Genomic DNA, 57,671 nt, shown 5'->3' with positions numbered 1-57,671 from the left:
AATTAGAAAAATCGACAGATAAAAACTCTTCTTACGGAATACAAATTTCCTCTTACGAAAACACTAAAAACGAATACTTAGTATTATCTGCCGCAACTGCCGATCCTTTTAAAGATAACAACAACCGAAGTGTAAACATAGGGATGTTACTTTCACCTCATTTAAAGAAAAAAATTCAGTTTTTTAAAGAAGACACCTTTACAAAAAAAACGGTAGGTGTTACTTGTGAAACTTGCGCTATTAAAAACTGTAAAGAACGTGTAGCCGAACCACGCATTTTAAACAAACAATCTAGAAACAACGAAATTGCAAAAACCATAGAAAACATCATTCAATCCTACACTTAAACGACTTGTAGTATAAACTGTTTTTCTTACTTTAGCAATCGCAAACAAATAACTTACAAATGGATCTTAACTTCAACAAAAACGAAGACCACAATAAACTTTTAGCATCAGACTTACGCACACGCTTTGCCAAAGTAAAATTAGGTGGCGGGCAAAAACGTATTGATAAGCATCACGAAAAAGGAAAATTAACTGCAAGAGAGCGTATTGAATATCTTTTAGATGACAATACTAAATCGATAGAAATCGGTGCTTTTGCTGGCGAAGAAATGTATAAAGAACACGGCGGATGCCCATCTGGTGGTGTGGTTGTAAAAATAGGTTATGTTAGCGGTAAACAATGTATTGTTGTTGCAAATGATGCCACTGTAAAAGCTGGCGCTTGGTTTCCTATTACAGGAAAAAAGAATTTAAGAGCACAAGAAATATCAATAGAAAATAAATTACCAATTATATACTTAGTAGATTCTGCTGGTGTTTATTTACCATTACAAGATGAAATTTTTCCAGACAAAGAACACTTCGGAAGAATTTTCAGAAACAATGCAATTATGAGCAGTATGGGAATTACCCAAATCTCTGCTATAATGGGTAGCTGTGTTGCTGGTGGTGCTTATTTGCCAATTATGAGCGATGAAGCGATGATTGTAGACAAAACAGGAAGTATTTTCTTAGCAGGAAGTTATTTAGTAAAAGCTGCAATTGGCGAAAGTATTGATAATGAAACATTAGGTGGCGCAACAACACATTGCGAAATTTCTGGTGTTACCGATTATAAAGCAAAAGACGACAAAGATGCTTTAGATAAAATAAAATTTGTTGTTGATAAAATCGGAGATTACGACAAAGCTGGCTACAGCCGTAAAGAAGCTTTTCCTCCAAAAGAAAACGAACAAGATATTTTTGGGATTCTTCCGAAAGAAAGAAACGCACAATACGACATGTTAGAAATTATCAATCGTTTGGTTGATAATTCTGAATTTGAGCAATATAAAGAAGGCTACGGAAAAACAATTATTACAGGTTACGGTCGTATTGATGGTTGGGCCGTTGGTATTGTTGCCAATCAACGAAAACTAGTAAAAACTAAAAAAGGAGAAATGCAGTTTGGTGGAGTGATCTATAACGATTCTGCCGACAAAGCGACTCGTTTTATCGCTAACTGTAATCAGAAAAAAATACCGTTAGTTTTCTTACAAGATGTTACCGGTTTTATGGTAGGTTCTAAATCTGAACATGGCGGAATTATAAAAGATGGAGCCAAAATGGTAAATGCTGTAAGCAATTCAGTTGTTCCTAAATTCACCATCGTTATTGGTAATTCATACGGAGCAGGAAACTATGCTATGTGTGGTAAAGCTTACGACCCAAGATTAATTGCTGCTTGGCCAAGTGCCGAATTAGCGGTAATGAGTGGAAACTCTGCAGCAAAGGTTTTATTACAAATAGAAACTGCCTCTTTAAAGAAAAAAGGAGAAGAAATTACTCCTGAAAAAGAAGCTGAATTATTCGACAAAATAAAATCTCGTTACGATAAGCAGATTTCACCGTATTATGCAGCTGCAAGAATTTGGACAGACGGAGTTATAAATCCGTTAGATACTAGAACTTGGATTTCTATGGGTATTGAAGCTGCTGATCATGCTCCTATCGAAAAGAAATTTAATTTAGGTGTTATTCAAGTATAATTTCATACATCATTAGTTATGAGAAAAAAGATTTTATGGACTTTGCTACTAGCCTTTTTGGGGTTTTTAGCGTATCAAACTTATGTTTTTACACTTGCTGAAGAAGATAATATAAAGCCTATTTACCTTGTACCTAATGATGCTGTTTTTATTTTAGATACCGAAAGACCTATTGATACTTGGGAAGAAATTAATGCTAGTGAAATATGGCAACATCTTAAAAAGAACGCCTATTTTAAAGACATTAGTAAAAGTGCCAATACACTCGATAATATTGTAAAAGAGCAAAAAAGCATTCTTAATTTTATTGGCGAGCGAGATGTATTAATATCTGCACATGTTTACAAACCTAAAAATTACGACTTTTTATATATTGTTGACCTAGAGAAACTTTCGAAACTCGATTTTTTTAAAAGCAGTATATCACAACTAACAGGCGATGGTTTTAAAATTACAAAAAGAATATTTCAAAACCATGAAATAACAGAGCTGTACGACAAGAATAAAAGAGAAACACTGCATATTGCTTTTATCAAAAACCAATTAATAGCTTCGTACACACATATTTTAGTAGAAAACTCCATAAATCAATATCAAAAACCCGTAATTGGTAGAGATGTTAATTTTGTGGAGATTACTAAAGAAACTCCTGAAGACGGATTTTTTAAAGTGTTTTTTCAGTACAAATACTTACATAAATATCTTTCTTGTTTTACAAATAAAGCCAACAAAGAAGTCGTTGAAAATATTCAAAACTCACTTTATTATTCTGGTTTTGATGTTTCTTTAATTGAAGGAACTATTATTCAGGCAGAAGGTTTTACCAATGTGCAGGAAAACTCAGAAAGTTACTTAACTGCCATTCAAAAATCAGGAAAAGGTAAAAGAACTATTGCCAATGTCGCTCCAAAAAATACTGCGTTATACGTAAGTTTTGCTTTTGATAGCTTTAATACCTTTCAAGAAAACTTCGAAGAATTAAAAAAAGAGAAGCCTCTAGAATTTGAAGCATACAATCAGCAAATTAAAGAAATCGAAAACACACTCGACATCAATATAAAAGAAAATGTGTACAGTTGGATTGGTGATGAAATTGCATTGATACACTTTAATTCTTCGCTTTCTAGAAACAAAAAAGATGTTGCGGCAATTTTTAAAACTACTGATATTGATGACGCTTCTGAAAATTTGAATTTCATTTTATCAAAAATAAAAGAAAAAACACCATTACAATTTAAACAAATTACCTACAAAAAACACACTATTAACTTTTTAGACCTAAAAGGTTTCTTTAAAATAGTTGCTGGTAATATGTTTAAAAAAATGGAAAAACCATATTTTACTATTATTAATGATTATGTTGTTTTTAGTGCGAATCCGAATACTTTAAAAGAAATCATTAACAATAACATTACCAATTACACTTTAGCTTCCTCTAAAGAATTTAAAGAGTTCAACTATCTATTCGACAACAAGTCTACCATTTTCACCTATATAAATACGCCTTACATTTATAATGATTTAGTTAGTTTTGTTGATAAAAAAACACAGCTTCAAATAAAGGAAAACAAAGATTATTTTATCTGTTTCAATCAACTTGGTATTCAATTAACTTCTGAAGGAAATATTTTTAAAAGTAATATCACAACTACTTTTAATGAACCAGGATATGTTAAAGAACAGGTATCTATTAATCAAAAATTAAAAAAAGAACTCACTTTAAAACTAAGTCCCAAAAAAGACAGCCTTTCTGTAAAACCTGCTGATGCTATTTTTAACATCAAAGAAATTAATCCTTCTGATTTAAGCGCGAATGAGTACAAGGAATATTATAGTGGCGGAAAACTAAAGTTTGAAGTACAACTAGATGATGGTTTACTTGACGGAAGATATAAAATGTATTACCCTAATGGAAATATAAAAATAAAAGGAAGCTACAAAAACGGAAAGAAATCGGGTACATGGCGAGCTTACGACGAAAAAGAAAATAATCTGATTATCAAAAAAAGATTTTAATTGTAATTAAATAATGCAATAGTTACATTTGCCGTTGCATAAACAAAACTTAAAAAATGGGAAGAGCATTCGAACTTAGAAAAGGACGTAAAATGAAGCGTTGGTCTGCAATGGCTAAAACATTTACCAGAATTGGTAAAGATATTGTAATGGCAATTAAAGACGGAGGTCCGAATCCTGATACAAATTCGCGTTTAAGAGCTGTAATGCAAAACGCAAAGGCAGCAAACATGCCTAAAGACAATGTAGAACGCGCTATTAAAAAAGCTGCCGATAAAGATACAAGCGATTACAAAGAAGCTTTATTTGAAGGTTATGCGCCACACGGTATTGCGATTGTTGTAGAAACTGCAACCGATAATAATAACAGAACTGTAGCAAATGTACGTGCTATTTTTAATAAATGTGATGGTAACTTAGGTACATCAGGATCCGTAGTTTTTATGTTTGATCGTGTTTGTAATTTTACTGTCAAAAAAGAAGATATTAAAGTCGATTTAGAAGAGTTAGAACTAGAATTAATCGATTTTGAAGTTGAAGAGGTTTTTAATGACGATGAAGGTATTATTATCTATGCTCCGTTTGAACAATTTGGCGCTATTCAATCTTATTTTGAAGAAAATAATATAGAAATTATCTCTTCAGGGTTTGAAAGAATTCCAACTACTACTACTAAGCTTTCAGAAGAACAGCAGGCTGACGTTGAAAAGCTTTTAGAAAAATTAGAAGATGATGATGATGTACAAAATGTATATCACAGTATGGTTATGTAATAACTATATAATATTTTAAAACTTAACTAAATCCAACGTTTTTTTTCGTTGGATTTTTTTTGTTTCCGTTTCTATAAACTGAGGTAGAAAATAAATTTCTTTAGGGATTTCGAATTTAGAAAGTAATGTCTCTTTTTTAATTTCTGATAACAAAAAACTCTCTACTTCGCTTGAAGTGACATCTTCAATAATAAGAATTAACTTTTCTCCTAAAACTTTATCTTTAATTCCTGATACAAAGAAACGTTGGTCAATAATTTCTGATAACTTCTCTTCTATTTTCTCCGGATGTAGTTTTATTCCGCCAGAATTTATAACATTATCGTAACGTCCTAACCATTTAAACTCGGTTTTAGAAACAAGTTTTACAACATCATTTGTCGTAATTATTTCTGATGTTACTTTTGGAGCTTCGATTATTAGGCAGTTTCTATCATCCTGACTTATTAAAACATTTGGAAGTGTTTTATAAAGACTTCTCGACTCCGCTCGAAGTAACAAATTATTTAGATTCTTAACAGCAATATGCGTAATCGTTTCTGTCATTCCGTATGTAGCAAATACTTTTGTAGCAATGTTTTGAATCGCTGAAATTAAATCATTTGATACTAAGCCACCGCCAACAATTAATTGATCTATTTTATGCAATTCATTCAACGAATTTCTTAGCTGTAACGGAACCATTGCAGAGAAATCATACTGCTTTTTTAAGCCTTTTAACGGGCTAGAACCTGGGGCAACAACATCTAACTGCCAACCTAAAGTTAAAGCGCGTACCAACATCATTTTACCCGCAATATAATCGGTAGACAAACACAACAACGCTGTTGTATTTTCTTTTAAACCAAAAAATTCTCCTGTAGCAAAAGCCGAGTTTCTCATAAACTCTTTTTGTAACTGTATTGGTTTTGGTTTTCCTGTAGAACCCGATGTTTGTACAATTACAAAATCCTTTTCATTAAACCAGTCCGTTAAAAAAGAAGTTACCGAACTTGAAATATTTTCAGAAAAAGCAATCAGTTCTTCTTCGGATGAAAATGATGCTCCGTTTAATTTAAAATTTTTATGAAACTGATTTTTCATGTATCCATTTTTACTAAAATAAACTAATATCAAGTTAGGGATTACTTCGTTATTCTGCCTCGTAATGCCGTTTATATTGGTTTTTCAATTTTACCTACCAACTTATCTTTCCAGTTTGTCCACCCATATTTTTTAGAAAATAAGAATAACAGTAACGGATACAATACAAAAACAGATAAAAACATTTCAGAACCTACCGAAGGCTCAGAAGTATCAATAAATAAAGCATCTGTTTGAAAAACCATCCAATCGGTAGTTACTAAAAAAGCTGCTATAATATTATTTACGGCATGTAAACCCAAGGCTAATTCTGTCCCTTCATCCATTAAAGTTGTAATTCCAAAAAAGAAGCCTGTTCCTATATAAAATACCATAGAAATATAGCCCAGTTTTTCAACCTCAGGATTTGCACCATGTAACAAACCAAAAGCTACTGAAGTTATAATTAAAGGCATCCATCTGTTTTTAAACCAAGTTCCTATTCCTTGCATAAAATAACCTCTAAATAACAATTCCTCGAAACTTGTTTGCAATGGCAAAAACAAAAAAGAAATAGCTACTAAAGTAAAAAACGGAAGTGGTTTAAAATTCCATGTGTACAATTCTGGCTCTAAAAAAACACCCAATAATGTAATACTTATCGCTACAATTCCCCAAGTTATAAATCCGAACCAAAATCGATTCCAATCAATAGTTTCTCTGCTTGTTATTAGTGTTTTTACAGCTCTTTTATGAATATACTTTATCGTTAAGAATAAAAAAAGTAAACCGATAGCAAACATGAATATCATTAAAAACAAAAACAAGTTTTTATTGATTCCTAAGCTCATAAAGCTATCATTTGCAGCACGAGAAAATTCAGCAAAATCATCCGAATGCAATGCCGCTAAAACTGACAAAGGAATAATACCTATAAATTGCCAACCGAATATAACAAACAAAATACCCGCTAAATAATAAATCCAATCGTTTCGCCCTTTATATGCTTGCTGTATGAAATTCATATGTTATAAATATTTATGAGATTCTGAAACAAGTTCAGAATGACGTTAGTCTAAATTAAATTGCCATTTCTTTAATGGATCGTATGCTAAACTCCCGTTTAAAACTTCTAACGGACTCTCGAAATTATTGGTAAACAAACTACCAGTCCCTAAACCTTGTGGCAATTTAGTGTTTAAAACATATGTCCATTGTGCAATGGCGTTTAACCCAATATTACTTTCTAATGCTGACGTGATCCAATTATCGGCATTGTATTTTTTGGCTATAGAAATCCATTCTTCACTACCTTTAAATCCGCCTACTAAACTCGGTTTTAAAATAATATACTGTGGTTGTATGGTTTGGATGCATTTTTCTTTTTCTTCGGATGGAAAAATACCTATCAACTCTTCGTCTAAAGCAATTGGCAATGGTGTGTTTTCACACAAAGCTGCCATTTCTTGCCACTGACCTTGTTTTATAGGCTGTTCGATGGAATGAATTTCTAATTCAGCTAGTTGATTTAATTTTCCTAAAGCATTCTCTGGTGTAAATCCTCCGTTTGCATCAACGCGTAAAGTGATTTCTTTTGATGAGAATTCTTTTCGTATCGATTTTAACAAGTTGATTTCTGTATCAAAATCAATTGCGCCAATTTTCATTTTAATTGTTGAAAAGCCTTGTTGTAATTTATCTTTTATTTGCTGTTGCATAAAAGATTTATCACCCATCCAAATTAATCCGTTGATGGATATATTTTGTTTTCCTTCCGTAAAATCTGATGGAAATAATTCAAACGGATTTTTAGCTCCTAAAGATAAAAACGCTTGTTCTAATCCGAATTGAATACTCGGATAATGAATCGTTTCTGCTAATAAAACGGCTAAACTTACATTAATATTTTGGCAAACCCATTTTAGTTTCTCTTCGTAGTTTGGTATATCATCAACACTTAATCCTCTAAACAATCCGCATTCACCAAAACCTTGTTTGTTATCTTTTGACAACTTGATAAACCAAGTTTCTTTGGTTTTTAAAACACCGCGAGATGTTCCGCTAGCTTGTTTAAAATTAAGAATGTGTTTATGATATGTTGCTGTTATCATTTTAACCGATTATTGGTTTGCGTTAGGGATTGCAATGAAAATCCTTTTGTGAGGCACGAGTAAAAGATTGTAATGTAAAGCCCGCTCGAACGCCCAAAAAATTATTTTTCTAGCATTGTTTTTAATTGATTCATATAACCTAAACTTAACTCTTTAAAGGTTCCTTTAAAATAAGGAAACAAACAAGCGGTCATATATGATTTGCTATTTACACTGCAATTTTGGACTAGTTTTGTTTTATTTCCGTTGGCGATAAAATTAAAATCATCTGTTTTTATCATTTGAGCTGAATCGAACTGATAAGTGATTTTTTGATTCGGAATATAGGCCGTTATTTTCTGAATCATTTTTATTTCTTGTCCGTTATTTATCGCAGTAATAGTATAGGTACTTCCTATTATTCCTGGTTTTTTTTCAATTACTTGAATGGACTTAATATCTGGTAACCAATTTTTCATTAAATCGACATTGGCTACGTTTTCGAAAACTTCGTTTAGTGGCTTATCTATTTCTATTTCGGCGGTATAAGTAACCTCGGTAATAACTACTCCTGTTAGTAAAAACATGATTACTAAAGCAGAAACGATTCCTAAAATTATCTTTATTGTTTTCATAATTGTTCTTTAAAATTGTTTTTTCTGTTTACAAAATATTACCCAATCCGAATAGTATTGCAAACAAGAATGTACTTAATGCTACTTTTTTTAATTCACCATCTAACAGTACTTCTTCTTTATTTTTATACACAAATATTACGTGTTTTACTATTGGTATATAGGCTATTAAAAATAAAAACTGCCATGTCGATTGGTAGTTTATTACCACATATAATATTGCAGTTATAAACGATAAAATAAGTAAACTATAATGGTAATTTTTAGCAGATTTCGCACCTACTTTAACTACTAATGTGTTTTTGTTAACTTTTGCATCGTTTACACGATCTCGCATATTATTTAAGTTTAAAACTGCTGTACTTAGTAAACCGACAGTTATTGCGGGTAAAAAAACAACAAGGTTTAACTGTTTTGTGTATAAAAAATAGGTTCCTACAACTGCTAATAACCCAAAGAAAACAAAGACAAAAACATCACCAAAACCGCTATAACCATAGGCTGATTTGCCTACGGTGTATTTAATTGCTGCAACGATAGATGTGGCTCCTAATAAAAAGAAAATCAATGAATATAAAAAATTGTCTTTTCCGAAAGAAACATAAATAAGTAAAAGTGCGATTACCAAAGTTATTGCTCCGGTAACGATCATTGCCATTTTCATTTGTTTTGGCGTAATTGCGCCCGAGGAAACCATACGAGCTTCCCCTTCTCTATTATCATCAGTTCCTTTTACGCCATCTCCATAATCATTCGCAAAGTTTGATAAAACCTGAAAACCAATCGTTGTGAGTATCGCAAGAATAAAAATTAAATAGTTTTTTTCATTCAAAAAATTAACATCTAAAAGTCCGTCAAATTCAACTCCGCCTATAAGAGGAACTGAAAATTTTGCTAAAAAAGCCCCCACAACAATTCCTGAAATAGATAATGGTAAGGTTCGCAAACGTGCTGCTTTTATATAGTTTTTTATCATTTTAAATTTTGATTAAAACCTCTCGACTGCGCTCGAAAAGACCTATTTTGGTGTCTGTTCGAGCGCAGTCGAGAATTATTCACTATATTTTTATTTTATAAATTATTTGCTTCTGCAATTAGTTCGGCAATATCTTTTACAACTACTTGATCTTCTTTTAACTTAAACTTTACACCATCAGTCATCATTGTATTACAATAAGGACAACCGGTTGCGATGATTTGCGGATTGGTTTCTAAAGCATCTTCTGTTCTTAAAACATTTATCTCTTTGTCTCCTCTTTCGGCATCTTTAAACATCTGTGCGCCACCAGCACCACAGCATAAAGCAGTAGACTTACTACGCTTCATCTCTGTCATTTTAACACCCAAACTACGAATTAAAGCACGCGGACTTTCATATACATCGTTTGCGCGACCTAAATAACAAGGATCGTGATAGGTTACTCGTTTTCCCTTTAAATTAGCGTCATCTATAGCTAAACGACCATCACTTATTAATTTACTAATAAACTGCGTGTGGTGATATACCTCATATTTACCTCCCAAACCAGGGTATTCATTTTTTAATGTATTAAATGAATGTGGGTCACAGGTAACTATTGTTTTTACTTCGTAAGCATTTAAAACCTCGATATTTGTCATTGCTTGCATTTGAAACAAAAACTCGTTTCCTGCACGCTTAGCAGCATCACCAGTTGAACTTTCTTCTGTACCTAAAACAGCAAAATCTACTCCTGCTGTATTTAATATTTTTACAAACGATTTGGTTATTTTCTTTGCTCTATCATCATAACTTCCAGCTGCTCCTACCCAAAACAACACTTCTGGTTGTTTTCCTTGAGCCATCATATCTGCCATTGTTGGTACGTTCATAATTTTATGTTTTTTAATTGATATGCTTTTTTTCTAAATATTCTCGATACAATTTTTCTTCATTCTCCAGAAAAATCACTCGAACTGACAATAATTACACTGTCAAATTGATGTATTGATTAATCTTCGTCTTTCCAGTTTAATCTATCTTGTTGACTATACTGCCAAGGTGCTCCGTTATTTTCGATATTGGTCATCATTGCATTTAACTCTTGTGGAGCTGCAGATTCTTCCATTACTAAATAACGACGCATTTCCATAATAATAGATAAAGGATCAATACCTATAGGACATTCTTGCACACAAGCATTACAACTTGTACACGCCCATAATTCTTCTGGAGAAATATAATCGTTTAATAACTGCTTTCCGTCATCTTTAAATACTCCGTTGTTTGCATCGATGTTTTTCCCTACTTCCTCTAAACGATCTCGGGTATCCATCATAATTTTACGAGGCGACAACTCTTTACCCGTTAAACTTGCAGGACAAGAAGATGTACATCGCCCACATTCTGTACACGTATATGCATTCATTAACTGTACCCAGTTTAAATCGGTAACGTCCGACGCACCAAACTTTGCAGGCACTTCCTCTTCTGCTCCTTCTTCTGGCATTGCATACGGATCTGCATCTGGATCCATCATCATTTTTACTTCATTCGTAACAGCTTCTAAGTTATTAAACTGTCCTTTTGGCTTTAAATTTGCGAAAAATGTATTTGGGAAAGCTAACAAAATATGTAAGTGTTTAGAGTAATATAAGTAGTTTAAGAAAACTAAAATACCTATAATATGTACCCACCAAGCTGATTTTTCTATAGTGTGTAATGCTTCTGGTGAAAACCCAGAAAACCAAGGCGCTATAAATTGAGAAACTACATTTCCCGCTCCTGATTCTTGAAAAGCAGCATCCGTAGCATTCATTATTAAGAATAACGACATTAAAACCATTTCGAAATATAAAATAATGTTTCCATCATTTTTAGGCCAACCTGTCATTTCTTTACTCCAAAAACGCTTTACTTTTTCGATATTTCTTCTAAACCAAAATATAACAACAGCTACAAAAACTAAGGCTGCTAAAATTTCGAAATTAGCAATTAAGAATCCATAGATAGCATCTCCTAAGATTGGTTGAAAAACACGATGTGTACCAAATAAACCATCTATAACGATTTCTAACATTTCGATATTAATCAAAATAAAACCTACATAAACTACTACGTGTAAAATTCCAGAAACTGGGCGACGTACCATTTTATATTGTCCTAAGGCTATTTTAGCCATGTTTTTCCAACGTTCAGGTTTTCTATCTGTTCTATCTATATCTTTTCCTAATTTTATGTTTCGGACAAGTTTTCGAACATTCATTACAAAAAATCCTATTCCCGCAATTAAAATAGCTGCAAAAAAGATGTTAGGCATGTATTTCTCCATCGTTCTTTAAGTATTAAGTTTTGTTAGTTTTTAATAATTATAAGTTACTTCGTACTTACATTTTTGGTATTACTTTCTTCATTATATGGTTTTGCTTTTTTACCAAATAATGAAAAATGAACAAATCGTTTTGGATTTAATTTCATTTCACGTAACAACTCTTCCATTTCTTTAGAGGCATTGGTTAAGTTTGTGTACATTTTATCGTCGGTCATTAACTTACCTAAAGTTCCTTTACCAGCCTTCATATTTGCTAATAAACCATTTACGTTTGCTAATGTTGCTTCTAATTTATTAACTGTTTCTCCTAGATTAGCTTTTGCTAAATCGTCAGATATTTTAGAAAAATTATCAGTAATTTTTTTAGTATTTGCTAAGGTTGCGTTTAAGTTTTCTTTATTATCAGATAATAAAGTATTTACAGATGTTAATGTTTTTCGAACATCAGAAATCGTTCCTTCTAAACCTATAATACTTCTATTTAAGCTTTTTCTTGATTTTTCATCTAAAACGGTATTCAATCCAGTTAGCAATGTATCGGCTCCTACCAACACATTTTGTAGTTTAGATTGAATAGGTTCTAACTTATCTTCTACTGAAGAAAAAAGACCAGATTCTACCTCTCCTTTAAGATAATCTCCTGAAACGGCCGTTTCTCCGCTGTATGTCGGAACAATAGCTAAACTTTGCCCTCCCATTATACTTGCTGAATAAATTTTAGCAATACTGTTTTTAGAGAAGCTAAAATCAGTATCTAAAGAAATTTTCACCAATAAAACACCTTGTTTTTCTGGAGTTGCATCAAATGAAATCTCATCAATACGACCAACCTCTAAACCATTAATAGTTACAGCACTAGCTTTATTTAAGCCGTTAATATCTTTGTATTCAACATAAAAATATCTGCTACTACCACTAAATAAATCTTGACCTTTTAAGAAATTGAATCCCCATATAAATACGGCTATAATTAGTACAGCAACAACACCCGTTTTTAGTTCTTTTGACATATAAAAAAGTTATAGCACGAAAATAGTAATAATTTTGAAAGTATAAATGTAGAACACCTCTAAATTAAAGGTTTTTCAATGCTTCTTTGATAGGAATTTTTTGTCCATCTTTAAAAGCAACAACCCAAGCACCTTTAAACCCCATTTTTTTCACTGCACTTAAAGTCTTTTTCACATCTACAAAACTAGAAGAGGTTCCGTAATAATACTTATAGTAATCACCTATAAACATCGACTCAATATTTTCTAATCCTCTAAAGTTAAAATTATTTTTATTTAACTTTCTTTTTGATGCTGCAATTTGCACTTTAAAAGCAATTCCTGATGGTTGTATTTTATTACTTGCAATATTGGTTGTGGCCTTTTTCGTTGTTGTTTTTACTTTCACTACTTTTTTAGGCACACTAACATCCTTTATAATCTTTTTTTCTATCGGGTTTTTCTCCTCTGCTTTAGCTATTACGGTATTCTGAATCGTATTTAACTTTAACCTGTCTACATATTTTTTAATAGCATCACCAATTGCTTTTGCCATTTTTATCTGTCCAGCTCTTGTATTTAAGAATTTACCTTCTTTTTTATTTGTTAAAAACCCTAATTCTATTAAAACACTAGGCATTACAGTTTCTCTTAACACTAAAAAATTAGCTTGCTTTACTTTTCTATTAACTCTTTTAATAGAAACAAAATTGCTTTGAATAAAACTTGCAATACCTAAACTGTTATCTAAATTCTCTTCCTGAAGTACTGATAAACCAATAACTGATTCAGGCGAATTAGGATCATAATCATAATTTTGTTTATAATTGTCCTCTAATAAAATTACAGCGTTTTCTCGTTTAGATATTTCTAAATTTTCTTTATTACCACTTAATCCTAAAACAAACGTTCCTGCTCCGTTAGGTTCTGACTTATGAAAAGCATCACAATGAATAGAAACAAATAAATCTGCCTTTTTAGTGTTTGCGATTTTTGCCCTATTATGTAATTCTACAAAAACATCTTTCTTTCTAGTGTATAAAACTTCAACATCTCTAGCTGTTGATAATTCTTTACCAACATCTAAAGCGATTCTTAAAGCAACCTTAGCTTCCTTATAACCATTACCTATATTACCAGGATCTTTTCCTCCGTGACCTGCATCTAAAACAATAGTATATTTTTTTTGTGCAGAAAGCGCTGTTGTAAACCCCAATAACATGCATATTGTGGTTAAAAATAAAAAATAATTTTTCAAGTGATTATATTTACGTAATTTTAAGAATTGCATCAATAAAATTTAACTATTTTTGGATTTTATATTTAGGCATTCAAATAGTACGCCAAAGTTTTTAAATATAACACAAAAATAGTATTTATAACATTGCGAACAAATCTAACTTACATACTTTTAATTTCCTACCTTTTTTGTTTTCAATTAAGTGTAGCTCAAGATTTTGATAAAAAAGGAATTCCTTCTCAAAAATCTAAAAAAAAGCCAATTTTAAATATATCAAAAGATAGTTTGATTGATTTGAAAAAAGGTGAATTATTAAACCTAAAAAATGATTCGATTGTAAACGATTCTATTAAGCCTAAAGAGGTTATTGATGGAATCATTACACACAATGCCGAAGATTATACAATACAAAACGCAAAAAATAAAACTGTAACCTTATACAATAAAGCACAAGTAATTTATACTGATATTGATTTAAAAGCAGGTATAATTGTTTTAGACTATAAGAACAATACTGTTTATGCCAAAGGAATAAAAGATAGCTTAGGTTATCATCAACGTCCTATTTTTAAACAAGGTGATCAAGAATCTGAGCAAGACTCCATTTTATTCAACTTTAAAACAAAAAAAGCACTAGTTTACGGTGTAAAAACGGTGCAAGGTGAAATTATAACCTATGCTCAAAAAACAAAACGTGTAAATGACTCTACTATTTACATGCGAAGACTTCGTTTTACAACCTCTAAAAAGAAAAATCCAGATTATTACATTCAAACAAGTAAAGCAAAACTAGTTCCTGGTAAAAAAATAATTGTAGGTGGTAGTAATTTAGTTTTAGCTGATGTTCCTACACCTGTATATTTACCTTTCGCTTATTTTCCTATGACCAATGAAAGAACCTCTGGTTTTATTATTCCTTCATATGGTGATAGTAACAGTCAAGGTTTCTTTTTACAAAACGGTGGATACTACTTTGCTTTAAGTGATTATTTTGATTTAACTGTTTTAGGAGATCTTTACACTAACGGAAGTTGGGGATTAAGAGCTGATTCTAATTACTATGTTCGTTATAAATTTAGTGGTAATTTTAGTATTCGTTATGAAAATATAATTCAAGGAATTAGAGGTTTAAGTAACTACAGTAAATCGTCTAACTTTAATCTTCGTTGGAGCCATAGTCAAGATACTAAATCGAGTCCAAACTCTCGTTTTTCTGCTTCTGTCAACTTAGGTAGTAGTACTTATTATAGGCAATCATTAAATGAATTTAACAATTCTCAGTTTTTAACAAACACCTTAAGTTCATCTATTTCATATTACAAAAAATTTGTTGGCACTCCTTTTAATATAAATGTAACAGCAACACATTCACAAAACACCAATACCGAACAAATAACAATGACGCTTCCATCTTTACAGTTAAATATGGATCGTATTTATCCCTTTGCTGGTAAAAACGGAGTTAAAACCAATCCTATTCAGAAAATGGGTTTGAACTACAGTATGCAAGGTCAGTATCAAATAAATACTACTGATGATGAGTTTTTTACTGATAAAATGTTTAGAACAGCAAAAAAAGGAATTCAACATCGTTTAAGTACCAATACAAACTTAAAGGCTTTTAAATATTTTACATTATCACCAAGTGTTAGTTATAAGGATGTTTGGTATTTTGATAAAATCAATAAAAAATATGATCCTACACTTACTAATTCAAGTGGTAATTTAGGTACAGTTGTAAACGATACTATTAGTGGTTTTAACCGTTTTAACGAATACAATTTAGGAGTTTCTTTATCAACAAACATCTATGGAACATTTAACTTTAAAAAAGGAAGATTAAAAGCCATAAGACATACAATTAGACCTTCTATTTCTTATGGATACAGACCTGATTTTGCTGAAAATTACGACTTACAAGTTCAACAAAGTTCAGACCCCACTGATTTACTAACCTATTCTCCTTTTGAAGGAGGAATATATGGCAGGCCAGGAAGTGGTGTTTCAAACTCTATTGGTATTTCTGTTAATAATGTTTTAGAAGCTAAAGTTGCTCCGAAAGATCCCGATAGTGATGAGGAAGATACAAAAGTCACCATTCTTAATAATTTAAATTTTAGTACTAGCTACAATATAGCTGCTGATAGCTTACGCTGGAGTCCTGTTACTGCAAATGCAGGAACGCGGCTTTTTAAAGACAAATTAGCTTTAAATGCCAATGCAAGATTTGATCCTTATCAGGTAAATAATGAAGGACAAAGAATAAATAAGTTTAATGCTAATATTTTAAGACTTACTAACTTTGGTATTACCGCTAACTACTCTTTATCTAGCAAAGATTTTGAGAAGAAAAAAGAAGGCGATAAAGAGGAGTCTAAAAACTCAGGAAATGGTGCACAAGACACTCCTGATTTGTTTGGAGAAAACATGTCGCCTACAAATGGCTTCCCCAACAACCCTGATAACAAACAGAATAAAAGCGAAACGAAAGAAACAAAACTATATGGTGCTAAAATACCATGGACACTAAATTTAGCTTACGCCTTAAACTACTCAGATAACGGACTTACAAGTAGTGTTGGTAGTAATTCTTTAATGTTTAGCGGAAACGTAGAGTTAACGCCTAAATGGAACGTTGGTTTTTCATCTGGTTATGATGTTAAAGAGAACGCTTTTACTTACACAAGACTTTCTTTTTCTAGGGATTTAGATAGTTGGCGATTGAATTTTAATTGGACTCCTTTCGGAATAAACTCTTCTTATAACTTCTTTATCGGAGTAAAATCATCTGTTTTAAGTGATTTAAAATGGGACAAAAACAAGCCGCCAGATAGAGCTTTATTCTAAAAAAGAATACTTAATCAATTTTAAATTTATCCATAAATAAGATGAAAAAAATTATAACAACAAGTAAAGCTCCTGCTCCTATTGGACCATATAACCAAGCTGTTTTAAGCGGAAACACATTATATACTTCTGGTCAGATTGCTTTAGATCCTAAAACAGGTGAATTAGTTATGGATTCTATTGAATCTGAAACAAAACAAGTTATGGAAAACATGAAAGAAGTTTTAGCTGCTGCTGAAATGACTTTTGAAAACGTCGTAAAATCGTCTATTTTTATTTCTGATATGCATAACTTTTCTAAAATAAACAGCGTGTATGCTACCTATTTTAACGAAGCTACTGCGCCCGCTAGAGAAACTGTTGAAGTTGCCAATTTACCTAAGTTTGTAAATGTAGAGATTAGTATGATTGCTGTTAAATAGAAGTTTTAACAGCTAGTTTATTTTAAAGTTCCACGAAATTTTAAGCGGTAATAATCACTCCATATTTAAGTTCTTTTTCAGTAGGTTTTTCAAACCATGTTTCCATAAAATCGAAATCTTCTTTACTTACTTCAAACTGGAACGTATCTCCTTTTTCACTATTTCTTTTTAAAACTCTTTTAAATCGTGTTTCTTTTGAAATATCTAAAAAGTGGATTTTAATTTCATAACCATTAGCTTCTGCAAATTGTCTGAATTTTTCTCTATGCTCAAACTTCGACAATCCTAAATCTAGAATACTGTCTGTTTTTGAACTCTCTAACTGCTCTACTAATTCTAGTATTACTTTTTCTGCTCTATTTATTTTTTCTAAAAACCACTCTAAACCATCTGTTGCTTTTTTATCAGCAAGAAAAAGCGTTTTATTCCATTTATCAATCGAAAAAACAACACCTTTTGTTTCTTTTTTTAGTTCAGCCGAGTATGTTGTTTTTCCCGAACCAGTATTCCCTACTATTAAATGTATCATTTGGGTTTTCTTAAAGTTTTAATTCTTATTGATTATTCTAATTTCAAAATAGATTATTTAAATATAGGTTTACTATTTTAATAAGAATACTTTTTTTTATTTACAATGCCTTCATTAACAGTTCTGCGGTTGCAGGATTTGTTGCTAACGGAACATCATGTACATCACACAAACGCAATAACATAGTAATGTCTGGCTCGTGTGGATGTTTTTCATTAGGATCTCTAAAAAACAACACCATATTACATTTACCCTCAGCAACCCTTGCTGCTATTTGAGCATCACCACCAAAAGGACCAGATAAGAACTTCGTTACTTTAAAACCTGCCTTTTCAGCTTTAGAACCTGTGGTTCCTGTTGATACTAATGATATGTTTTTTTGAAGTAAAATGGTTTTATGTTCATTTAAAAACTGAACCATTTCTGCTTTCATTCCGTCATGTGCTATAATTGCTATTTCCATCGTTTTAAAATTAACTAAAAATTCCCGCTATAAGCGGGAATTGATATTTTTTTTATATTCTTTTTTATTATAAAGAGGCTGAATACTCTAATAAATCAACAATCTTCGTTGCATAACCATACTCGTTATCATACCAAGAAATAATTTTAAAAAATTTTTCATTTAGCTCTAAACTTGCGTCAGCATCAACAACAGAAGTTCTTGTTTCTGATACAAAATCTTGAGAAACAACTTCGTCTTCAGTATATCCTATTATGCCTTTAAATTCGTTTTCTGAAGCAGCTTTAAAAGTTGCCATAATTTCTTTTAATGACGTTGCTTTTTCAGTTTTAAAAGTTAAATCAACTAATGAAACATCTGCTACAGGAACTCTTACTGCCATTCCTGTTAATTTACCATTCATAGACGGAATTACTTTTGTTACTGCTTCTGCAGCTCCGGTAGAAGTAGGTATAATATTGTTTATTACAGAACGACCTCTTCTCCATTTTTTATTTGGTCCATCAACAGTATTCTGAGTAGATGTTGCTGCATGAACAGTTGTCATTAATCCTTCCGTCAACCCATAAGCATCATTAATAACTTTTACTAATGGCGCCAAACAGTTTGTTGTACAAGAAGCATTAGAAACAATAAGTTCGTCTGCTTTCATCTCAGCATGATTTACTCCCATCACATACATTTTAGCATCTTTTGATGGCGCTGAAATAATTACTTTTTTAGCACCTCCTTTTATATGCAACGCTGCTTTATCTTGATCTGTAAAAAAACCTGTTGATTCAATAATATACTCAGCTCCTACTTCGTTCCATTTTAAATTTTCTGGATTTCTTTCAGCTGATACTCTAATAATTTGTTCGTTTACAACTAGGTTACCGTCTTTTACCGTTACTTCACCATCAAAACGACCATGAACCGAATCATACTTTAACAAATAGGCTAAATACTCTACATCTAACAAATCATTAATGGCAACTACTTGCACATTGTTTCTTTTCATGGCAGAACGGAAAGCTAATCTACCTATTCTTCCAAATCCGTTAATTCCTACTTTTATCATCACTTTACTATTTAATATTCTTATTAAAAATTATGTTGTCATAATATCAGAGACTCTTAGCAACTCCATATCTATGTCATTATGACCTTTTATTGCTTTTTCTAAATTGGTAGCAACCACCATATTATTTTGTAAACCAACCATTAAGTTCGTTTGTCCGTCTAGCAATAACTCAACTGCTTTTACACCTAATCTACTTGCTAAAACTCTATCGAAACACGTTGGCGATCCGCCTCTTTGCATGTGTCCTAAAACGGAAACCCTCACTTCATATTCTGGCAAGTTTTTTTCTACATAATCCGCTAATTCAAAAACATTTCTACCTGTTTTATCTCCTTCAGAAACCACAACAATACTTGATGACTTTCCTGTTCGTCTACTTTTCTTTAAAGACTCTAGCATTCTTTCTAGCCCTAAATCTTCTTCTGGAATTAGAATTTCTTCTGCTCCTGCTCCGACTCCGGCATTTAAAGCTATAAAACCTGCATCTCTTCCCATCACTTCCACAAAGAAAAGTCTGTTATGAGACGATGCCGTATCTCTAATCTTATCTATTGCCTCAACTGCAGTGTTTAATGCAGTATCGTAGCCTATGGTATGCGTTGTCCCATAGATATCATTGTCTATCGTACCAGGAATTCCTATTACCGGAAAGTTAAATTCTTTATTAAAAACCACTCCTCCTGTAAAAGAACCATCACCACCAATAACCACTAGTGCATCTACCTTGTTTTCTTTTAAACTTTCGTAAGCTTTTTTTCGCCCTTCTTTTGTTATAAACTCTTTAGAACGTGCTGTTTTAAGTATAGTACCTCCTTTGTTAATGATATTATTTACACTTCTAGCTGTAAACGGTACCAAATCTCCTTCTATTAAACCTTGGTAACCTCTATAGATTCCCATACACTCAGTACGATAATATGCACAAGTCCTTACAACCGATCTGATTGCCGCGTTCATTCCTGGAGCATCTCCTCCGGAAGTCATCACTGCTATTTTTTTTATTTTTCCCATAAGACGAACATCAAATTTAATGCTTTTAAGTCATTTTATATATAAATATACAAAATCATTTTTCATTTCAATTGAAATTTAACGTATCATAATATTTAACTACATTTAGCTTTTTTAAATAAAAACTACATGACATTAACCGCGCTGGATTATTCTATTATCATCGGATTTTTTATCCTCTCATTACTTATAGGTCTTTGGGCTTCTAAATCTGCAGGAAAAAGCAGTACTGAATTCTTTTTATCGGGTAGAAATATGCCTTGGTGGTTGTTAGGTGTTTCGATGGTTGCTACCACATTTGCAGCCGACACTCCTGGATTGGTAACCGAATTGGTGCGTAAAAATGGTGTTTCAGGAAACTGGGTTTGGTGGGCAATGTTACTTACCGGTATGCTTACTGTTTTCTTTTACGCAAAACTATGGCGAAAATCTGGAATTAGTACTGATTTAGAATTTTACGAATTACGCTATTCTGGTAAAATAGCAGGATTTTTAAGAGGATTTAGAGCTATTTATTTAGGTGTAATTTTTAATATTATCACCATGGCTGGAGTTTGTTTGGCCGGCGCAAAAATTGCCAATATCTTATTAGGTATTTCACAAGGTGAAATGCTATTATACTCGTCTATTATTGTTGTTATTTATTCATCTCTAGGAGGATTAAAAGGAGTTTTACTTACCGATTTTGTTCAGTTTATAATCGCGATGATCGGTTCGGTCTGGGCCACTATTTACATCATCAACTTACCTGAAATAAACGGCTTATCTAATTTATTAAGTCACCCTAACGTGCATGACAAACTAGCGATGCTTCCTGATTTTTCGAATACAGAATCTTTAATCACTTTATTTATAATTCCCTTTGCCGTGCAATGGTGGAGTACTTGGTATCCTGGCGCAGAACCTGGTGGTGGTGGCTATATAGCGCAACGAATGTTGGCTGCTAAAGATGAAAAAAATGCCACTTGGGCAACTTTGTTTTTCAATTTTGCGCATTATGCATTACGCCCTTGGCCTTGGATTATTGTTGGATTGGCTTCTTTGGTGATTTTTCCGAGTTTAGAAAGTATGAATCAAGCATTTCCTAGCTTATCTCCTGAAATGCAAGGACATGATGTTGGCTATGCTGCTATGATGACTTATTTACCTGCTGGATTATTAGGAATTGTACTAACCTCGTTAATTGCTGCTTTTATGAGTACCATTTCAACTCAATTAAACTGGGGAAGCTCGTATTTGGTAAACGATTTTTATAGTCGTTTTATCAACAAAAATGCTTCTGAAAAACAAAAAGTAGTCGTTGGTAGAGTATCAACTGTCTTATTAATGCTATTTGCAGCGCTATTTTCTTTTTACCTACAATCTGCTAAAGACGTTTTTGATTTATTATTACAAATCGGAGCCGGAACTGGATTGCTATTTATTTTACGTTGGTTTTGGAGCAGAATAAATCCGTATAGTGAAATTGCTGCGATGGCTATTTCTTTTGTTATTGCAGTATTCTTTTTTATCAACGGAAAAATGGAAACCCCTTTTATCGAAATTGCTAGTTATTGGCAATTGATAATTGGGGTAGTAATTACAACTATCGGATGGATTTTAGTCACTCTTGTAACACAACCTAGTGATGCGGAAACCATTCATAAATTTGAAACCTTAATTTTTGACGGAGAAGATAAATTCAAAAATGTAGGTATAAAAATAGTAGGATTTATAACAGGCACAATTGGTGTATATAGTTTCTTATTTGCTACTGGTAATTGGATTTATGGCAACACTCTATTAGCCGCTGGTTTATCTGCACTCACCCTAGTATGTGTGTGTATTTTAACAAAAATTTGGAAACGTATTTCTTAGAAATTAAAAACCCTTAAAATAAATATATTTTAAGGGTTTTTATTATTTAATAGCCTTCTTATAACTCAATAAAATTTTTTGGATCTGTTTATTCTCATAAACTGAAGGATATAATTCTTTAATAATAGAATGGTGTTTATAATCGATTGCTAATGCATTTTTTAAGTGCGTTAAACTGTACCCCTCTTTATCAAGAATCATAAATAAACCACACAATCGATATTCTACCTCAGCAGCTTCTTTATATATTTTTTTAGCTTTGATTACTATTTTTAAACCATCTTCAAAATCTCCTAAAAACAATAATATATCCGCTAATGCAGTGTAAACATCTAAACCCTGCTCCCCTAACTCAATACTCGTGTAAAAAGATTTTACAGCCTCTTCGTAAAAATTAAGCTTTAAGTTGATATCTCCTGACCTTTTCCAATACAGCTCATTTATCTCATCAATTTCTATTGCCTTATTTACGTAATACAACGCTTTTTGGAAGTTACCGTCATTGTAATAAGCATTTGCTAACAACATCCATGCTTTATCTAGCAAGGGATCTTCATGCACTGCTTTTTTATAAAAGTGAATGGCAGTATGCATGTTTTCTAATTTCTCATAACATTTCCCTATTCTGATGTAAGCAAAAGCGGTAGGATCATCTAACTCCAACGTAATTAAATAATTATTTATAGCCTCTTCATAGTTATTTAGCTCTTCTAAGGTTTTTGCTTTTTCTAAATACCCACCAATAAAACTCTCATCAATTAGCACGGAATAATCAAAAGAAGTCAGCGCTTCTTTATGCATTCCTAATTCAGCATATTGTTTCCCTAATTGATGCCAAGCAATCTCGCAATACGGGTTTTTATCTACATATTTTTTTAAAAACTGTATAGCTTCTACATGTTTATCTTGCATATCAAAACAGTATACAATATTGTATAGTGATGAATAATCTTCATAATCATCTTCCACACATTTCTCGAAATTTAACCGTGCATTTTCAAAATCATCTAAATACAAGTATTCCATTCCTAGCATCGACCATATATCAGCTGGATCTTCGATAAAATCTAAAGATTCTTTCAATACAACGATAGCCTCAACATGTTTCTTCTTTTTAGATAAAATCAATGCTTTTTGTATAAAAACCTCATCATTATGAGATTCAACAGCTTCTATAGCACGAAGCATTTTAGTAGCCTCTTCTAATTCGTTTTCGAAAATTAGAATTTCTACTTTCATTAATTTCAACTGAATAGAAGTAGGATGTTGCTCCAACCCAAGTTGCACAGCTTTTTTTGCCAAAGAATGTTTGGCTATGTTTAAATAATGTTCGATGATTGTTTCAAACTCAACCGCGTCAAAAAAGTATACATCGTTGGTTTTCAACATAGATTCAAATTTCAATATCGACATAAGCTACATATTTGAATGTATATAAATGTACTACAAGAACAGTGCCTATTTACGTTTAGCTGATTTTGTTTTCAACAATTTAATTAACAATGCTATCTTGTTTTTAGTTATTGAATTTTCTTATTTGAAAGAATCAAATATTTTTCTATATTTGGGAGTATTAAAGTTTTACAACAAAACTTGCACCTAATTATAAACAAAAAAATCATGAGTAAATTTGACGAAAAAGTAGCATTGTATAAAAAATTTATGGATGATAGAAATCTTCCTTGTAATCTTGATTTATTAAAAGCGGTAACCAAAGGCTTAGGACCTTCAATTTATAAAAAAGATGCCGAAACGGTATCTGGTACTGATGCGAAAGAATTAGAAACAGTTAAGAAAAACTTCTTAATGAAAAAACTAGGTTTAGCTGATAGCCCTGAATTAGACAAGGCTATTGACGAGGTTGTAGAAAAAATAGGAAGATCTGAAAGAAATAAATACCGTGCTGTAGTTTACTATATGTTAGCTCAAAAATTTGGCAAAGAGTCTGTTTACGGAATGTAAAAACACATTTTTCATAAAAAAAAGTCCTGTATTGATTTAAATACAGGACTTTTTCTATTTTAGCCATCAACAAACAAACTATATTTATGTCGCAGTTTATTAGTGTTTTTGACATGTTAAAAATTGGCGTTGGCCCTTCTAGCTCACATACTTTAGGCCCATGGAGAGCTGCCCAAGAATGGATTGAAAAATTAAAAAAAACACATTTATTTACTACTATTGATGGTGTTAAAATAGATTTATACGGCTCTTTATCTTTAACAGGAAAAGGTCATGCAACCGATTTAGCTATTTTATTAGGCTTAAGCGGTACAGATCCTGAGTATATACCTGTTGAAAACATAGAAACGATTATTGATCAAATAAAAGAAACGAAGACTTTACACTTTAATGCAGAAAAGCACCTTGTTTTTTCTATAGAAAACATCGTTTTTAATAAAGATTTTTTACCGTTTCACTCTAACGGACTAACCTTCAAAGCTTTTTCTAAAGGTAAAGAAATTTCTAGTGAAACCTATTATTCAATCGGAGGAGGTTTTGTTATTCAGGAAGAAGTAGAGGTTCCTTTAGATACCGAAATCAACAAGAAAAATTTTCCGTTCCCAATAAATCGAGCAACCGAATTAGAAGCGTATTGTGACAGGGAGCAAAAAAACATTTCTGACATCGTTTATCAAAATGAGTTAGTTTTAAGATCTTCTGCTGAAATTGACGCTGAACTAAAACGCACCTGGGAGACGATGTTAGAATGCATGTACATTGGCTGCCATACTGAAGGTATTTTACCTGGCGGATTAAATGTAAAGCGAAGAGCATTTGGCACACATACAAAATTAATTAAAGACGCAGCATACACGAACCAACAAGAGTGGATTACTGCTATTAGAAGCACTGAAGTAAAATTTCGTGAAATCTTAAAATGGGTAAGTTGTTTGGCTTTATCAGTCAATGAAGTAAACGCTGCATTAGGTAGGGTTGTAACTGCACCTACAAACGGAAGTGCAGGTGTTATTCCTGCTGTTTTAATGTATTATTTAGTGATTGAAAATCACGAAGCTGATTTTGAACATATTAAAAAATTCTTATTAGTAGCTGGCGAAATCGGAAGTATCTTTAAAAAGAACGCAACCATATCTGCAGCAATGGGTGGTTGCCAGGCAGAAATAGGCGTTTCATCAGCAATGGCTGCTGCTGCGCTAACAGAACTTTTAGGAGGAACACCAGGGCAATGTTTGGTTGCTGCCGAAATAGCTATGGAACATCATTTAGGTTTAACCTGCGACCCTATTGGTGGCTTGGTTCAAATACCTTGTATAGAACGCAATGCTATGGGAGCAATTAAGGCGATTAATGCTGCTGAGTTGGCATTAGAAACAGACCCTAAAGAATCTTTAGTTCCTTTAGACAAAGTAATTGATACGATGTGGGAAACTGCAAAAGACATGCACCGTAATTATAAAGAAACCTCAGAAGGTGGCTTAGCAATTACTGTTGGGTTAGCTGCTTGTTAAGCTATTTTACTTCAATCGGTTTTCCTAAAAATTTAGGTTGCACATTTAGTACAATATCAACAAATACTTTAACCCGCGCTAAGTACTCTCTTAACTGTACTTTTAGTCCGTATTTACTAGAAACACCTTTGGCATTAAAACCTATTGCTTTAATGCCAAAGTAATTTGCTAAATAAATAGCCCTTTCATTATGGAATTGTTGCGATACGATGGTTACAGAAGTTTGGCCGAATATTTCTTTTACACGCACCACAGAATCTAACGTTCTAAAACCAGCATAATCTAAAAATATTTTACCCTCAGGAATCCCTGCTTTAATTAAGTCGTTTTTAAATCTAGACGGCTCATTGTATTCCTTTGTACCGTTATCTCCACTAACGATTATATATGCTATTTTACGTGACTTGTATAATTCTGCTGCCGCATCTATTCTGTACTTATAATACAAATTTACTTGTCCGCCTACTAAATATTTACTCGTCCCTAAAACCAAACCCACTTTGTTTTCGGGTATTTCATTTACGCTTGTATATACTTTATCTGCTGCTTTTTTTTCCACTAAAAAATTGCATAAGTAAATAACAAGCAATACTAAAAAAGTTAGCACACCACATAATTTTATCAGCTTAATTATTATACTTCTCATTTTATCTTGTGAAAAATAATTCGTTTTTAGTAGACATTTCTTGAGAAAACCTGTAATTATCAACATCAAAACCTTTTAAAGCCTCTATTGTTTTTACATCATTTTCAATAATATAGCGCACCATTAAACCACGTGCTTTTTTAGCATAGGTCATAATGGTTTTATACTCTCCGTTTTTAAGATCTTTAAAAACAGGCGTTATCATGGGTACTTTTAAGACTTTTTGGGGCAAAGCTTTAAAATACTCTGTACTTGCTAAGTTAATTAACAGTTCATTCTCTTCTAATTCGGCATTTAAAGAATCTGCCAAATCAGTGTTCCAAAATTGATATAAATTTTCTGTTCTACCTACTTTTAATTTAGTCCCCATTTCTAAACGATACGGCTGAATTAAATCTAACGGTCTTAACAATCCGTATAAACCAGATAAAATTCGAAGTCTGTCTTGTAAAATTGGTAATTTATCTTCAGAAAGTGTTGTTACCTCAATACCTCTAAAAACTTCACCCGTAAAAGAATAAATAGCCTGTTTAGAATTTTCTATTTCAAACGGAGTTTGCCAATCTTGATTTCTATCATAATTTAAACTTGCTAAATCATCAGAAATCTTCATTAAATCACTCAGTTTTTTTCGTGAAAGTGTTTTTAATTTGTTGTTTAGTTTTTTTGACTGCTCTAAAAATCGTGGTTGTGTATATAGGTCGGTATTCGCTTTGGTTTCAAAATCTAAAGACTTTGCCGGAGATATAATTATTTTCATTCAATTAGTATTTTATGTAAAAGTAAGGAGCACTTTTAAAATTGCTACTTATTTATAGTAATTTAAATCAATCACGGTATCAAAATATGTAATACTCTTTTAAATTGTTAATCCGTCATACGCTAAAAACACATTTTCAGGCAGTTCTTTTTCCACCTCTTCATGCAAACCAAGCAATTCGCTAATATGCGTTAAATAGGCTTTCTTCGGATTTAATTCTGCTATAAAAGCCAAAGCTTCCTCTAAATTAAAATGAGTCGCATGAGGTTCTTTACGAAGCCCTGTTACAATCAACACCTCTAAATTCGCTAATTTCTTTTTTTCTACTTCGGATATTGTTTTAATATCTGTAAGATACGCAATATCATTAAAGCGATACCCTAAAATAGGCAATCGCCCGTGCAATAGTTCAACTGGCGTCACTTTCACATCCTCTAAAAAAAAGCTTTCGTGATGCGAAATAATATTCGGAGCTACTTTTGGTGCACTCGGATACCTATTTTCAGTGGCAAAAATATAATCGTATCTCTTTTTAAGCACCGCTAAAACCCTTTCTGATGTGTAAATAGGCACTGCTTCTATTTGAAAACAATACGGTCTTATTTCGTCTAAACCAGCAATATGATCGGCATGCTCGTGGGTAAATAAAATTCCGTTTATCGACTCCACATTTTCACGTATCATTTGCTGGCGAAAATCAGGTCCGCAGTCAATCACATACTTTATAGTATCCCAAGAAACTATAATTGAAGAACGCAATCGACTGTCTTTATAGTCTTTAGATAAGGCTACAGGATGCTTACTTGTAATCATTGGAACGCCTGTAGAAGTTCCTGTACCTAAAAAAGTTACTTTTAATTGCTTTTTTTTATCTCTCATTACCACAAAAATACAATAAAAATTATCTGATAAGTCCTATTTTCAGTACATTTGTTATCCGTAACAAAAAACAATAAAATGGCAATTACGCTTAAAGGAGATCAAAAAATAAGCACGGTACCAACCACTGACAGCAAAGCTTTAAAAATCAATTTAAATGCCCATATTTATGGAACATTTGCTGAGATTGGCGCTGGTCAAGAAACCGTTCGTAATTTTTTTAGAGCTGGTGGTGCTTCAGGTACAATTGCAAAGGCAATGAGTGCTTATGACAAAGATTTTTCTGATGCCATTTATGGTGTAGAAAATGACAATCGTTATGTTACAGAAAAACGATTAAAAAAGATGTTAAGACATGAAATGGACTTAATTGAAGAACGTCTTGACCGTCAGAAGCATCCTGAAAAATTATTTTTTAGTTACGCAAATACCGTTGCTACCATTAACTTTTCTAAAAAGTTTAAAGGTCATGGTTGGGTTGGTATTCGTTTTCAATTAGATCCGCTTGAAGACTATAACGAAATTATCTTACACCTTCGTTTTAAAGAAACTGATGCCCGCCAACAACAAGAAACTTTAGGAGTTTTAGGGGTAAACTTAGTGTACGGAGCCTACTATTTAAATGACAGTCCGAAAGAATTATTAAAATCTTTTTATGACAACATTGATAGCGATCGTTTAGAAATTGACATGGTTAATTTCTCTGGACCTCGTTTTATGTATGTTGACAATCGTTTAATGAGTTTACAGTTAGTTAAAAACGGCATGACAAACGCCGTTATGTTTGGGCCTGACGGAAACAACTTACTACCTGCTCAAGTACTTTATAAAAAGAATATTTTAGCGCTTCGCGGGAGCTATCGCCCTGTTACGAAAGTAAATATGGATATGTTTGAACGTTCGAAAGAATTGTTTTTAGCAGAAAAAAAGGTAAACCCAGAAAAAACACAAATTATTTTTGAAATCACCTTGAGCAACTTAAGAGCTGAAGGAGAAATTAATGAACGTGATTTCTTAGATAGAGCAGAGTTACTATGTGCTTTGGGACAAAACGTAATGATAACCAACTATCAAGAATACTTTAGACTCGTTGATTACTTTAGTGAGTTTACGAAAGAAAGAATGGGATTAGCCATGGGCGTTAATAATCTTATTCAAATTTTTGATGAAAAATATTACCGTGATTTAAGTGGTGGTATTTTAGAAGCCTTTGGTAAACTTTTCTACCGAGATTTAAAAGTATACATGTATCCTTATAAAGATGAAGACACTGATGAATTTATTACCAGTGACAATTTAAAGGTACACCCAAGAATGAAAGAACTATACAAGTTCTTTAAAAATAATGGTAGACTTATTGATATTAAAGATATTGACGAGGAAAGCTTACATATTTTCTCTCGAAAGGTATTAAGAATGATCAAAGAAAATGAAGAAGGATGGGAAAAAATGTTACCAGCAGGAGTTTCAGAAACCATCAAAGAAAAACGTTTATTTGGTTGCTCTAGAAAGCGCTCGTAAATAATTTAATTTTCTTTTAAACCTTTTACTATTTTTAAAGTCTAACTGCTAAACAACTTTAGTTGACAGACGAACTTACACTTATTGCAGCGCTTCAGAATTCTAAAACAAAAGAAGTAGCCTTTAAACAATTGCTATCGCTTTATAAAGAGCGGTTGTATTGGCATATACGAAAGATTGTTGTTTCTCATGATGATGCTGATGACGTTTTACAAAATACGTTTATCAAAATTTTTAAAAATATTGATACCTTTAAAAACGACAGTAAGCTTTACTCTTGGATGTACAGAATCGCTACCAACGAATCTATAACCTTTCTTACTAAAAGAGCTAAAGAGAAAAATGTTGACATTACTGATTACCAACAACAATTAGTTTCTACTTTAGATAGCGACCATTGGTTTACTGGAGATGAAATTCAACTTATATTACAAAAAGCAATTGCTACTTTACCTCAAAAACAACAACTCGTTTTTAATATGAAATATTTTGATGAGATGAAGTACACACAGATTTCTGAAATACTAGAAACTTCTGTTGGAGCCTTAAAAGCATCCTATCACATTGCTGCAAAAAAAATAGCACACTTTATTAAGAACCACAATTAAACCTTTTACAAAAAACACAGTCTTAGAAGAGAGATGGATAAAGATTTAAAACATAGTATAGATTTTATAAATAATAAGGCAGGCAAGAAAACTGGGTTTTCATTGCCTGAAAATTATTTTGAAGAAATGGAGGAGGCTTTCTTTTCTTCAGAAACTACTGTTGTTATATCTAAAGAAAACACTTTTAAAACTCCTGCCAATTATTTTGATACCGTTGAAGAGAATATTTTAACAAAGCTTAAAGCAGCACCTAAAGAAGTAAAAGTTATTTCTTTGTACAAAAGAGTACTCGACTTTATTCCTGTTGCAGCAGCAGCCTCTGTTTTATTATTTATCGGTTTACATTACATTACGACTAGCAACAAAGATAGTTTTAACACTATAACACAAGCAGATATCGCATCTTGGTATGAAAATGGATATGGAGATACCGACACTAATGAATTGGCGATTGCTTTAGAATCTTCTGATTTTGAAGACAATATTTTACCATCAATGGATGCCAAACATTTAGAAGATTACCTAAACACCATTGATAACTCTACTCTTATAAATGAAATTCAATAAAAATGAAAAAACAACTATTAACCTTAGTATTCATATTCTTCTTAAGTATTTTGTCTAGTCAAGCACAGTCAAAAAAAGGAAGTACTGAAAAAATACGCACGTATAAAATTGCCTACTTAACAGAAAAATTAAATTTAACAGTGGCTGAGGCTCAAAAATTTTGGCCTATTTACAATCAGTACGACAAAAAGAAAATGGTGCTTCATAGAGAAAAGCGTTTTAATATTAAAAAGAGAATCCTTAAAAACGGAGGAATTGAAAATTTATCTGAAAAAGATTCTAAAGAAATTTTAGAAAAATTTCAATTTATAAATAAACAGGAGTATGAATTAAAAGCATCTTTTCACACAAAGGTTTCAAAGATATTATCATTTAAAAAAATACTTACACTACAAATCTCAGAGCACGAGTTTAACCGCAAACTCATGCAAAAATACAGAGGAAAAAAAAATAAGAATAAAAAAGAAGCTCAGTAGCTTCTTTTTTATTCTTATTTTTTTACTAAAGCCAAACAAACATATAAATCAGGTCTATTTGCCGTAAATTGTTTTAACCAAATTGTTAGCTCCTCTACTTCATAAGGTAATAATCTGTTTAATGCCTTTTCTAACTCTTTGCAAAATAAATCCGTATTAAAACTAACTTTCTTTAATACCGTCTTAGTGTATTCGTACATTGCTCTTGCCATGTTGCTTAAGGGGGAATTTGATGTTAATATTACTGAACGTAATTTACGAAAAAAAACCCTTGACACTTGTTAAATTTTTGCAAAAAAAAATCCGACACTTCATAAGCAGTCGGATTTAAACATCTAACTTACAGACAACTATAAGTTATTTACCTTTTCAATTAAAGCGTTTGCTTTTACTTCTAATTCAGTACTTATTGCTTTAAAATGTGCTTTTTTATCTTCAACTTTCTTAGCGTTTATCTTTGCTATTAAACCATCATAAGTTTCAAAAACCTCATCAACAATCGCTTCTGATTTTTCTTGATCTACCTCTGGGTTTAATTGTGCAGATAATCTACAGATATCAATAATATCTCCTAAAGTATAATCGATATCTTTTTTTAAGTTTTTAATACTTGCCATAATTATTATTTTTTTGCAAAATTAATCGATTTTATCTAATTCAGCCTGAAATTTATCAAAAAATTGTCCTACGTGATATCCGTCTACTAAAGCATGGTTTACATTTACTGCTACAGGCATCTTTTTCTTATTATTTTCTAATTTTATTTTTCCGAAAGCAACTTGCGGAACACTATCATTTTTGTTACCCGAACTTGGTTCTTTATGACTGGTAAAGGAAACCCAAGGTACAGCCGAACAATGTATGCAGCCTAAGGAATATTTTTCAGGAAACAAATCGGATGAATTTATAATACGTTCTTTTTCTTTTAGAAAATTTTCGCTAAACACTTCAAAATCACCTGAAAATTCTATGTATGAAAATCCGAAAGTATGATCGGGTCTTGCTATGGTTGCCGATGCATTTATTACCGCATAAATGGCAATTTTATCCCCTTCTATTCTATATTTAAAGTTTTCAACAGCATTAATAGCCTTCATACATGCATGTAAATAGCGCACAAAAAACGATTGATTTCTTTCTTTTGCGGTTTCATAACACTTAGAAACATCTACATCTGCTACCATACCGAATGTTGGGTCTGCTAAAGTTCTAAAGTGCTTAAAATGCTGCTTTCTATTCCACTTTTCAATATCTAAATACTTCATTTATAAAAAAGTTAATACTTCTGTAATTTTAGCTACTGTTTTATAACTATCTGACTTTTGTTCATTACTTACCTCTTCGTGTGCCCAAGTAGTATGAAAAGGAACGTGCACTGCAGCAGCGCCTAATGCTACCAAGGGTAAAACATCTGATTTTAATGAATTCCCAATCATTAATAATTCCGACGGATTGATATCTAAATGCTTTATCAACTTTACATAATCCTTTTCTTTTTTATCACTCATCACCTCTGTATGGTGAAAGTATTTTAAAATTCCTGATTTTTCTAGTTTCCGTTCCTGATCTAACAAATCTCCTTTAGTGGCTACAATTAACTTATACTTACCTTGTAATTTTTGCAACACCTCTTCTACTCCATCTAATAAATCGATGGGTTGCTCGAGCATTTCTTTACCAATCTCTAGAATTTTATCGATGGTTTTTGGATTGATTTTATAGTTTGATAATTCCAACGCACATTCCACCATCGAAAGCACAAAACCTTTTACACCATACCCGTAAATTTTTAGATTGTCGATTTCTTTTTTATACAATTCTTGATGAATCTTATTTTCAGTTTCATAACCAGACAACAACTTTGCAAACTCATTCTCAGCCTCTCTAAAATAAGTTTCGTTTACCCACAAAGTATCATCCGCATCAAAGGCAATTACTTTTATATTATTCATTTGCTAATTGTTTAAAAATTGGTCATATTTACATGAATCACTTTAAGTAGCTAATGCGTTACAACATTCAAAAAACCATTTTACCAATCTTCATTTATACACCCCAAAGATACATATTTACACAACTTCTTTTCTTTTACTTGCAGTGGCTTCTTAACTACTTAAGGTTATTCTTTTTTATTTATTACAGCAATGTAAAAAAAAATGTTACATTTGATCTTATGAAAGTACTTTTAAACACGTATCGCTTTATTTTAAACACTATCAATATGATTATGTGTATTACCTGCATGCGCAAACAATATGTGTTTATAAAAAAAAGTACTTTAGAGAACAGCTTTAAACAACGGTTTTAAAAACCGACATTTAATACAAACTACAAAAGGTGCTTTTTTATAAAAAGCACCTTTTTTTATTTACTAAAATTAAAACTTTAATTATGATCAAAACAGTAAAAAACGCCCTACGAATTAACATGTATGCAGCTAAGAGAATGAATTCTACTAAAAACATTTTTTTCAGAAAATCGAATTTCCCACCAATAAACTCATCACATCATGCAAACTTATAAACTACCTAAAGATCACAATTTTCAATTTACTGTTAACAAAAAACAAGTTAACAAAAACAAAACACTAAAAACCTCAATTTTATACCATAAAATTGAAGCTACCGTAACTTCATCTCTTAACCTACATCAACCTGCATCCAGCATCAGTTTTAAAAGTATCGAATTTGACTTTATAAAAAATGCTTTTCTAAATGATAAACTTATTATTCATAATTATATTAAAAAACTGAGTGACTCCGAGGTTATCTTACACATTACAGTATCTAAAAAAGCGGAAAAAGAGCGCAATATTATCTGCAAGGCTGTATTTGGTTACAACTTTTTAAATGGCTCTTAAATTTGAGATTGGTTACAGACTCAACGTAAATTTTGAGTCTGTTTTACTTTATATACACCTCTAAAAGCTTCGTGTTTTCGGTTAAAACATTTACTCTTTTAATACAAGCTGGCACTAAAATAGTTTCTCCTATTTGCAATCTTTCTTGTTGTTTATCATATTCGAAAATAGCTATTCCTTCTACACACATGTATATTACAAAGCTGTCTTTATCTTCATGATTTACGGTGTAGTTTTTTGTTAGATGTAGAAAATTTGTTGTAAAATATTTACAATCTACAATATTTGAAGGTTTATTTTTTTTCTTAAGATACTCTGCCTTATAATTCGATTTTGCTGAATAATCTATAGCATCTAAAGCCAAATCTAAATGCAAATCTCGCTGTTTTCCATTAGCATCTTTTCTATTCCAGTCAGAGATACGATACGTAACGTCGGATGTTTCTTGAATTTCAGCTAATAAAACACCTTTACCGATTGCATGTACTCTACCTGCAGGCACTAGAAAGGTATCCCCTTTTTTTACAAAATCAACATTTAGTAAAGCTGTTTCATTGCCTGCTTCTATCGTTTTTACAAAAGAATTCTTATCAGCTTCCTCCGAAAAGCCCACTATAATTTTTGCCTTTTTATCTGCATTAACCACATACCACATTTCGGTTTTACCTAAGGAGTTATGTCTTTTTTGCGCTAAAATATCGTTAGGATGTACTTGTAAACTTAATTTTCGCTTGGCATCTATAAACTTGATAAGTAACGGAAATTTATCTTGAAAGATATGATACACTTTATCTCCCAAAACGTCTTGCTTAAATTCCGTTATCAATTCATTTAAACTTCTTCCTTTAAGACCTCCGTTGCTAACTATAGAAACATCATTTTCTACATCAGAAATTTCCCAACTCTCACCAATATCTTTACTATTTGTTTTTTTATTGAGTAGTGTATGTAATTTTTCTCCCCCCCAAATTTTGGATTTTAAAATAGGTTCGAATCGTAATAATTGACTTATCATAATTAGTTACCGCTATAGGTTACAAAGTTTCTTGGGGTTTCATATAACGTTATTTCTAAGTCTAATTTTTCAGGAATACTTACACGTAATTTGTTAAATATTACCACTGATATATTTTCGGCTGTAGGAATCAAATCTTTAAATTCCGCCACTTCTACATTCAAATTTTTGTGATCAAAAGCATCTTCTACTTCCCTCTTTATCAATTCTCGTAAGATACCTAAATCATACACATAGCCCGTATCAGCATCTATTTCACCTGTTAGCGAAACAATTAACTCGTAATTATGACCGTGGTAATTAGGATTGCTACATTTCCCGAAAACTTCCAGATTTTTTTCATCAGACCATTTCGGATTACACAATCTATGCGCTGCATTAAAATGGGCTTTTCTATGTACGGTTACTCTAGGCATTTTTTAAGGCGTCGTAAGATTCTTTAAATATAATTTTAAACCAAGCGGTATATATTTCGGGTTTACTTTCAATATCCTTTTTTACTGCTTCTAAGGTCATCCATTTATAAGACGCCACCTCTTCAGCGTTAATGTTTGGTCCCCCGTTAAAATCACCAACCATTACATGATCAAATTCATGTTCTGTTAATCCGTTATCAAAAGGCGCTTTGTAAATAAAAGAAAACACTTCTTTTAACTCACAAACAAATCCCATTTCTTCTTGCAACCTTCGTTTACCAGCCTCTAAATTCGTTTCCCCTTCTCTTTGATGTGAACAGCAAGTATTTGTCCATAATAACGGCGAATGGTATTTCTCAGCAGCACGTTGTTGCAACATCAATTCTTTCTTATCATTAAAAACAAAAACTGAAAAAGCTCTGTGTAACAATGCTTTTTCATGCGCTTCAATTTTCTCCATCAATCCAATTTGATTGTCTTGCTCGTCTACTAATATTACTTGTTCTTTCATCTATTTAATTTACGAAAAACAAACTTACAAAAATGATATCAGTTCAACAATTAAACCTTTGAACAGTTAAGCATTAAACCTTATCTTTGCAGCCTTAAAATTTATAGATGAGTTTTTTAAAAGAAATACAAAAACGACGTACGTTCGGAATTATATCACACCCTGATGCAGGTAAAACTACTTTAACTGAAAAGTTATTATTATTTGGTGGTGCTATTCAGGAAGCTGGAGCTGTTAAAAACAACAAAATAAAAAAGGGAGCCACTTCCGATTTTATGGAGATTGAGCGTCAACGTGGAATTTCGGTTGCTACTTCGGTTTTAGCTTTCATTTATAAAGACAAAAAAATAAACATTTTAGATACGCCTGGTCACAAAGATTTTGCGGAAGATACTTTTAGAACTCTAACTGCTGTAGACAGTGTTATTGTGGTAATTGATGTTGCCAAAGGTGTAGAACCTCAAACCGAAAAATTAGTTGAAGTTTGTAGAATGCGTAAAATACCGATGTTAGTATTCATTAATAAATTAGACCGTGAAGGAAAAGATGCGTTTGATTTATTAGATGAAGTAGAGCAAAAACTTGGTTTACGTGTTACACCTATGAGTTTTCCTATTGGAATGGGGTATGATTTTAAAGGAATTTATAATATTTGGGAAAAGAAATTAAATCTTTTTTCGGGAGATAATAAAACAAAAATTACGGAAGGACTTCAGTTTGACGACTTATCTAATCCAAAATTAGACGAAATCATTGGAGAAACTGCTGCAGAAACTTTACGAGAAGAATCTGAATTGGTATTTGAAGTATATCCTGAATTTAATCAGCAAGAATATTTAGCAGGTGATTTACAACCTGTTTTCTTTGGTTCGGCTTTAAATAACTTTGGTGTAAAAGAATTGTTAGATGCTTTTATTGAAATAGCACCACAACCACAACCTAAAAAAGCTGAAGAACGTTTAGTAGATTCTAAAGAAGAAAAATTAACAGGCTTTGTTTTTAAGATTCATGCAAACATGGATCCTAAACACAGAGACAGACTGGCTTTTATAAAAATTGTTTCAGGAACTTTTAAAAGAAACTCTCCGTATTTACACGTTCGTAACGGTAAGAAGATGAAATTTTCGAGTCCAAATGCCTTTTTTGCAGAGAAGAAACAAATTGTAGACGAATCTTTTCCTGGTGACATTGTTGGTGTACATGACACCGGTAACTTTAAAATTGGTGATACCTTAACCGAAGGAGAAGTGTTAAACTTTAAAGGAATTCCGAGTTTCTCTCCAGAGCATTTCCGTTATGTAAACAATGCCGACCCTATGAAGTCTAAACAACTCTACAAAGGTTTAGATCAATTAATGGATGAAGGTGTTGCGCAATTATTTACAATGGATATGAACGGACGTAAAATTGTTGGTACTGTAGGTGCCCTACAATACGAAGTAATTCAGTACCGTTTAGAACACGAATATGGTGCAAAATGTACGTATGAAAACATTTCTGTACATAAAGCTTGCTGGGTACAACCAGAAGATCCAAAAAATGATGAATTTAAAGAGTTTAAACGTGTTAAACAGCGCTATTTAGCAAAAGACAAACAAGGTAAGTTGGTCTTTTTAGCAGACTCTGCTTTTACAATACAAATGACACAAAGTAAATACCCAACCGTAAAATTACATTTTACTAGTGAGTTTGAATAAGTAATAATTGATTTTAAGCATTTATTTAACATGAATAATAAAAATTACAACATCATTACGAAGAACGATGCAATCTTCTTAGTTAGTAAGAGATTACTTCACTATGTTCGTAATGACGTATTTTTATCCTTTATCTTTTGTCTTTTATTTTTCACCTTGTTTAGTCAAGAAAACCTCTCAACTTTAAAAGGCAAAGAACTACACACTAAAGTACGTTTGAATTTTATTCCTGTTCAAATGCCTACAGATGCATTTCCTAACTTAAAACCAACTATGGGGTTGGCGGGTTTACATTATCAAATTCCGATTAACGATTGGTTGTATGGTGGTGCCGGATTTCATTTTGCGGTTACTGGAGACCAAGGAGGTTTATTTACTTTAGGTGCCGAAATTGGGGTAAACAAACAAGTATATAAAAATTTATATGTAGATGCTAACTTCCATTTTGGTGGTGGTGGTGGATACAGAAACTTAGTAAACGACGGCGGATTTATAAATCCGAATATTGGTTTACAATACAAAAAAAATAAGTATTCGGTTGGTGTACAATACAGTCACCTAAATTTTTTATCAGGTAAAATAAAAAGTAATTCGGTTTCGGTTTTTGTTGAAATTCCGAGTGTGTTGCGTTTTACAGATTATGATAAAGCCCATCAAAAATTTGTTGCGACCAATCTTTCTTCGGATGATTTTTGGAGCAAACCAGTAATAAAAAACGCACAACAAGTCCGCTTTGATTTCTTTAAACCATTCGGAAATTCTAAGAAAGACAATGGAGATGTTTTAGATGAGTCATTATATGTAATCGGATTTGAATATCAGAAATACCTATCAGAAAACACCTTTTTATTCGCACATACCGATGCTATATACAAAGGTTTGCGTGCTGGATTTATGGATTTATTTTTTGGTGCTGGTTACCATCCTTATCAATCGAAATACATTAATCTTTTCACCAAACTAGCTATTGGTGCTGCTGGTGGTCGTGTGGCTCCTGAAGGCGGCTTAATGATTTATCCCTCTGCCGGAATCGATTTAAAACTCTCAAGCAAATTAGCGATCAGTGGTCACGGTGGTTATTATCGTGCTGTTGCAGGCGATTTAGAAGCTTATACTGTAGGATTTGGTTTTAAATACTTCGGATTAAATGGCGGAACAACATCCGAAGAAAAAAATACAACAATTTTTACACACAAGGATTACGCGTTGAAATTCAGAATCAATCGTATTTTGATGTTGCAAAAACCGATGATGTATTTGATGCGGCGGTCATCGATTTACAATTGATTGGTTTAAAAGTGAATTTCGACCTTAACAAATGGTTGTATATAGCTGGTGAAGCAAGTTTTGCTTATGACGGACGCTCTGGTGGTTATGCACATGGATTGGTTGGAGGTGGAATATACTCGCCACGTTTTTTGAATACTAAAGCCCGTGGTTTTGTCGAATTTATGGCAGGAGCCGGTGGTGGTGCAGGTGTAGATACAGACGAAGGAATTATTGTGCGTCCTACCTTAGGTTTAAGTTATGATATTACAAATGGCGTTGCAATTATAGCTTCAGCAGGAAAATATTATTCGCCTTTTGGGAATGTAAAATCGACGAATATGAATATTGGTTTAAGTTTTAATCTATCAACTTTATCCATAAAAAATTAATTATATAGTATGCTTGCGCTAGGGATTGAAGTGGCATCCTTTTATGAAGAATGCATAAAAGATATAACGTAAAGCCCGCTCGAGCGCCCAAATAAATTAAAGTTTAATTAGTAAATAATAGTAGAATGAATAACGGAATTTACGCAAAGTTCACAACGCCAAAAGGCCATATTTTAGTGAATTTAGAATACGAAAAAACACCTGGAACTGTAGGTAACTTTGTTGCTTTAGCAGAAGGAAATTTAGAAAACGAAGCTAAACCACAAGGAACTCCATATTACAATGGCTTAAAGTTTCACCGTGTGATTTCTGATTTCATGATACAAGGTGGTTGTCCACAAGGTACTGGAACAGGAAACCCTGGTTATAAATTTGATGATGAATTTCATCCTGATTTAAAGCATGACGCTCCTGGTAAATTATCAATGGCAAATGCAGGACCTGGAACAAACGGTTCTCAATTTTTCATTACACATACAGCAACGCCACATTTAGATGGTAATCATACTGTTTTTGGAAGCGTTGTAAAAGGACAAGATGTTGTAGATGCTATTCAGCAAAACGACACGATGGATGTTGAAATTATTCGTGTAGGTGAAGCTGCTGAAAAATTTAACGCTGTTGAAGCTTTTAGATCTTTTGAAGGATCTCGTGAAAAACGTGAAGCAGAAGAAAAAGCGAAACAGCAAGAGTTATTAGACACTGTTGCTAAGGGTTATGACGAGACTCCGTCTGGATTACGTTATAAAATTTTACAAAACGGAGACGGGAAGCAAGCTACGAAAGGCGCTACTGTTTCTGTTCATTACAAAGGGCAATTATTAGACGGTACTGTGTTTGATTCTTCTTATAAGCGCAAACAACCAATCGACTTTGCTATTGGTATGGGACAAGTTATTGCAGGTTGGGATGAAGGAATTCAGTTATTAAAAGTTGGAGACAAAGCCAGGTTTGTAATTCCGTCTAACTTAGCTTATGGTTCAGCTGGTGCTGGAGGGGTAATTCCGCCAAACGCTACTTTAATTTTTGATGTGGAATTAATGCATGTAAAATAATTTTCACATTTATATTGAATATATTGTAAAACTCCCTATTGATAAAATAGGGAGTTTTTATTTACACTAAATTAACATCCTTAACAATTAAGATTATATTAATTAAAATACATATTACACTTACATAAACTCACTATAGTATTAATGTTTCATATTTACGTTGTAATTAAAAAACATTAAAATGAAAAATATACTTCCCATTATAGCGTTATCCATTTTTAACCTAATTAACAGTTATGGTCAAGCTGAAGTATGTAAAAAACCTGCTGAAGATACTTTTGAAGATTTGAATGTAATTTCCGTTAAAAAATGTGATGTTACCGACAAAAATGATTCAAGAAAAATAATTAAAACAAAAACAATAAGAAAAAGAGTTCGAAACATTAGGGTTAGCAAAAACCATTCTGACACAAAAAACTTATCTAGAGAGGTTTTATTTACTTTAGTTCAAGAAATTCCTATGTTTGACTCTTGTAATAAATCTACCCGAAAAAATGATGTCAAATGTTTTAAAAAAAAAATAAAGAAGCATTTTTCAAAAAACTTTTATGCCGAAAAATTTAACAATGAAGTTATCAATGACAAGATATTTATTAAATTTAGTATTGACTTATATGGAAATGTCGTTAATACTCAAATAAAGAGCAAAAAACAACACAAAGAACTTCACCATGAGATAAATCGCATCTTACAAAAGCTACCCTCATTTACTCCAGGAAAAGAGAAAGGGTTACCAGTAATAGTAATATACTCTTTTACCTTTAACTTAACCTTAAGTTAACATAATTAAGCACTTAAAAACATTATATTTACCAGCTTATTAACTAACCCTTAATTACCCATACTATGAGATTCCCCTTCAGCATAGTTATAGCACTTTTTATGTCTGCTATAGCTATTTCACAAGAAAAATGTGAAACACCTAACGAAGAAATCGCAGATCTTAATGCTATAAGCATTACAAAATGCTCTATTGACGACGTACAAAAAGCACTAGAATCTGATGAAGACAAACAAGTTTCTGTAAGAAGACACGTTAGAAAATCTAAAAATAGTGTTTCAATAGCTGCCAATAATAAAATTGAGAAAATTAAAAACAACAATGCTTTGGTTGAAAAACTAACCATTAAAAAAGATGTTGTTTCTTCTTTAAAAAGAATTCCGTTTCATTTAGTAGAACAAATACCTTTGTTTACTAAATGTAAGAATTCTCCCTTACTTGCACAAGCCAAGTGTTTTGAAAAACAAATGATTAAGCATGTTGTTCAAAACTTTAGTTATCCTGAAGCTGCAAAGGCTAAAAATATTGAAGGAAGAGTAATGGTGCAATTTACTATTGACAAAGCTGGTAAAGTGGTAAATATAAAAAAAAGAGGACCCAAAGGAGGTGAGCTACTGGAAGAAGAAGCTGTACGATTAATCAAAAAATTACCAAATTTTATACCTGGTAAACATCTTGGGAATTTAGTCAATGTAAAATATGCTTTGCCAATAACTTTTAAAACACCAAAAAAATAATTAAAAATTAAATAGTATTGTAAAAATAATTCCCGCTAGTCTATAGATTATCGGGAATTATTTTTTTACTAAAACAGCATAATTTAATTATAAAAACAACTATTTTAAAGGAATATTTAGAATAACACAAAATTCTAAAATACTCTTAAAAAAAGTAAATTATTCTTGCAAAAAGAATAACCTTTTAATTATAAACCCTTTAGGTAAAAAAAATAGTTTAAATTATTTTCTTTAATAAATTATTTTTTCTTACTTTTACAACTCAAACTTGTTAACAAATTTTGTTAACCCCTTAAAATAGAGTGCGATTATGAAGAAATTCCCCTTACTCGTGACAGCAATGCTTTTTTCTTTAGCAACTGTTGCTCAACAAGAAGTATGTGCTACTACAGATGAAACTATAGCGGATCCTAATAGTATCACAAAATGTGCTATTGAAGAAACACAGGATGGTGAAAAAAAGCAACTTTCTATTGAGGTTTCTACAAGGAGACGTGTTGTGCGTAAAAAGAATGAAGCTGTTTCTGCTATTGGAGGAGCTGGCACTTCGCAAAAAGTAGCTAACATAAAGAAAAACACTTTATTGGTTGGTAAACTTGAATTAGAAGATAATTCAGAGACTATTGAAAGAATTCCTTTTAATCTTGTAGAAGAAATTCCTTTATTTTCTAAATGTAATAATGTGCCTTTAATGAAACAAGCTAAATGTTTTGAGACTCAAATGTCAAAACATATAATGAAAAACTTTAAATATCCACAAGATGCATTTGATGCAGGTATTCAAGGTAGAGTTTTAGTACAATTTACAATTGATGAGCAAGGTAATGTTGCTGCTATTCAAATGAGAGGTCCACAAAATGGTGAATCTTTAGAAAAAGAAGCTAGTAGAATCGTTAACAAACTTCCTACATTTATACCAGGAAAACACAATGGAAGAAATGTAAAAGTTAAATATGGTATTCCTATTACGTTTAAACACCCTAATCCTAGCGCTGTTAAAACTCAGGTAGCAAAAAGAGTTGCTACTAAACGTGTATCAAATACTAGCAAAGAAAAATTAATTACTGACTATATTAAATTTGATAAAGTACAAACTATACCTCTATTTAAAGCTTGTGTAAAGGTTGAAGATACACAAAAAGAAAATTGTTTTAATGAAAGAATGGTTAGCCATATTCAAAGAAACTTTAATTATCCTGCAGCAGCAGCCGATCAGAACATAGAAGGTAAAGTTTGGGTTCGTTTTATTATTGGTAAGGAAGGTAAAGTAAGTAATATAAAAATGAGAGGCCCTGAAGGAGGAGAATTATTAGAACAAGAAGCAAAAAGAATGGTTACTAAATTAGCTACTTTTGTACCTGGTAAACAGGATGGTAAATTGGCGAATGTTGAATACTACATTCCAATTAACTTTGCTTTACAAGATTAATAAATTAAATATCATATAACACCTATATTTACAGGTATTACATATATTAAGCCTGAACAATAATGTATATTGTTCAGGCTTATTTTTTTGTAGGAATTTCATTTCGAAAAAACACTTTAAAACTTCTAAATATATCTTCTAACTACTATTTATATGAATGGCAACAGTGTATATAAACTTTATTTAGTAACACTAAAAGCCCTCTTTATTTAGTTTTATATCATTTATCAACTCTCTATGCCCTTAACTTACATAAGGCTATATAAAAACAAAAATCCTTTATATAGTATGTTTATTATCTTATAATATGTTAAAACTAATAGCTATTAACAACTCACATTACTTATTTTCTATACTTGTTATCACGTATTGTTTTTAATACTTATATTACTACTATTTATTAGTAAGTGAAATTCGCGTTTACAATGTAATTATGCTGTAATTCATTATAACATAAAAAAACTCCCATTACAGGAGTTTTTTTAGGGAAAAATTAAAAGGGCTATTGCCATTAATTTTTATACTCTATTTTAAAATCTTTTTTATCTTTCTCGCAGTCCTCTTCTCTACCTATAAGGCATTTTTTGGCACCTGAGGTATTCTTCCCTTTCTTTTTAAAATTCTTCTTTAAGAAAAGTAAAAAATTGTTCTTTTTTGTGATTCTTTTTTTAACAGCAATTTTTTCTGCAATTTGTCTTTCTCTAATTTTATCAGTACCCTTTACTATATAAAAATATGAACGTCTATTTTTTTGATGTTCTTCCTCTGTACATTTATTTTTATTAGCATCATTACACTTATTTAGTAGCTGATCTTCTCCAAAACCTATAGCACTAATTACTCTTTCCTTTTTGATACCTCTAGAGACTATATACTCTTTTGTTGACTTAGCCCTTCTATCAGACAACTTTCTATTGTAATCTCCTGGTCCTCTACTATCTGTATGAGATTCGATTTTAATACTCACCTCTGGATGGTTAGACATTACCATTACAATACTTTCTAATTCATATTGAGCATCTTCTCTTATAATTGATTTACCATAATCGAAATATATAGGATTAATAACAATTTGGTTTCCTATAATTAATGGAATCAATTCTAAATTAATTTGATTAATATTATCTTTAATGATGGTAACTCTTTTTTTATCTTTTGATCTATGATCTAATTTAGAAGCAAAAACAGTATAGGTATTATCGCATAAAACGTCTTCAAAAACATACGCACCATTACTATTCGAAAATGCTTCTTTTATAACCTTCCCTTGGTTATCTACTAACTTAATTAAAGCGCCATCTACAGGCATTTTATTAATATTATCTGTTACTATTCCCTCTATTGATTTTGCACAAACAAGAGGATCTGTATACATATAAAAACTATACATATCATCATCCCCTTTACCTCCAATTCTATTTGATGAGAAAAAACCTTTTTTTTCCTTTTCATCTATATAAAAAGAAAAATCATCTCTTTTACTATTAAATGGATGCCCTAAATTTTCAGCTATTGAATAAAGTGAGTCATTTTTTATTTTAGATTGAAAGATATCTAAAAGCCCTAAACCTAAATGTCCGTTTGAAGAAAAATACAAGGTATTATCCTCTCCTATAAAAGGGAACATTTCTTTATCAGAAGTATTGATGTTTTCGCCTAAATTAACTGGAGTTCCGTACTGATCATTTCCTAGTATTGCTACCTTATAAATATCTGTCGCTCCATAACCACCAGGCATGGTAGATACGAAGTATAATGTTTTTTCATCAGCACTCAGAGCTGGGTGCCCTACAGAAAACTCTTCTCCATTAAATGGCAATTCTTTTACATTAATCCAATATCCATTTACAAAACTTGCTTTATAAATTTTTAAATTAGAGGTATTCTTTTTGTCTCTTCTCGCCTTTTTCCCATTTACATTATTACGCGTAAAATAAATAGTTTTACCATCCTTGGTAAAAACTGGTGTTGATTCGTGAAATTCTGAGGTAATTGGAACCTCTATTAATCGAGGATTTACCAATGTTAACACCGTATCTTTTTCGTTTTCTTCAAGAGATTTAATTTCTTCGGTTGCTTTATAAATATTTAAAAAAGGCTGGTTATTCCATTTATATATACGTTCATTTTTTCCTCCTTTCGGAACGGCTGACGTATAATATGCTTTTCCGTTTAATAAGAAACCGCCAAAATCAGAAAACTCAGTGTTAATAGCCAAGTTTCTAACTCCGATTCGAATATCTTCATTCGCATAATCTAATAAGTAGTTTTCTTTTCTTAACTCTTCTTTTCTATTATTTTTTTCTGAAGACGTTAATGTTAAAAATATTGAATCTGATTCTTTATATTTTCCGTTGCTACGAAGTACTTGAGCATATTTAAACAAATGTTTATCCTCTAGTTCTTCTTTATATATAAATACCAATTTTTTATACCAAACTTCAGCTTGTTTGGTTTCTGCATTATTATAATAAGAGTCTGCCAAACGACTTAAAACATGTTTTGATGTATCCCCTTTCTTCTCTACTAAAGCTTTATACAACTCAGCTGATTGCACATACGAAAACTCATTGAAGTACCTATCAGCTACTTTTTTATTTTGCCCAAAATTTCTTGCAGTTATTAATAATATGATTATTAATAAAAAGCTTCTTAAATTCATATAATCTATTTTTTTTAAAAGAATCTAGGGGATCTAAACGTTGTGTTTCTTAGTAATTCATACTGTAACATAATTTCATGAGTACCTGAATTTGTTACGTTATAATTAGAGGTAGTTAAATCATATGAATATCCAATAAGTAATTCTTCTGAAACCTGAAAACCTAAAAGAGCACTTAAAGAATCGTTCCATCTCCAGCCTAAACCAATTCTAAATTTTTCATTAAACAATAAATTAGCTGAAACATCTAAAGATAATGGAGCTCCTGATACTGCTTTTAATAAAGCTGCTGGCTTAAGTTTTAAATCTTCATTTATATCATAAACATACCCCGCTATTAAAAAGAAATGCATTCTTTCAACCGCTGATTCTCCTACTGGGTTTTCTGCGTCGTAATGTTCTTTTCTTAAAATATTAGGTACTGATAAGCCCACATACCATTCAGGTTCATAATAATAAATACCCACACCTATTGTTGGCAAAAACTTATTTATATTTTCTTCTAGAATCTGTTCATTTTGATTTACTTTACCTTTACTCCAATCAATATTTAGTAATCGTCCTCCCAATCGTAATCCAAAAGCTAAATTACCTTCTTCACCCGTTTCAATGGTATATGATAGATTGGCATCTAAATAAATTTCTTTCGAAGGTCCTATTTCATCATTCATTAAATTAACACCTAAACCTAAACCTGAATACCCTATTGGAGCATGATAACTTAAATTTTGAGTATTTGGAGCGCCATCAAATCCAACCCATTGGGTTCTACCTATGGCAGTTATAACACCATGCCCTTTAGAACCTGCATATGCGGGGTTTACACTCATAGTATTGTGCATATATTGTGTATATTGAGGGTCTTGCTGGGCAAGTATACTTGCCGATAAAAAAAGGCTTAAGAAACAAGTAAAAATTATTTTAAGGAACAGCTTCATACAATACAAATTTAATATTTACTAAATATATAATATTTTTTATTTATTAATATAAATCCAACCTTTCTTTATTTTAAACCCGCTACCTAAATCTAATATATAAAAATATGTTCCTACAGGTAGTCTTTCTTTTACAGCAAAATTAGCACGACCATTAGAGACTCCTCTAAACACTTTATCCGTGTTATTATATCCTTTAACTTTATAAACTTTGTTACCCCATCTGTTAAAAATTTCAAGCGAATTATTTGGGAAATTTTCGATACAGTCAATAACTAAATAATCATTAACACCATCTCCATTTGGTGTAAATTCATTATATAATACGATACAAGTATCATCAACTCCTAAAACAATCCCCTCATCATCATCTCCAAAACCATCTAATCCATCTTCACTATTTGGAATACCATCACCGTCTGTATCTGTTCCACTATCTGTTGCTGCTCCATCTCCGCCACTATTTGGATCGGTAGGGTCTGAATCATTTACATCATCATTTCCTGTATCTCCGAAATTAGCATCATCCTGATCTGCAACATCTAAGATTCCGTCGCCATCTGTATCTGGTCCATCTACTTGTCCGTTTCCATCTGTATCTTCATTTCCGCCTTCTACAACATCGTTGATTCCATCATCATCACTATCTAAATCTTGATAATCTGATACGCCATCACCATCGCTATCTACTACATCTGATGCGTTTCCTGCGCCTACTCCAAATCCTGAGGTATCACCATCTAAGCTATCTGAAATACCATCACCATCTACATCTGATCCTCCTGCATCGTTTGCGTCGATAACACCATCATTATTGGTATCTAATCCGCCGTTTCCATTTTCAATAACATCGGTGATTCCGTCATTATCACTATCTAAATCTTGATAATCTGATACACCATCACCATCGGTATCTGGTTCTTCATTTCCTGCATCTACTGAAGCATCTGCTTGACCATCGCCATTTGTATCAGCTCCTGATGCCCCATCATTTGGATCGATAACTCCGTCATTATTGGTATCTAAATCGCCATTTCCACCTTCATCAACATCTAAGATTCCGTCATTATCGCTATCTAAATCTAAACTATCTGGAATACCATCACCGTCGGTGTCTCCGTTTCCTTCTGCTGAATCTGGAATTCCGTCATTGTCATCATCTAAGTCAATTGCATCTGCGATTCCGTCACCATCGGTGTCAATTGCATCTCCGAATCCGTCTAATCCATCTTCACTATCTGGAATACCATCACCGTCGGTATCTGTTCCACTATCTGTTGCTGCTCCATCTCCGCCACTATTTGGATCGGTAGGGTCTGAATCATTTACATCATCGTTTCCTGTATCTCCGAAATTAGCGTCATCCTGATCTGCAACATCTAAGATTCCGTCGCCATCTGTATCTGGTCCATCTACTTGTCCGTTTCCATCTGTATCTTCATTTCCGCCTTCTACAACATCGTTGATTCCGTCATCATCACTATCTAAATCTTGATAATCTGCTACGCCATCGTTATCGCTATCTACTACATCTGATGCGTTTCCTGCGCCTACTCCAAATCCTGATGTATCACCATCTAAGCTATCTGAAATACCATCACCATCTACATCTGACCCTCCTGTATCATTGGCGTCGATAACACCATCATTATTGGTATCTAATCCGCCGTTTCCATTTTCTATAACATCGTTGATTCCGTCATTATCACTATCTAAATCTTGATAATCTGGTACACCATCGCCATCGGTATCTGGTTCTTCATTTCCTGCGTCTACTGAAGCATCTGCTTGACCATCGCCATTTGTATCAGCTCCTGATGCCCCATCATTTGCATCGATAACTCCGTCATTATTGGTATCTAAATCGCCCTTTCCACCTTCATCAACATCTAAGATTCCGTCATTATCGCTATCTAAATCTAAACTATCTGGAATACCATCACCGTCGGTGTCTCCGTTTCCTTCTGCTGAATCTGGAATTCCGTCATTATCATCATCTAAGTCAATTGCATCTGCGATTCCGTCACCATCGGTGTCAATTGCATCTCCGAATCCGTCTAATCCATCTTCACTATCTGGAATACCATCACCGTCGGTATCTGTTCCACTATCTGTTGCTGCTCCATCTCCGCCACTATTTGGATCGGTAGGGTCTGAATCATTTACATCATCGTTTCCTGTATCTCCGAAATTAGCATCATCCTGATCTGCAACATCTAAGATTCCGTCGCCATCTGTATCTGGTCCATCTACTTGTCCGTTTCCATCTGTATCTTCATTTCCGCCTTCTACAACATCGTTGATTCCGTCATCATCACTATCTAAATCTTGATAATCTGCTACGCCATCGTTATCGCTATCTACTACATCTGATGCGTTTCCTGCGCCTACTCCAAATCCTGATGTATCACCATCTAAGCTATCTGAAATACCATCACCATCTACATCTGACCCCCCTGTATCATTGGCGTCGATAACACCATCATTATTGGTATCTAATCCGCCGTTTCCATTTTCTATAACATCGTTGATTCCGTCATTATCACTATCTAAATCTTGATAATCTGGTACACCATCGCCATCGGTATCTGGTTCTTCATTTCCTGCGTCTACTGAAGCATCTGCTTGACCATCGCCATTTGTATCAGCTCCTGATGCCCCATCGTTTGCATCGATAACTCCGTCATTATTGGTATCTAAATCGCCCTTTCCACCTTCATCAACATCTAAGATTCCGTCATTATCGCTATCTAAATCTAAACTATCTGGAATACCATCACCGTCGGTGTCTCCGTTTCCTTCTGCTGAATCTGGAATTCCGTCATTGTCATCATCTAAGTCAATTGCATCTGCGATTCCATCACCATCGGTGTCTGTACAATCTTGAACTGTTACAACTCTGGTTACTTCTGTTGCGATATTTCCTGCTGTATCAGTTACATTATAGGTTACTGTATAAGTTCCTGCTGTAGTTGTATCAACTGTATCTCCTCCAATAGTAACTGCTAATCCTGTCTCACAATCTGTTACCGTAGCTCCTGCTTCTGTATACGTAGCACATGATTCTAAAGTGATTGCTGCTGCTCCTGTTAATGTAATTACCGGTACTGTAGTGTCTTCAACTGTTACAACTCTGGTTACTTCTGTTGCGATATTTCCTGCTGTATCAGTTACATTATAGGTTACTGTATAAGTTCCTGCTGTAGTTGTATCAACTGTATCTCCTCCAATAGTAACTGCTAATCCTGTCTCACAATCTGTTACCGTAGCTCCTGCTTCTGTATACGTAGCACATGATTCTAAAGTGATTGCTGCTGCTCCTGTTAATGTAATTACCGGTACTGTAGTGTCTTCAACTGTTACAACTCTGGTTACTTCTGTTGCGATATTTCCTGCTGTATCAGTTACATTATAGGTTACTGTATAAGTTCCTGCTGTAGTTGTATCAACTGTATCTCCTCCAATAGTAACTGCTAATCCTGTCTCACAATCTGTTACCGTAGCTCCTGCTTCTGTATACGTAGCACATGATTCTAAAGTGATTGCTGCTGCTCCTGTTAATGTAATTACCGGTACTGTAGTGTCTTCAACTGTTACAACTCTGGTTACTTCTGTTGCGATATTTCCTGCTGTATCAGTTACATTATAGGTTACTGTATAAGTTCCTGCTGTAGTTGTATCAACTGTATCTCCTCCAATAGTAACTGCTAATCCTGTCTCACAATCTGTTACCGTAGCTCCTGCTTCTGTATACGTAGCACATGATTCTAAAGTGATTGCTGCTGCTCCTGTTAATGTAATTACCGGTACTGTAGTGTCTTCAACTGTTACAACTCTGGTTACTTCTGTTGCGATATTTCCTGCTGTATCAGTTACATTATAGGTTACTGTATAAGTTCCTGCTGTAGTTGTATCAACTGTATCTCCTCCAATAGTAACTGCTAATCCTGTCTCACAATCTGTTACCGTAGCTCCTGCTTCTGTATACGTAGCACATGATTCTAAAGTGATTGCTGCTGCTCCTGTTAATGTAATTACCGGTACTGTAGTGTCTTCAACTGTTACAACTCTGGTTACTTCTGTTGCGATATTTCCTGCTGTATCAGTTACATTATAGGTTACTGTATAAGTTCCTGCTGTAGTTGTATCAACTGTATCTCCTCCAATAGTAACTGCTAATCCTGTCTCACAATCTGTTACCGTAGCTCCTGCTTCTGTATACGTAGCACATGATTCTAAAGTGATTGCTGCTGCTCCTGTTAATGTAATTACCGGTACTGTAGTGTCTTCAACTGTTACAACTCTGGTTACTTCTGTTGCGATATTTCCTGCTGTATCAGTTACATTATAGGTTACTGTATAAGTTCCTGCTGTAGTTGTATCAACTGTATCTCCTCCAATAGTAACTGCTAATCCTGTCTCACAATCTGTTACCGTAGCTCCTGCTTCTGTATACGTAGCACATGATTCTAAAGTGATTGCTGCTGCTCCTGTTAATGTAATTACCGGTACTGTAGTGTCTTCAACTGTTACAACTCTGGTTACTTCTGTTGCGATATTTCCTGCTGTATCAGTTACATTATAGGTTACTGTATAAGTTCCTGCTGTAGTTGTATCAACTGTATCTCCTCCAATAGTAACTGCTAATCCTGTCTCACAATCTGTTACCGTAGCTCCTGCTTCTGTATACGTAGCACATGATTCTAAAGTGATTGCTGCTGCTCCTGTTAATGTAATTACCGGTACTGTAGTGTCTTCAACTGTTACAACTCTGGTTACTTCTGTTGCGATATTTCCTGCTGTATCAGTTACATTATAGGTTACTGTATAAGTTCCTGCTGTAGTTGTATCAACTGTATCTCCTCCAATAGTAACTGCTAATCCTGTCTCACAATCTGTTACCGTAGCTCCTGCTTCTGTATACGTAGCACATGATTCTAAAGTGATTGCTGCTGCTCCTGTTAATGTAATTACCGGTACTGTAGTGTCTTCAACTGTTACAACTCTGGTTACTTCTGTTGCGATATTTCCTGCTGTATCAGTTACATTATAGGTTACTGTATAAGTTCCTGCTGTAGTTGTATCAACTGTATCTCCTCCAATAGTAACTGCTAATCCTGTCTCACAATCTGTTACCGTAGCTCCTGCTTCTGTATACGTAGCACATGATTCTAAAGTGATTGCTGCTGCTCCTGTTAATGTAATTACCGGTACTGTAGTGTCTTCAACTGTTACAACTCTGGTTACTTCTGTTGCGATATTTCCTGCTGTATCAGTTACATTATAGGTTACTGTATAAGTTCCTGCTGTAGTTGTATCAACTGTATCTCCTCCAATAGTAACTGCTAATCCTGTCTCACAATCTGTTACCGTAGCTCCTGCTTCTGTATACGTAGCACATGATTCTAAAGTGATTGCTGCTGCTCCTGTTAATGTAATTACCGGTACTGTAGTGTCTTCAACTGTTACAACTCTGGTTACTTCTGTTGCGATATTTCCTGCTGTATCAGTTACATTATAGGTTACTGTATAAGTTCCTGCTGTAGTTGTATCAACTGTATCTCCTCCAATAGTAACTGCTAATCCTGTCTCACAATCTGTTACCGTAGCTCCTGCTTCTGTATACGTAGCACATGATTCTAAAGTGATTGCTGCTGCTCCTGTTAATGTAATTACCGGTACTGTAGTGTCTTCAACTGTTACAACTCTGGTTACTTCTGTTGCGATATTTCCTGCTGTATCAGTTACATTATAGGTTACTGTATAAGTTCCTGCTGTAGTTGTATCAACTGTATCTCCTCCAATAGTAACTGCTAATCCTGTCTCACAATCTGTTACCGTAGCTCCTGCTTCTGTATACGTAGCACATGATTCTAAAGTGATTGCTGCTGCTCCTGTTAATGTAATTACCGGTACTGTAGTGTCTTCAACTGTTACAACTCTGGTTACTTCTGTTGCGATATTTCCTGCTGTATCAGTTACATTATAGGTTACTGTATAAGTTCCTGCTGTAGTTGTATCAACTGTATCTCCTCCAATAGTAACTGCTAATCCTGTCTCACAATCTGTTACCGTAGCTCCTGCTTCTGTATACGTAGCACATGATTCTAAAGTGATTGCTGCTGCTCCTGTTAATGTAATTACCGGTACTGTAGTGTCTTCAACTGTTACAACTCTGGTTACTTCTGTTGCGATATTTCCTGCTGTATCAGTTACATTATAGGTTACTGTATAAGTTCCTGCTGTAGTTGTATCAACTGTATCTCCTCCAATAGTAACTGCTAATCCTGTCTCACAATCTGTTACCGTAGCTCCTGCTTCTGTATACGTAGCACATGATTCTAAAGTGATTGCTGCTGCTCCTGTTAATGTAATTACCGGTACTGTAGTGTCTTCAACTGTTACAACTCTGGTTACTTCTGTTGCGATATTTCCTGCTGTATCAGTTACATTATAGGTTACTGTATAAGTTCCTGCTGTAGTTGTATCAACTGTATCTCCTCCAATAGTAACTGCTAATCCTGTCTCACAATCTGTTACCGTAGCTCCTGCTTCTGTATACGTAGCACATGATTCTAAAGTGATTGCTGCTGCTCCTGTTAATGTAATTACCGGTACTGTAGTGTCTTCAACTGTTACAACTCTGGTTACTTCTGTTGCGATATTTCCTGCTGTATCAGTTACATTATAGGTTACTGTATAAGTTCCTGCTGTAGTTGTATCAACTGTATCTCCTCCAATAGTAACTGCTAATCCTGTCTCACAATCTGTTACCGTAGCTCCTGCTTCTGTATACGTAGCACATGATTCTAAAGTGATTGCTGCTGCTCCTGTTAATGTAATTACCGGTACTGTAGTGTCTTCAACTGTTACAACTCTGGTTACTTCTGTTGCGATATTTCCTGCTGTATCAGTTACATTATAGGTTACTGTATAAGTTCCTGCTGTAGTTGTATCAACTGTATCTCCTCCAATAGTAACTGCTAATCCTGTCTCACAATCTGTTACCGTAGCTCCTGCTTCTGTATACGTAGCACATGATTCTAAAGTGATTGCTGCTGCTCCTGTTAATGTAATTACCGGTACTGTAGTGTCTTCAACTGTTACAACTCTGGTTACTTCTGTTGCGATATTTCCTGCTGTATCAGTTACATTATAGGTTACTGTATAAGTTCCTGCTGTAGTTGTATCAACTGTATCTCCTCCAATAGTAACTGCTAATCCTGTCTCACAATCTGTTACCGTAGCTCCTGCTTCTGTATACGTAGCACATGATTCTAAAGTGATTGCTGCTGCTCCTGTTAATGTAATTACCGGTACTGTAGTGTCTTCAACTGTTACAACTCTGGTTACTTCTGTTGCGATATTTCCTGCTGTATCAGTTACATTATAGGTTACTGTATAAGTTCCTGCTGTAGTTGTATCAACTGTATCTCCTCCAATAGTAACTGCTAATCCTGTCTCACAATCTGTTACCGTAGCTCCTGCTTCTGTATACGTAGCACATGATTCTAAAGTGATTGCTGCTGCTCCTGTTAATGTAATTACCGGTACTGTAGTGTCTTCAACTGTTACAACTCTGGTTACTTCTGTTGCGATATTTCCTGCTGTATCAGTTACATTATAGGTTACTGTATAAGTTCCTGCTGTAGTTGTATCAACTGTATCTCCTCCAATAGTAACTGCTAATCCTGTCTCACAATCTGTTACCGTAGCTCCTGCTTCTGTATACGTAGCACATGATTCTAAAGTGATTGCTGCTGCTCCTGTTAATGTAATTACCGGTACTGTAGTGTCTTCAACTGTTACAACTCTGGTTACTTCTGTTGCGATATTTCCTGCTGTATCAGTTACATTATAGGTTACTGTATAAGTTCCTGCTGTAGTTGTATCAACTGTATCTCCTCCAATAGTAACTGCTAATCCTGTCTCACAATCTGTTACCGTAGCTCCTGCTTCTGTATACGTAGCACATGATTCTAAAGTGATTGCTGCTGCTCCTGTTAATGTAATTACCGGTACTGTAGTGTCTTCAACTGTTACAACTCTGGTTACTTCTGTTGCGATATTTCCTGCTGTATCAGTTACATTATAGGTTACTGTATAAGTTCCTGCTGTAGTTGTATCAACTGTATCTCCTCCAATAGTAACTGCTAATCCTGTCTCACAATCTGTTACCGTAGCTCCTGCTTCTGTATACGTAGCACATGATTCTAAAGTGATTGCTGCTGCTCCTGTTAATGTAATTACCGGTACTGTAGTGTCTTCAACTGTTACAACTCTGGTTACTTCTGTTGCGATATTTCCTGCTGTATCAGTTACATTATAGGTTACTGTATAAGTTCCTGCTGTAGTTGTATCAACTGTATCTCCTCCAATAGTAACTGCTAATCCTGTCTCACAATCTGTTACCGTAGCTCCTGCTTCTGTATACGTAGCACATGATTCTAAAGTGATTGCTGCTGCTCCTGTTAATGTAATTACCGGTACTGTAGTGTCTTCAACTGTTACAACTCTGGTTACTTCTGTTGCGATATTTCCTGCTGTATCAGTTACATTATAGGTTACTGTATAAGTTCCTGCTGTAGTTGTATCAACTGTATCTCCTCCAATAGTAACTGCTAATCCTGTCTCACAATCTGTTACCGTAGCTCCTGCTTCTGTATACGTAGCACATGATTCTAAAGTGATTGCTGCTGCTCCTGTTAATGTAATTACCGGTACTGTAGTGTCTTCAACTGTTACAACTCTGGTTACTTCTGTTGCGATATTTCCTGCTGTATCAGTTACATTATAGGTTACTGTATAAGTTCCTGCTGTAGTTGTATCAACTGTATCTCCTCCAATAGTAACTGCTAATCCTGTCTCACAATCTGTTACCGTAGCTCCTGCTTCTGTATACGTAGCACATGATTCTAAAGTGATTGCTGCTGCTCCTGTTAATGTAATTACCGGTACTGTAGTGTCTTCAACTGTTACAACTCTGGTTACTTCTGTTGCGATATTTCCTGCTGTATCAGTTACATTATAGGTTACTGTATAAGTTCCTGCTGTAGTTGTATCAACTGTATCTCCTCCAATAGTAACTGCTAATCCTGTCTCACAATCTGTTACCGTAGCTCCTGCTTCTGTATACGTAGCACATGATTCTAAAGTGATTGCTGCTGCTCCTGTTAATGTAATTACCGGTACTGTAGTGTCTTCAACTGTTACAACTCTGGTTACTTCTGTTGCGATATTTCCTGCTGTATCAGTTACATTATAGGTTACTGTATAAGTTCCTGCTGTAGTTGTATCAACTGTATCTCCTCCAATAGTAACTGCTAATCCTGTCTCACAATCTGTTACCGTAGCTCCTGCTTCTGTATACGTAGCACATGATTCTAAAGTGATTGCTGCTGCTCCTGTTAATGTAATTACCGGTACTGTAGTGTCTTCAACTGTTACAACTCTGGTTACTTCTGTTGCGATATTTCCTGCTGTATCAGTTACATTATAGGTTACTGTATAAGTTCCTGCTGTAGTTGTATCAACTGTATCTCCTCCAATAGTAACTGCTAATCCTGTCTCACAATCTGTTACCGTAGCTCCTGCTTCTGTATACGTAGCACATGATTCTAAAGTGATTGCTGCTGCTCCTGTTAATGTAATTACCGGTACTGTAGTGTCTTCAACTGTTACAACTCTGGTTACTTCTGTTGCGATATTTCCTGCTGTATCAGTTACATTATAGGTTACTGTATAAGTTCCTGCTGTAGTTGTATCAACTGTATCTCCTCCAATAGTAACTGCTAATCCTGTCTCACAATCTGTTACCGTAGCTCCTGCTTCTGTATACGTAGCACATGATTCTAAAGTGATTGCTGCTGCTCCTGTTAATGTAATTACCGGTACTGTAGTGTCTTCAACTGTTACAACTCTGGTTACTTCTGTTGCGATATTTCCTGCTGTATCAGTTACATTATAGGTTACTGTATAAGTTCCTGCTGTAGTTGTATCAACTGTATCTCCTCCAATAGTAACTGCTAATCCTGTCTCACAATCTGTTACCGTAGCTCCTGCTTCTGTATACGTAGCACATGATTCTAAAGTGATTGCTGCTGCTCCTGTTAATGTAATTACCGGTACTGTAGTGTCTTCAACTGTTACAACTCTGGTTACTTCTGTTGCGATATTTCCTGCTGTATCAGTTACATTATAGGTTACTGTATAAGTTCCTGCTGTAGTTGTATCAACTGTATCTCCTCCAATAGTAACTGCTAATCCTGTCTCACAATCTGTTACCGTAGCTCCTGCTTCTGTATACGTAGCACATGATTCTAAAGTGATTGCTGCTGCTCCTGTTAATGTAATTACCGGTACTGTAGTGTCTTCAACTGTTACAACTCTGGTTACTTCTGTTGCGATATTTCCTGCTGTATCAGTTACATTATAGGTTACTGTATAAGTTCCTGCTGTAGTTGTATCAACTGTATCTCCTCCAATAGTAACTGCTAATCCTGTCTCACAATCTGTTACCGTAGCTCCTGCTTCTGTATACGTAGCACATGATTCTAAAGTGATTGCTGCTGCTCCTGTTAATGTAATTACCGGTACTGTAGTGTCTTCAACTGTTACAACTCTGGTTACTTCTGTTGCGATATTTCCTGCTGTATCAGTT

48 protein-coding genes (2 of these 48 running past the window's edge) are annotated in these 57,671 nt (G+C 33.4%); 21 read left to right on the top strand and 27 right to left on the bottom strand.

Annotated features, from left to right (window positions below; genetic code table 11):
* The 4 genes in view from RRF68_RS01020 to RRF68_RS01005 are tightly spaced (at most 59 nt apart) and all read left to right on the top strand, a layout consistent with a single transcriptional unit that may run on beyond the window.
* Positions 1 to 347: the final stretch of a helix-turn-helix domain-containing protein gene (locus RRF68_RS01020; RefSeq protein ID WP_315944689.1), read on the top strand. The gene continues 1,132 nt to the left of window position 1, outside the view; only the last 347 of its 1,479 coding nucleotides appear in the window; its start codon lies off the left edge, out of view; the stop codon is at positions 345 to 347.
* A 59-nt stretch (positions 348 to 406) separates the two neighbouring features.
* The gene (locus RRF68_RS01015; protein ID WP_275316105.1) at positions 407 to 2,035 is read left to right on the top strand and encodes an acyl-CoA carboxylase subunit beta; all 1,629 of its coding nucleotides are present in this window, start codon (positions 407 to 409) and stop codon (positions 2,033 to 2,035) included.
* 18 nt (positions 2,036 to 2,053) lie between these two features.
* Positions 2,054 to 4,051 (top strand): DUF3352 domain-containing protein, encoded by a 1,998-nt coding sequence (locus RRF68_RS01010; protein ID WP_315944688.1) that lies wholly within the window; start codon positions 2,054 to 2,056, stop codon positions 4,049 to 4,051.
* Between the two features lie 56 nt (positions 4,052 to 4,107).
* Positions 4,108 to 4,824 (top strand): YebC/PmpR family DNA-binding transcriptional regulator, encoded by a 717-nt coding sequence (locus tag RRF68_RS01005; RefSeq protein ID WP_218772869.1) that lies wholly within the window; start codon positions 4,108 to 4,110, stop codon positions 4,822 to 4,824.
* A 15-nt stretch (positions 4,825 to 4,839) separates the two neighbouring features.
* On the opposite strand, the gene RRF68_RS01000 is transcribed toward RRF68_RS01005, so the two are convergent.
* From RRF68_RS01000 to RRF68_RS00960, 9 genes are all read right to left on the bottom strand, one after another.
* On the bottom strand, positions 4,840 to 5,907 hold the full coding sequence (locus tag RRF68_RS01000) for an AMP-binding protein (RefSeq protein ID WP_315944687.1): 1,068 nt from the start codon (positions 5,905 to 5,907) through the stop codon (positions 4,840 to 4,842).
* A gap of 71 nt (positions 5,908 to 5,978) precedes the next feature.
* On the bottom strand, positions 5,979 to 6,911 hold the full coding sequence (locus RRF68_RS00995) for a CPBP family intramembrane glutamic endopeptidase (RefSeq protein WP_315944686.1): 933 nt from the start codon (positions 6,909 to 6,911) through the stop codon (positions 5,979 to 5,981).
* 45 nt (positions 6,912 to 6,956) lie between these two features.
* The gene (locus RRF68_RS00990; protein ID WP_315944685.1) at positions 6,957 to 7,997 is read right to left on the bottom strand and encodes an o-succinylbenzoate synthase; all 1,041 of its coding nucleotides are present in this window, start codon (positions 7,995 to 7,997) and stop codon (positions 6,957 to 6,959) included.
* 101 nt (positions 7,998 to 8,098) lie between these two features.
* Positions 8,099 to 8,611: an SRPBCC family protein gene (locus RRF68_RS00985; RefSeq protein ID WP_315944684.1), complete on the bottom strand. Its 513-nt coding sequence runs from the start codon at positions 8,609 to 8,611 to the stop codon at positions 8,099 to 8,101.
* A gap of 28 nt (positions 8,612 to 8,639) precedes the next feature.
* Positions 8,640 to 9,587 carry a 1,4-dihydroxy-2-naphthoate octaprenyltransferase gene (menA, locus tag RRF68_RS00980; protein WP_315944683.1) on the bottom strand — a complete coding sequence of 316 codons (948 nt, stop codon included), beginning with the start codon at positions 9,585 to 9,587 and terminating at the stop codon, positions 8,640 to 8,642.
* 95 nt (positions 9,588 to 9,682) lie between these two features.
* Entirely contained in the window at positions 9,683 to 10,462 is a 780-nt protein-coding gene (locus RRF68_RS00975) for a (Fe-S)-binding protein (RefSeq protein ID WP_315944682.1), read from the bottom strand.
* A 119-nt stretch (positions 10,463 to 10,581) separates the two neighbouring features.
* Positions 10,582 to 11,901 (bottom strand): 4Fe-4S dicluster domain-containing protein, encoded by a 1,320-nt coding sequence (locus RRF68_RS00970; protein WP_315944681.1) that lies wholly within the window; start codon positions 11,899 to 11,901, stop codon positions 10,582 to 10,584.
* 44 nt (positions 11,902 to 11,945) lie between these two features.
* Positions 11,946 to 12,911 carry an MlaD family protein gene (locus tag RRF68_RS00965; protein ID WP_315944680.1) on the bottom strand — a complete coding sequence of 322 codons (966 nt, stop codon included), beginning with the start codon at positions 12,909 to 12,911 and terminating at the stop codon, positions 11,946 to 11,948.
* A 64-nt stretch (positions 12,912 to 12,975) separates the two neighbouring features.
* Positions 12,976 to 14,148 (bottom strand): N-acetylmuramoyl-L-alanine amidase, encoded by a 1,173-nt coding sequence (locus RRF68_RS00960; protein WP_315944679.1) that lies wholly within the window; start codon positions 14,146 to 14,148, stop codon positions 12,976 to 12,978.
* 126 nt (positions 14,149 to 14,274) lie between these two features.
* Between RRF68_RS00960 and RRF68_RS00955 the strand changes: the two genes are divergently transcribed.
* Complete coding sequence (locus RRF68_RS00955) at positions 14,275 to 16,977, top strand: putative LPS assembly protein LptD (protein ID WP_315944678.1); 2,703 nt, start codon at positions 14,275 to 14,277, stop codon at positions 16,975 to 16,977.
* Between the two features lie 41 nt (positions 16,978 to 17,018).
* On the top strand, positions 17,019 to 17,399 hold the full coding sequence (locus RRF68_RS00950; protein ID WP_275316120.1) for a Rid family detoxifying hydrolase: 381 nt from the start codon (positions 17,019 to 17,021) through the stop codon (positions 17,397 to 17,399).
* A 40-nt stretch (positions 17,400 to 17,439) separates the two neighbouring features.
* Here RRF68_RS00950 and RRF68_RS00945 read toward each other — a convergent pair whose 3' ends face one another.
* The 4 genes from RRF68_RS00945 to pfkA form a co-directional block, all read right to left on the bottom strand.
* Positions 17,440 to 17,928, bottom strand: coding sequence for an ATP-binding protein (locus RRF68_RS00945; RefSeq protein WP_315944677.1), 489 nt, complete (start codon positions 17,926 to 17,928; stop codon positions 17,440 to 17,442).
* A gap of 100 nt (positions 17,929 to 18,028) precedes the next feature.
* Positions 18,029 to 18,391: a methylglyoxal synthase gene (locus RRF68_RS00940; RefSeq protein ID WP_218772880.1), complete on the bottom strand. Its 363-nt coding sequence runs from the start codon at positions 18,389 to 18,391 to the stop codon at positions 18,029 to 18,031.
* Between the two features lie 67 nt (positions 18,392 to 18,458).
* Positions 18,459 to 19,451 carry a type I glyceraldehyde-3-phosphate dehydrogenase gene (gene gap, locus RRF68_RS00935; protein WP_315944676.1) on the bottom strand — a complete coding sequence of 331 codons (993 nt, stop codon included), beginning with the start codon at positions 19,449 to 19,451 and terminating at the stop codon, positions 18,459 to 18,461.
* 30 nt (positions 19,452 to 19,481) lie between these two features.
* On the bottom strand, positions 19,482 to 20,465 hold the full coding sequence (gene pfkA / locus RRF68_RS00930; protein WP_218772882.1) for a 6-phosphofructokinase: 984 nt from the start codon (positions 20,463 to 20,465) through the stop codon (positions 19,482 to 19,484).
* Between the two features lie 129 nt (positions 20,466 to 20,594).
* Here pfkA and RRF68_RS00925 point away from each other — a divergent pair, with 129 nt between their 5' ends.
* The gene (locus RRF68_RS00925) at positions 20,595 to 22,322 is read left to right on the top strand and encodes a sodium:solute symporter family protein (RefSeq protein ID WP_218772883.1); all 1,728 of its coding nucleotides are present in this window, start codon (positions 20,595 to 20,597) and stop codon (positions 22,320 to 22,322) included.
* Between the two features lie 42 nt (positions 22,323 to 22,364).
* Here RRF68_RS00925 and RRF68_RS00920 read toward each other — a convergent pair whose 3' ends face one another.
* A complete protein-coding gene (locus tag RRF68_RS00920; protein ID WP_255554315.1) occupies positions 22,365 to 23,711 on the bottom strand; it encodes a tetratricopeptide repeat protein in 1,347 nt (448 codons plus the stop codon).
* Positions 23,712 to 23,942: 231 nt separating this feature from the next.
* Here RRF68_RS00920 and RRF68_RS00915 point away from each other — a divergent pair, with 231 nt between their 5' ends.
* On the top strand, positions 23,943 to 24,284 hold the full coding sequence (locus RRF68_RS00915; RefSeq protein WP_218772885.1) for a DUF2853 family protein: 342 nt from the start codon (positions 23,943 to 23,945) through the stop codon (positions 24,282 to 24,284).
* 86 nt (positions 24,285 to 24,370) lie between these two features.
* Complete coding sequence (locus tag RRF68_RS00910) at positions 24,371 to 25,795, top strand: L-serine ammonia-lyase (RefSeq protein ID WP_218772886.1); 1,425 nt, start codon at positions 24,371 to 24,373, stop codon at positions 25,793 to 25,795.
* Between the two features lies 1 nt (position 25,796).
* On the opposite strand, the gene RRF68_RS00905 is transcribed toward RRF68_RS00910, so the two are convergent.
* The 3 genes from RRF68_RS00905 to RRF68_RS00895 form a co-directional block, all read right to left on the bottom strand.
* A complete protein-coding gene (locus tag RRF68_RS00905) occupies positions 25,797 to 26,354 on the bottom strand; it encodes a vancomycin high temperature exclusion protein (protein ID WP_370624047.1) in 558 nt (185 codons plus the stop codon).
* Positions 26,355 to 26,442: 88 nt separating this feature from the next.
* Positions 26,443 to 27,201, bottom strand: coding sequence for a peroxide stress protein YaaA (gene yaaA / locus RRF68_RS00900; protein WP_315944675.1), 759 nt, complete (start codon positions 27,199 to 27,201; stop codon positions 26,443 to 26,445).
* 99 nt (positions 27,202 to 27,300) lie between these two features.
* Positions 27,301 to 28,080: an MBL fold metallo-hydrolase gene (locus tag RRF68_RS00895; protein WP_218772889.1), complete on the bottom strand. Its 780-nt coding sequence runs from the start codon at positions 28,078 to 28,080 to the stop codon at positions 27,301 to 27,303.
* Positions 28,081 to 28,158: 78 nt separating this feature from the next.
* Between RRF68_RS00895 and RRF68_RS00890 the strand changes: the two genes are divergently transcribed.
* From RRF68_RS00890 to RRF68_RS00875, 4 genes are all read left to right on the top strand, one after another.
* On the top strand, positions 28,159 to 29,601 hold the full coding sequence (locus RRF68_RS00890) for a TonB-dependent receptor (protein ID WP_218772890.1): 1,443 nt from the start codon (positions 28,159 to 28,161) through the stop codon (positions 29,599 to 29,601).
* Positions 29,602 to 29,663: 62 nt separating this feature from the next.
* A complete protein-coding gene (locus tag RRF68_RS00885; RefSeq protein ID WP_275316132.1) occupies positions 29,664 to 30,209 on the top strand; it encodes an RNA polymerase sigma factor in 546 nt (181 codons plus the stop codon).
* A gap of 33 nt (positions 30,210 to 30,242) precedes the next feature.
* Positions 30,243 to 30,776: a hypothetical protein gene (locus RRF68_RS00880; protein ID WP_315944674.1), complete on the top strand. Its 534-nt coding sequence runs from the start codon at positions 30,243 to 30,245 to the stop codon at positions 30,774 to 30,776.
* Positions 30,777 to 30,778: 2 nt separating this feature from the next.
* On the top strand, positions 30,779 to 31,252 hold the full coding sequence (locus RRF68_RS00875; RefSeq protein WP_315944673.1) for a sensor of ECF-type sigma factor: 474 nt from the start codon (positions 30,779 to 30,781) through the stop codon (positions 31,250 to 31,252).
* A gap of 14 nt (positions 31,253 to 31,266) precedes the next feature.
* Here the strand turns inward: RRF68_RS00875 and RRF68_RS00870 are convergent, their stop codons facing one another.
* From RRF68_RS00870 to RRF68_RS00855, 4 genes are all read right to left on the bottom strand, one after another.
* The gene (locus RRF68_RS00870; protein WP_218772894.1) at positions 31,267 to 31,464 is read right to left on the bottom strand and encodes a hypothetical protein; all 198 of its coding nucleotides are present in this window, start codon (positions 31,462 to 31,464) and stop codon (positions 31,267 to 31,269) included.
* A 138-nt stretch (positions 31,465 to 31,602) separates the two neighbouring features.
* A complete protein-coding gene (locus RRF68_RS00865; protein ID WP_218772895.1) occupies positions 31,603 to 31,869 on the bottom strand; it encodes a hypothetical protein in 267 nt (88 codons plus the stop codon).
* A gap of 21 nt (positions 31,870 to 31,890) precedes the next feature.
* Complete coding sequence (locus RRF68_RS00860) at positions 31,891 to 32,517, bottom strand: chloramphenicol acetyltransferase (RefSeq protein WP_315944672.1); 627 nt, start codon at positions 32,515 to 32,517, stop codon at positions 31,891 to 31,893.
* The gene (locus tag RRF68_RS00855; protein ID WP_218772897.1) at positions 32,518 to 33,204 is read right to left on the bottom strand and encodes an HAD family hydrolase; all 687 of its coding nucleotides are present in this window, start codon (positions 33,202 to 33,204) and stop codon (positions 32,518 to 32,520) included. It abuts the gene before it with no gap.
* Positions 33,205 to 33,761: 557 nt separating this feature from the next.
* Here RRF68_RS00855 and RRF68_RS00850 point away from each other — a divergent pair.
* Entirely contained in the window at positions 33,762 to 34,112 is a 351-nt protein-coding gene (locus RRF68_RS00850) for a hypothetical protein (RefSeq protein WP_218772898.1), read from the top strand.
* 43 nt (positions 34,113 to 34,155) lie between these two features.
* On the opposite strand, the gene RRF68_RS00845 is transcribed toward RRF68_RS00850, so the two are convergent.
* Genes RRF68_RS00845 through idi form a run of 3 tightly spaced genes read right to left on the bottom strand, consistent with a single transcriptional unit; the run spans position 34,156 to position 36,054 of the window.
* A complete protein-coding gene (locus tag RRF68_RS00845) occupies positions 34,156 to 35,127 on the bottom strand; it encodes a type I phosphomannose isomerase catalytic subunit (protein WP_315944671.1) in 972 nt (323 codons plus the stop codon).
* A 2-nt stretch (positions 35,128 to 35,129) separates the two neighbouring features.
* Positions 35,130 to 35,543, bottom strand: coding sequence for a 6-pyruvoyl trahydropterin synthase family protein (locus RRF68_RS00840; protein ID WP_315944670.1), 414 nt, complete (start codon positions 35,541 to 35,543; stop codon positions 35,130 to 35,132).
* On the bottom strand, positions 35,536 to 36,054 hold the full coding sequence (gene idi / locus RRF68_RS00835; RefSeq protein WP_315944669.1) for an isopentenyl-diphosphate Delta-isomerase: 519 nt from the start codon (positions 36,052 to 36,054) through the stop codon (positions 35,536 to 35,538). The genes RRF68_RS00840 and idi overlap by 8 nt, the downstream gene beginning before the upstream one ends.
* Positions 36,055 to 36,161: 107 nt before the next feature.
* On the opposite strand from idi, the gene RRF68_RS00830 reads away from it, so the two are divergent.
* The 7 genes from RRF68_RS00830 (at position 36,162) to RRF68_RS00800 (ending at position 43,411) form a co-directional block, all read left to right on the top strand.
* Positions 36,162 to 37,751, top strand: a complete 1,590-nt coding sequence (locus RRF68_RS00830) for a peptide chain release factor 3 (RefSeq protein ID WP_315944668.1) — start codon at positions 36,162 to 36,164, stop codon at positions 37,749 to 37,751.
* Between the two features lie 30 nt (positions 37,752 to 37,781).
* Positions 37,782 to 39,038 carry a hypothetical protein gene (locus RRF68_RS00825; protein WP_315944667.1) on the top strand — a complete coding sequence of 419 codons (1,257 nt, stop codon included), beginning with the start codon at positions 37,782 to 37,784 and terminating at the stop codon, positions 39,036 to 39,038.
* Between the two features lie 11 nt (positions 39,039 to 39,049).
* Positions 39,050 to 39,409 (top strand): hypothetical protein, encoded by a 360-nt coding sequence (locus RRF68_RS00820; RefSeq protein WP_315944666.1) that lies wholly within the window; start codon positions 39,050 to 39,052, stop codon positions 39,407 to 39,409.
* A gap of 125 nt (positions 39,410 to 39,534) precedes the next feature.
* Entirely contained in the window at positions 39,535 to 40,464 is a 930-nt protein-coding gene (locus RRF68_RS00815) for a peptidylprolyl isomerase (RefSeq protein ID WP_218772903.1), read from the top strand.
* A gap of 181 nt (positions 40,465 to 40,645) precedes the next feature.
* Positions 40,646 to 41,245 carry an energy transducer TonB gene (locus RRF68_RS00810; protein ID WP_218772904.1) on the top strand — a complete coding sequence of 200 codons (600 nt, stop codon included), beginning with the start codon at positions 40,646 to 40,648 and terminating at the stop codon, positions 41,243 to 41,245.
* A 101-nt stretch (positions 41,246 to 41,346) separates the two neighbouring features.
* Positions 41,347 to 41,982 carry an energy transducer TonB gene (locus RRF68_RS00805; RefSeq protein ID WP_218772905.1) on the top strand — a complete coding sequence of 212 codons (636 nt, stop codon included), beginning with the start codon at positions 41,347 to 41,349 and terminating at the stop codon, positions 41,980 to 41,982.
* 310 nt (positions 41,983 to 42,292) lie between these two features.
* Positions 42,293 to 43,411 carry an energy transducer TonB gene (locus RRF68_RS00800; RefSeq protein WP_218772906.1) on the top strand — a complete coding sequence of 373 codons (1,119 nt, stop codon included), beginning with the start codon at positions 42,293 to 42,295 and terminating at the stop codon, positions 43,409 to 43,411.
* Positions 43,412 to 43,922: 511 nt separating this feature from the next.
* On the opposite strand, the gene RRF68_RS00795 is transcribed toward RRF68_RS00800, so the two are convergent.
* The 3 genes in view from RRF68_RS00795 to RRF68_RS00785 are tightly spaced (at most 39 nt apart) and all read right to left on the bottom strand, a layout consistent with a single transcriptional unit that may run on beyond the window.
* Positions 43,923 to 46,073, bottom strand: coding sequence for an OmpA family protein (locus tag RRF68_RS00795; RefSeq protein ID WP_315944665.1), 2,151 nt, complete (start codon positions 46,071 to 46,073; stop codon positions 43,923 to 43,925).
* Between the two features lie 14 nt (positions 46,074 to 46,087).
* Entirely contained in the window at positions 46,088 to 47,011 is a 924-nt protein-coding gene (locus RRF68_RS00790; protein ID WP_315944664.1) for a type IX secretion system membrane protein PorP/SprF, read from the bottom strand.
* 39 nt (positions 47,012 to 47,050) lie between these two features.
* Positions 47,051 to 57,671 carry the final stretch of an immunoglobulin-like domain-containing protein gene (locus RRF68_RS00785; RefSeq protein WP_315944663.1) on the bottom strand. 11,966 nt of this gene lie beyond the right edge of the window, so only the last 10,621 of its 22,587 coding nucleotides appear in the window; its start codon lies beyond the right edge, outside the window — the gene reads right to left on this strand; it ends in the stop codon at positions 47,051 to 47,053.

This window comes from Tenacibaculum sp. HL-MS23 (assembly GCF_032463465.1).
Classification (GTDB): Bacteria; Bacteroidota; Bacteroidia; order Flavobacteriales; family Flavobacteriaceae; genus Polaribacter; species Polaribacter bernardetii.
Note: the sequence above shows the minus strand (reverse complement) of the source record. Positions and strands in the feature narration are given on the sequence as shown.

Coding starts and splice junctions, on each gene's coding strand:
- gap (WP_315944676.1), bottom strand. CDS start 19,451: ATGATAAAAGTAGGAATTAACGGATTTGGAAGAATAGGTAGATTAGCT.
- RRF68_RS00945 (WP_315944677.1), bottom strand. CDS start 17,928: ATGATACATTTAATAGTAGGGAATACTGGTTCGGGAAAAACAACATAC.
- RRF68_RS00860 (WP_315944672.1), bottom strand. CDS start 32,517: ATGAAGTATTTAGATATTGAAAAGTGGAATAGAAAGCAGCATTTTAAG.
- RRF68_RS00920 (WP_255554315.1), bottom strand. CDS start 23,711: ATGTTGAAAACCAACGATGTATACTTTTTTGACGCGGTTGAGTTTGAA.
- RRF68_RS01000 (WP_315944687.1), bottom strand. CDS start 5,907: ATGAAAAATCAGTTTCATAAAAATTTTAAATTAAACGGAGCATCATTT.
- RRF68_RS00940 (WP_218772880.1), bottom strand. CDS start 18,391: ATGGAAATAGCAATTATAGCACATGACGGAATGAAAGCAGAAATGGTT.
- RRF68_RS00880 (WP_315944674.1), top strand. CDS start 30,243: ATGGATAAAGATTTAAAACATAGTATAGATTTTATAAATAATAAGGCA.
- RRF68_RS00890 (WP_218772890.1), top strand. CDS start 28,159: ATGGCAATTACGCTTAAAGGAGATCAAAAAATAAGCACGGTACCAACC.
- menA (WP_315944683.1), bottom strand. CDS start 9,587: ATGATAAAAAACTATATAAAAGCAGCACGTTTGCGAACCTTACCATTA.
- RRF68_RS00895 (WP_218772889.1), bottom strand. CDS start 28,080: ATGAGAGATAAAAAAAAGCAATTAAAAGTAACTTTTTTAGGTACAGGA.
- RRF68_RS00790 (WP_315944664.1), bottom strand. CDS start 47,011: ATGAAGCTGTTCCTTAAAATAATTTTTACTTGTTTCTTAAGCCTTTTT.
- RRF68_RS00965 (WP_315944680.1), bottom strand. CDS start 12,911: ATGTCAAAAGAACTAAAAACGGGTGTTGTTGCTGTACTAATTATAGCC.
- RRF68_RS00970 (WP_315944681.1), bottom strand. CDS start 11,901: ATGGAGAAATACATGCCTAACATCTTTTTTGCAGCTATTTTAATTGCG.
- yaaA (WP_315944675.1), bottom strand. CDS start 27,201: ATGAAAATAATTATATCTCCGGCAAAGTCTTTAGATTTTGAAACCAAA.
- RRF68_RS00985 (WP_315944684.1), bottom strand. CDS start 8,611: ATGAAAACAATAAAGATAATTTTAGGAATCGTTTCTGCTTTAGTAATC.
- RRF68_RS00825 (WP_315944667.1), top strand. CDS start 37,782: ATGAATAATAAAAATTACAACATCATTACGAAGAACGATGCAATCTTC.
- RRF68_RS00830 (WP_315944668.1), top strand. CDS start 36,162: ATGAGTTTTTTAAAAGAAATACAAAAACGACGTACGTTCGGAATTATA.
- RRF68_RS00795 (WP_315944665.1), bottom strand. CDS start 46,073: ATGAATTTAAGAAGCTTTTTATTAATAATCATATTATTAATAACTGCA.
- RRF68_RS00865 (WP_218772895.1), bottom strand. CDS start 31,869: ATGGCAAGTATTAAAAACTTAAAAAAAGATATCGATTATACTTTAGGA.
- pfkA (WP_218772882.1), bottom strand. CDS start 20,465: ATGGGAAAAATAAAAAAAATAGCAGTGATGACTTCCGGAGGAGATGCT.
- idi (WP_315944669.1), bottom strand. CDS start 36,054: ATGAAAGAACAAGTAATATTAGTAGACGAGCAAGACAATCAAATTGGA.
- RRF68_RS01010 (WP_315944688.1), top strand. CDS start 2,054: ATGAGAAAAAAGATTTTATGGACTTTGCTACTAGCCTTTTTGGGGTTT.
- RRF68_RS00915 (WP_218772885.1), top strand. CDS start 23,943: ATGAGTAAATTTGACGAAAAAGTAGCATTGTATAAAAAATTTATGGAT.
- RRF68_RS01015 (WP_275316105.1), top strand. CDS start 407: ATGGATCTTAACTTCAACAAAAACGAAGACCACAATAAACTTTTAGCA.
- RRF68_RS00950 (WP_275316120.1), top strand. CDS start 17,019: ATGAAAAAAATTATAACAACAAGTAAAGCTCCTGCTCCTATTGGACCA.
- RRF68_RS00975 (WP_315944682.1), bottom strand. CDS start 10,462: ATGAACGTACCAACAATGGCAGATATGATGGCTCAAGGAAAACAACCA.
- RRF68_RS00910 (WP_218772886.1), top strand. CDS start 24,371: ATGTCGCAGTTTATTAGTGTTTTTGACATGTTAAAAATTGGCGTTGGC.
- RRF68_RS00850 (WP_218772898.1), top strand. CDS start 33,762: ATGCAAACTTATAAACTACCTAAAGATCACAATTTTCAATTTACTGTT.
- RRF68_RS00925 (WP_218772883.1), top strand. CDS start 20,595: ATGACATTAACCGCGCTGGATTATTCTATTATCATCGGATTTTTTATC.
- RRF68_RS00845 (WP_315944671.1), bottom strand. CDS start 35,127: ATGATAAGTCAATTATTACGATTCGAACCTATTTTAAAATCCAAAATT.
- RRF68_RS00840 (WP_315944670.1), bottom strand. CDS start 35,543: ATGCCTAGAGTAACCGTACATAGAAAAGCCCATTTTAATGCAGCGCAT.
- RRF68_RS00810 (WP_218772904.1), top strand. CDS start 40,646: ATGAAAAATATACTTCCCATTATAGCGTTATCCATTTTTAACCTAATT.
- RRF68_RS00805 (WP_218772905.1), top strand. CDS start 41,347: ATGTCTGCTATAGCTATTTCACAAGAAAAATGTGAAACACCTAACGAA.
- RRF68_RS00995 (WP_315944686.1), bottom strand. CDS start 6,911: ATGAATTTCATACAGCAAGCATATAAAGGGCGAAACGATTGGATTTAT.
- RRF68_RS00875 (WP_315944673.1), top strand. CDS start 30,779: ATGAAAAAACAACTATTAACCTTAGTATTCATATTCTTCTTAAGTATT.
- RRF68_RS00990 (WP_315944685.1), bottom strand. CDS start 7,997: ATGATAACAGCAACATATCATAAACACATTCTTAATTTTAAACAAGCT.
- RRF68_RS01005 (WP_218772869.1), top strand. CDS start 4,108: ATGGGAAGAGCATTCGAACTTAGAAAAGGACGTAAAATGAAGCGTTGG.
- RRF68_RS00855 (WP_218772897.1), bottom strand. CDS start 33,204: ATGAATAATATAAAAGTAATTGCCTTTGATGCGGATGATACTTTGTGG.
- RRF68_RS00815 (WP_218772903.1), top strand. CDS start 39,535: ATGAATAACGGAATTTACGCAAAGTTCACAACGCCAAAAGGCCATATT.
- RRF68_RS00800 (WP_218772906.1), top strand. CDS start 42,293: ATGAAGAAATTCCCCTTACTCGTGACAGCAATGCTTTTTTCTTTAGCA.
- RRF68_RS00870 (WP_218772894.1), bottom strand. CDS start 31,464: ATGGCAAGAGCAATGTACGAATACACTAAGACGGTATTAAAGAAAGTT.